Source organism: Advenella sp. (assembly GCF_052108595.1).
In the GTDB taxonomy this organism is placed as follows: domain Bacteria; phylum Pseudomonadota; class Gammaproteobacteria; order Burkholderiales; family Burkholderiaceae_B; genus Advenella.
Genome location: NZ_JBQEAU010000019.1, coordinates 1 through 42617, shown reverse-complemented (window position 1 = coordinate 42617; position 42617 = coordinate 1). Strand labels below are relative to the sequence as shown.

Below are 42617 nucleotides of genomic sequence, written 5' to 3'. Positions count from 1 at the left end.
CGCCAAGCTGCTCCATAATGTGCTTGGCCACTTCCGGTCCGGCGCCTTTGGCCTCGCCTGTGGGATCGACAAAGCCGTAGGGTATTTCGTTGGCAACTGCAATCCGTACCACGCCTTTGTCTTTAATTTCCTGCAACGTGGCAGCTGACGCAACTGTACTAAAAGCCGCAGCGGTTGCTACAGCGAGAGCCAGCAGGGTTCGAGTTTTGAGCACTCTATTCATCGTTCTACTCCCCTTGAAGTTGATTTATCCTGAAGTTTTTATCTGGAAATAGTCCTGATAAAAATTGCATTTGAAATAACTTTCAAACGCAGCATACAGCACATTTTCATGCATAAAATTCATCGCATGAAGAGTGTGTTTTCTGCGCTAGCGGTTATCGCTTCATCTATAGAAGTAACATAGATAAACGGTACTGCACAACCGCAATACATTAATTTCGATATATTCGTTACATTCGAAAATGCGTCATTTAGATGAAATATATGCATGGAAAACCCTAGGTTTATTTCAACTGAAATAAATTTTCTAAATGAAAACCCCATTGTCATGCAATTTTATAATCGTCATAAAAACAGGTTATTCTTGTCAATCAGACACCAGCCTGTACGGGTTATTTCGACCATTCACTAATCATTCGATAAGTGTTTTATCCTGATCCGAATCCATCCAATCATGGGGTAATCTGGGTCAATTGAAATTTTCTCATGTGACACAAATTGGAAATTTATTCATACAAAAAGTTACACCCATGCGATGCACAGAGCGACGCAATGACGTCTAATAAATTGAAACGCTATATCCCGGCGCGCCATCAATTTTTCTGCTGGAAGCACTAGTCAGCCATAAATATTTCATATGCAATGGCCGTGATGTTGGTAATGTTGGCGATAGGCGTGATGCTGGCGTAGCCCCCATAGATGCGCCAAAGGCGCCACACTTGCGGCCCCTGCTGTCACGACAGGAGAAGTTTATGCCGAACCGGGTCGTGTCATGCAATAAAAACAGGGACACCAGCCTCGGTCAGTCCTTGACCCTACCGATTGCTGCAGCCTGCTGCCAGGTTTTCAACAATTGCCTGAGCGTGTCAAGCGCCTGTGGATTCATCGGCCATGCAGAGGGTGGTCGGGTCGCACCACAATGTTGGCCCAAAAGTTGCAATGCAGTCTTCACCACAGTCGCATTGGCGCCGTTATGTGCTTCCGCCCGCTATTGCTCGCAGGGCAGCATCTGCACTATCAGCTGATTTGCCGCTGGTAAATGATTCGCCGCCCAACCAGGTCCAGGATAATCGTAAAATAGCCGATTGAACGCCAGAATACTTTAGACAACCTATCACTCATGCCAGCAGAAACCAGTAAAAGTGCGACTCCCGGCCACACCCCCATGATGCAGCAGTACCTGCGCCTTAAGCTTGAGGCCGGGTCTGTACTGCTGTTCTATCGTATGGGAGATTTTTATGAAATGTTCTATGACGATGCCGAGCAGGCCGCCAGACTGCTGAATCTGACGCTCACCAAGCGGGGAAACTCAAATGGCCAGCCTATTCCCATGGCAGGCGTTCCGGTGCATGCCATGGAAACCTATCTGGCGCGCCTGGTGGCACTGGGTGAATCGGTGGCAATCTGCGAGCAGATCGGCGATCCGGCAACAAGCAAGGGACCCGTTGAACGCAAGATCGTGCGCATTGTTACGCCTGGCACGCTGACCGACGAAACCCTGTTGCCTTCTAAGCTGGACCGGCCGCTGCTGTCTATCTTTCTGCCGCCCAAAGGCAAGGCGCCAAAATACGGGCTGGCATGGCTCAACCTGGCCAGCGGTCAATTCAAAGTCACGCAATGCGACAAGGAAGCCCTGGACTCGGAAATCCACCGTATCGCTCCGGCGGAAATCGTGCACGCTGACTCCTTTGCCCTCGAAACCAAATTCGGCGGCTCGATCAGCCATACTGCCGACTGGCACTATGACCTGAATGACGCCAACGCCCTGCTTTGCCAGCATTTTCAGATCGACTCGCTTGGCAGCTTCGGCATGGCCGATATGCCTGCCGCCATTTGCGCGGCCGGCGCGCTGCTGCGCTACGTCGAACGCACGCAAACGCAATCGCTGTCGCACGTCCAGCACATCATGGTGGATCACGCGCTGGATTATCTGGTCCTTGACCCGGTCACACGCAAAAACCTGGAAATTACCGAAACCATCAGCGGAGAGAGCCGGCCCACCCTGTTCTCTTTGCTGGACCACTGCGAAACACCCATGGGCAGTCGCAAGCTGCGTCACTGGCTGCACCACCCCCCTGCGCTCCAATAGCCAGATCAACGCACGCCAGACTGCTGTTGCGGCCGTGCTGACCGGACGTCCCGACGGGCCCGTGCATCCCCATATCGCATTGGATAACCTGCGTACAGAACTCAATGCGTTTCCCGATCTTGAGCGTATCGCAACACGAATCGCCTTGCGTTCGGTGCGGCCCCGCGAGCTTGCCAGCCTGCGCGATGCGCTGGCCCGGCTGCCCCAGTTGCAGACTGTTTTGCGCGACCAGCATGCCAATGCAGAACGCCTTGACGTACTCAACGACGAACTGACCCTTGATGCGAGCTTGCACGCGGCGCTACAGGCCGGCGTCGCGGCGGAACCGGCCGCGATGATCCGCGACGGCGGCGTGATCGCGCCCGGGTTTGACGCCGAGCTCGATGAGCTGCGTACCCTGGCCAGCGACAGCGGCGCCTTTCTGGTAGAACTGGAGGCCAGGGAGCGCCAGCGCAGTGGCATTGCCAATCTACGCGTGGAGTTCAATCGTGTTCACGGATTTTTCATTGAAGTATCCAAGGGCCAGGTCGACAAAGTGCCCGAGGACTACCGCCGCCGCCAGACGCTCAAGAATGTCGAACGTTATATTACGCCGGAGCTAAAAGGATTCGAAGACAAGGTACTGTCGGCACGCGACCGGGCGTTATCGCGCGAAAAATGGCTATACGAGCAACTACTCGATACCATGCAGGCTTGGGTGACTCCCCTGCAGCGTTGCGCGCAGGCCATTGCCGAACTGGACGTCTATCTTGCGCTGGCCAGTCATGCCAGGGATAACGAATGGGTAGCGCCGCAACTGGTCGAACACCCGTTGATCGATATCGAGGCCGGCCGCCACCCGGTGGTCGAGCATACGATTGAGCAATTCACGCCCAACAGCTGTCTGATGGACAATGACAGACGCATGTTGCTCATTACCGGCCCCAATATGGGTGGTAAATCAACCTACATGCGCCAGACGGCCCTGATCGTACTGCTGGCGCGCATGGGCAGTTTTGTGCCGGCCGCTGCCGCCACAATCGGCGTGATTGACCGCATTTTCACCCGTATTGGTGCTGCCGACGATCTGGCAGGCGGCCAATCGACCTTCATGATGGAGATGACAGAGGCTGCCACCATCCTGGCTGCCAGCACACCCAACAGCCTCGTGCTGATGGATGAGATAGGCCGAGGCACGTCTACCTATGACGGTCTGTCGCTGGCATGGGCCATTGCCTGCCGGTTGCTGGACCACAATCATGCGCTGACACTGTTTGCCACCCATTATTTTGAAATTACCCGGCTGCCCGACCTGAACCCGTCAGCGATCAATGTGCATCTTGCCGCCACCGAAGCTGCCAGTGGCATTGTGTTTCTGCATGAAGTTCAGGAAGGACCGGCCAGTCGCAGCTACGGTATCCAGGTCGCGCAACGGGCAGGCCTGCCCGTTGCAGTCATTCGCCAAGCCAAGCGGGAACTGGATCGCCTGGAAAGCCAGGCAGGCGACATCTCACAGCTTAATCTTTTTACTGCGACGCACGAGACCGATGACCAGCAGAGCGACAATGCGCTTGAGCTTACCGCCTTTCGCGACGCCCTGCATGAACTGGATCCCGATAATATGAGTCCACGCGAAGCGCTGGACGCCCTGTACAAATTGCATAACCGCTTTGGCGGAGAATCATGACATCCATTGACATTCACGCACCCATGACATTGCTGGGTGGACGTAGCCCCGCCGAATTTATGCGGACTTACTGGCAAAAGAAACCGCTGCTGATCAGACAGGCCATTCCTGGTTTCAGTAGTCCCGTACCCCCTGCCGGGCTGAAGAAACTGGCAAAACGCGATGATGTCGAATCACGCCTGATCTGGCAGGAAAATGACGAATGGCACATGGAAAATGGTCCGTTCGCACGCTTTCCCAAGGTGGCAGAACCCAATTGGTCTTTGCTGGTGCAAAGCGTGGATCTGCATGACGATGCAACCGCAGCCCTGATGCAGCAATTTCGGTTTGTTCCGGATGCGCGGCTGGACGATATCATGATCAGCCTGGCCTCCCGCAACGGCGGTGTCGGCCCGCATTTTGACAGCTACGACGTTTTCCTGCTCCAGGGGCGCGGACAGCGACGCTGGCGCATCAGCCAGCAGAAAGACCTGTCGCTGGTTCCCGATATTGCCTGCAAGATTTTGCAGCATTTTGAACCTGAAGAAGCGTTTGTGCTGGAGCCGGGCGATATGCTCTATCTGCCACCGCATATTGCACACGATGGCATCTCGGAGTCGGACGAGTGCATTACTGTTTCTATCGGTTTTCGTGCCCCGTCCCTGGCCGTTCTTGCGCGCGGGCTGCTGGAGGTTGCCGCCGATCAGTTGAGCGCGCGTAATGGACTGGGCTTTGGCCCCTACTCCACGCCTGCATTACCGGGACCAGACCTCTCGGGCATATTCCAGGATAAACGTTTGGCACCCACCGCAGAACCGGCCGCCCTGCCTGATGAACTGATCGACAGCGCACTGGCTGCTGTACAGAAAATTGCGTTCACTGAGCGCATGGCGGCACGCTTTCTGGGCTGCTGGCTGACCGAACCAAACTCCCTCACTGTCTTTCCGATTGCCCAAGAGATGGTCGATCTTGAAGACGTGATCAACGGCAATGGCAACCTCGTGCTGGATCGCCGCAGCCGCATGGTCTATCGGGGCGCAGACTTGTTCATCAACGGCGAAGCCCTGGAATTGAGAACCAACGCCACGCTTAAAAAATTCGCCGACACGCGTGTATTGACCTGCGCCGACCTGAAAAAAGCCAATGCTGCAACGCTCACGCTATTGCAGGAATGGCTGGATGACGGCTGGGTTATTGCGCAATAGCCGGACAGAAAAAAACCCGGCAATCGCCTGCCGGGTCTTCTGAACTTCAAAACACTATTGTGGACTGCAGTCAGATTACATTCTCTCGGCCAGTACCGTCAGAATGCGACGCGCGGTCGCGCTGTTATCTGTCTGGCCCTGTTCGTTGCGTACAGTCACAACAGACTGGCTGGCTTCGGAAGTAACCACAATCGTGTAGGGCAACGGCGTCAGGTTGCCTTTATCGCCCCACAGCCGGCTGATAAAGTTGGATGCCTGGCGCTTCTCGCCGGTGTCGGTATCCAGGTAACGGACTGCATAGGTGCCGGCCTGCGGGTCACTATTATCCACTGTGAAACCGGCAGAATTGATCGCAGCGCCCACCTGATTGTAGGCCTGGCTTTGGCCCATTTGCAGTGGCAATGCGGCAACATCGGCCATCACGACCGGATGGGTTGGCGCGGCAGCCGCTGCAGCGCTTTGACGCACCTGTGCTTCAGCCTGCTGCTTGGTCGCCCCCAGGAAAACCATCAGGCGCGACAGCATCGCGGCGTTCAGACCCGGATCTTCCTTGGCAGGCAGCCATTTGAATGTTGTACCATCGCGATCCATGGGTGTTTCGACCATGCGTTCGTGATTGATGAACACCAACGTTTTGCCATTTGAGCGTTCCAGACGCGTACGGAAGCGTTCACGCTCGCCGCTGTCTTCAACCATATTGATAATGGCGCCCAATGCCCGGTTAAGCAGATTGCCAGGAATTTTTGCACGATTTTCGGCCCAGTCGGTTTCAATCAGTCCGGCTTGAGGATTATCGCGATTGATCGTAAAGCCTGAATCGACCCAGAAGTCGATCAGTTTAGGATAGACACTCCCCGCTTCCTGGCTCACTTCCAGCCAGCGGTTGGCGCCGGAACTCTGGATTTTCAGTCCGGGGGTTTCAGGCAAGACCGACGCACCGGATGCAGCATTGCGATTGGCCTGGGCCACTGCCTTATTATATTCGTTGGCCGATGCATAGCCGCCTGGTGACTTGTACGCCGGATTAATCTGTGACGACGACAGATCAGGCGGCAGGCTTAGCGGGTCACCTCTTACGGTACTTTTGTAGTCGACCTGTTCGGTCTCACCCATGACTTCGTCCATGACATTACATCCCGCCAGAAGGGTGAGTGACAGTAAACCAGATACTGCAAGAAAGCGTGCATTCATACGCATATTCTCAATCCTATATTATTTGACCAGCCCGAGATCTTTCAGGGCAGTCAGAACAGTTTCATGATGCTGGGCGCCCAGATCACACATTGGGAGCCGATACCCGGCCTGGATCAGGCCCATTTGCACAAGCGCCCACTTGACCGGAATGGGGTTGGCTTCGACAAATAGCACTTTATTGACACCTGCCAGTTTCGCATTAAGTTCACGAGTCCGCGGCACATCGCCAGACCGTGCGGCTACACAAAGTTCGTGCATCAGCGCGGGAGCTATGTTGGCCGTGACCGAAATATTTCCATTACCACCCAACAGAATCAGTGCCGCTGCAGTGGGGTCATCGCCACTGAAAACCTGAAAGTACTCTGGTTTGTCCCGAAGCAAGAGGCCCAGACGGGCAATATCAGCAGTGGCATCCTTGATGCCGATAATTCCCTGCACTTGCGCCAGTCGCAATATCGTATCGTTGGACAAATCCGCAACGGTGCGACCGGGCACATTGTACAGCATGATGGGCAGGCCGCCTTCGCGGGCAATAGCCTCAAAATGACGGAACAGGCCTTCCTGGGTGGGCTTGTTGTAGTAGGGCACAACCGACAGACCCGCATCAGCCCCCACTTCCCTGGCTTTTTTGGTCAGATGAATGGCTTCTGCAGTAGAGTTTGCGCCTACCCCGGCAATCACCGGGATTCGTCCGGCCGTATGCTCTACCGCCACCCGGATAAGATCGGTGTGTTCGCTCACATCTACTGTGGGCGATTCGCCGGAAGTGCCCACAACAACCAGACCGTCAGATCCTTCCTGGATATGCCAGTCGATCAGCTTCTTGTATGCGTCGTAATCTATATCCCCATTGGGTTGCATTGGAGTCACAAGGGCAGGAAAACTGCCGGTGAATACAGGATACGAAGAACTGTCGACCGCCATGATAGAAACGTCCAGAAAAGGTTGATATTAAATGCCTAGCATATAGCTAATTCGGTAGTTTAATTGAAATGCATAAAATTAAGAGAAAATTTAATGACAATCCCGTAAAACACGTTTCAATCGGCATCTGTCGCTGGCAGGCAGTCAGATTCGACCGGGCCGTTTGGCCGGTAGCGTGGCAGTTTACATCCGGATACGCAAACTCACTCAGGCAGGCCAATGGTTGTCGGATCCCCTGAGCCCCTGCGGAGAATGGTGGGCGTCGCCGTCGTCAGATCAATGACTGTGGTCGGCTGGGTCGGGCAGGCACCGCTGGCAATCACCCCGGCCAACGCGTGGCCGTAACGATCGGTAATTTCATCCGGATCGTTTAGCGGCATGTCTTCACCTTCAGGAATCAGGGAGGTTGACAGCAACGGCGTGCCCAGCTCCTCAATCAGCATCAAGGTGACCGGATGGTCTGGCACACGAATGCCAATGGTTTTCCGGGAAGGATGCGAGACCCGCCGCGGCACGTCCTTGGTGGCCTCCAGAATGAATGTCCAGGGGCCGGGGGTCGCGTTTTTCAGCAAACGATATTGCGCATTGTCGACTTTGGCGAATTTGGCGATTTCCGCCAGATCGCGCACCAGCAGCGTTAGATGATGGCGTTCGTCCAGACCGCGCAGGCGGCGCAAGCCATCGGCCGCCGTCTTGTCGTCCAGACGAGCCACCAGTGCATAACTGGAATCGGTGGGTATGGCCAGTAACCGGCCGTTATCCAGCAATTGTGCGGCCTGTTTGAGCAGGCGTGGCTGCGGGTTAACCGGGTGTACATCAAAAAGTATGGACATAATTATTATTTCACTCTGTGGCTGGCTGTGCACCTATTGTAGCGAATTGAGTGACACATGGTGCGGGTTCGGGTTAGAATCACGGGCTGGATTGTCTCCGTAGCTCAACTGGATAGAGCACCCGCCTTCTAAGCGGGTGGTTGTGGGTTCAAGTCCCGCCGGAGGCACCATATTTGCCTGGCTAGCTTAAAAATTCCAGCATAAACCTGCACGCCCATAATTTTCAAGCCATTGCGCGGTGCCACTGCGGTGCCCAACAATGTCCAAATAATAACCTCATATGGGTACAACGCAATACGCAAAATGACACAATTTTGCACCTGGATGCCAAATTTGAGCGCCCTGGCGCATATCTGGTGCGCGTGGCCCCTGTTGCCATACTTAAACAAAAAAGAACGTTTGGCAAAGACCATTGCTCAGCCGATGCAATAAGCCGTTAGGCCAATGGCGTAAAAAAAGATCGTGGCAGGCTCGCAATTGCGCCGGACCACGATCTATAGACAAAAACAGTGTCGTTCTGAGTCGAACTGCGCTGCTACCTGCGTTTTCCTGTCATTCGGAAGCGGGCAATGCCTTCGCAGATCCGCCTGCGACCGTTGATTTGACACGTTTATAAACAATGAAGGCGATGATCACGAATATGATTGACATACACACCGAACTGATCGGCCTTGTCATAAAGGTGCTCATATCACCGCGTGACAACAATAACGCACGTCGGAAGTTCTCTTCCAGCATAGGGCCCAGTACAAAGCCAAGCAACAAAGGAGCAGGTTGGAATTTGAGCCGGGCGAGCAAATACCCAAACATGCCAATAACAAGCACGGCCACGACATCAAAAAGATTATTGTTGGTACTGTACACACCAATACTGATCAGGAAAAGCACGGTCGGATAGATCAGACGGTAAGGCACGGAAAGCAGCTTTACCCATACGCCGATAAGCGGAATGTTCAAGATCAAAAGCAGCAGATTTCCTGTGGCAAAGCTGATCAGCAGACCCCAGAACAACTCCGGATGCTCGACCATCATTTGTGGCCCCGGCTGAATGTTCTGAATCATTAAGGCTCCAAGCATCAGAGCCATCACGGCATCTCCAGGAATCCCCAATGTCAGGGTAGGAATAAATGCTGTGATCGCCGCAGAACTATTGGCCGCCTCAGGTCCGGCGACGCCTTCGATAGCGCCTTTGCCAAACCTCTGCGGGGTCTTCGATGATTTTTTTTCAATGGCGTAGGACATGAACGAAGCAATTGTCCCCCCCGCGCCGGGAAGAATGCCCAGAACGCCACCCAGCACCGAACCGCGCCCAATAGCAGGCATGGATTGTTTGATCTCACCTTTGGCTGGCCGTATGGCGCTGCCAGTAATCTTTGATTCTGAAATGACGGACCCCTGGCCAATCTTGCCTGCATTTGCCAGAACATCTGTGATACCAAATAGCCCCATGGCCAGCGTAACCAACGCAATTCCGTCCTGCAGTTCGGGAATGCCGAAATCAAATCGTGCAACCCCGCTATTGACATCAGTGCCGATGACGCCAATAGCCAGACCAATCACCACCGAAGCAATACCTTTGACGGGAGACCCGGTCGACAAGGTCGCTGCAGCCAATAATCCCAATGCCATGAGAGAAAAATACTCAGCAGGACCGAATAAAAAGGCAACATCAGTCAACATCGGGCTGAAAAACAGCATCAAAACAATGCCGGTCATGACGCCAATGAATGAAGCAAACATGGCGATGAACAAGGCAGACCCACCACGTCCCTGTTTTGCCATTGGGTTGCCGTCCACACACACGACTGCGTGAGAAGCCGTGCCAGGCAAATTGAGCAAGATCGAGGTTGCGGCACCACCAAAACTGGTGCCGTAATAAATTCCTGCCAGCATCATTAATGCAGCGGCTGGCTCCAAAGTATACGTCAGTGGCAATAGCATGGAAATCGCAGCCAGCGCTCCGATACCAGGCAATACGCCTATCAGATTACCAACGAAGACGCCAAGAAATGAATACAGTAAATTATGCAGGGAAAAAGCGGTGGTAATACCCAGAATTAAGTTATCTAACATCCGTTAACCCCACACAAATAATGGAAACTGTATTTGCATTCCATAATAGAATATGCCCACCGCAGCGATCGTCACGCAGGCCGCAAGTGCGAGCGCAACCTGTATGGAATTGTTCCTGTCACCTAATGCTGAAATAAAAATCAGCGCGAACGTTGCCGGCACCAGTCCGCCATATTGGCCAAGAATAATAAAACACAGCACTCCTCCTACGACGCATAGCCATGGCCGCACCGCAAGCCCGGACATTGACGCCCCATCACCGGAAGTATCTGAAGATGACGGCGTGGCCGCGATCAGCACCCCTATTCCAATAAGCAATAGGCCGAGCAGCAGTGGAAAGTAACCAGGACCCATTCGGGCCAGGGACCCGATCCCATATTGCATCCCTCCCAAAGCAACGCCTATGCCCAGCAAAAGCAAAAGCCCCGCCGAAAGCAAATCACTCCTATTTTGTTTCATGACTTTTCACCTTGATCATTGTCTTCTCTCGTATTCATATGTCTGCCAAGCTGGCCGCTGTTTTTGTAAAGAGCAATACTAAACTGGCTAAAAATATTTTTCATGACCAGGTTCTGACCATTTGGTCATACTACTGTTCAGCGATCGATTTGTTGGACATAATGGATCAAGCGAAAAGGGACCACGACGACAATACGTTCCCAAAAAAACCTGCCTCCTGAATCAGTTTTCCATGAAAGGTAAAAAATGTTGCGCTGCTTGATTATTGAAGATGATCACGAAATTGCTCACTATATTGCCAATACTCTGCGTGAACAAAACCACCTGGCTTTCATCTGTGATAACGGATTGGACGGACTGCTTACCGCGCAGCAAAAAACCTGGGATATTATCCTTCTTGATTTGACTTTACCCAATGGAATCAATGGCCTGTCGATTCTTACAAGCTTAAGGCAAGCGGGAGATAAAACGCCGGTGATCGTACAGAGCTCGCTGGCGCTTATAAATCACCGTGTTGAAGGACTAAAGGCGGGGGCCGACGACTATTTGGCAAAGCCATTTTCCATGACCGAATTGATCGCTCGGATAGACGCGATCGTTCGTCGCGTACACCGCGACTCGACTCAGTTTGATCTATCAGTAGGCGATATCAAGATAAACCTGCAAACCATGCAAGTTGAAAAGTCAGGAAAAAAAATCAATCTTCCCTCATTTGAATTCAAACTGCTTTCGTATTTGATAATAAATGCAGAGAACGTCGTAACAATAGGCATGTTAAGCCAGGCTATTTGGCCATATTCTTTTTCGCCGCCCCCCAACTTGATCGATCAGCACGTAAACCACTTGCGGGACCGGCTCGAGGACCACTCGGCCAATCCGCTCATAAGAAAAAGCGGCGATCGGGGTTACCTGCTGACCACCAGACAGGACTGAGCAAATGCCAAGCCATTGCCGATATTTTGTCAATGCGCTATCCTGCCTGTCCATCATGATGGTAACAACAATAGACTAAACAACGCACCCGTTCGCAATAAGCCGAACCAGCTTGACGCTGGTCGTTCCTCGTTGAGCGCCGGGCATGCAGCCTGAGCAAGGCTTACCCGTTTCGTCCTGCCGATCAGGATCATCAGAACGTACCAATGGCTAACTGTCCCGATATTTAGAATTTACGCCATTTGCACAAGCCAATAGCGACGACGGCCTGATTGCCGATACACTACAGACGCGAACAGCGCAAGCAATCCGAGTACCGTCACACGACAATTACAATTCGTAAATCATATCCAGACACAAAGGAGCACGCATATGGGACCGAAACAACAGCATGATTTAACTGATCTGAAAACCAATCAACGTACCAGCTTGTCTGTGGGCAAGGCGGCCAATCGCCGGAACTTTCTTGTCGCTGCCTCAGCAACTGCAGCCACCTTGCTCACCTCTACCATTGCCCTGAAGCCAGCCGCGGCCCGAGAATTTGGGCGGCATACAGCGCCCATTCGTTATCCGGACCCAGATATTGTGGTGCTCGACAAACGCTTCAAATACAAACTGGGCAATGCGGCCATTATGCGCTTGCATACCGGCATGCAGTGGGCCGAAGGCCCGGCCTGGAATGCGGTCGGCCGCTATCTGGTATGGAGCGATATTCCCAATAATGAACAATTGCGCTGGTCCGAAGAGGACGGGCATGTAGGCCGTCGCTTTCGCTCGCCTTCAGGCAATTCGAACGGCAACACCTTCGACTTCCAGGGCCGGCAGCTGTCCTGCGAACATGATACGCGTCGCGTTGTACGTTACGAGCACAATGGCCAGGTGACTGTGCTTGCAGACAGTTTCGATAATAAAGAACTGAATGCACCGAACGATATCGTGGTGCATCCGAATGACGGTTCGATCTGGTTTACCGATCCGGGCTATGGCGCCCTGATGGAATATGAAGGCAACCGGCATCCGGCCAGCGCCGATTCGGCCAGCCCGATCCAGAAGGAAGCCGTCTATCGGATTGACGCGCAAACCGGCGCCATCACCAAAGTAGCCGATCAGCCGTTCAAACCCAACGGACTGTGCTTCAGTCAGGACTACCGCAAGCTTTATGTCGCCGATACGGGAAACTCACACTATCCCTCGGCAAAGAATCAGATCTGGGTCTTTGATATAGACGGCGCCAAACTGACGAACCCGCGCACCTTTGCGACCATGGAATTCGAAGGCAAGTCAGGCTCGGCTGACGGGATCCGCTGCGATGAGGACGGCAATATCTGGGCCAGCGCCGGCTGGGGCGGCGACGGTTACGACGGCGTGCATATTTTTGCGCCTGATGGCGTGCGCATCGGACAAATCCGGCTGCCGGAAATCTGCTCCAACGTATGTTTTGGCGGCGCCAAGCGCAATCGCCTTTTCATGACGGCCAGCCAGTCGCTGTACGCCGTTTATGTGGAGACACGGGGCGCGCATATTACATAAAACCCCATCGAGCGCAACGGGCCGGCAATGCTTCAGAAATGTAAAAAAAACCGCAAGCCATTGAAGCGCAACGCCGGACCGACTATTGTTATTGCGACCCACTTGGCATGGCATCAGGCGAAAACGGCGCGACTGCCTGATGCATCTTTGCGCGGATGACTGATTTGCGCTTGATACTACTTACCGGAGATTGAAATGATCAGCTATACCATGGTAGGAACCAATGACCTGGAACAATCTATCCGCTTCTATGACCCCCTGTTTGCTCAAATGGGGTTGGAACAATGTTTCAGGGATGACAGTTGTGTTTCCTGGGGTAAAAGATCGGATATTACTTTCCCGCGTTTTTTTACCGGCTATCCCTATGATGGAGAAAAAGCCCACGCAGGCAATGGCGTCATGACGGCCTTCGAATTTGATAATTCGGAAATAATCGACCAGTTGTACGCCATTGCTTTAGAAAAAGGGGGCTCCAGCGAAGGCGAGCCCGGTTTTCGGCCACGTTACGCAGAGGACTTCTATGCCGCATATGTCCGCGATCCGGATAACAATAAAATTGCTTTTGTGGGGCGCCTTGCTTTAACCAAGTTTTTTTATCGAAGACATGTGTGATTAGCCGCCACAACGATCATGGAAAAACGGTGAGCCAGCAGGCCTTGAAGCACCAGCCACCATTACACATCATGGATTTTTGATTTGGGGGTGGAATACGCTTAAGGATAGCCCCCTACTTCCAGTAGCCCAATGCAGCAAAGGCACCGCTTTTTCCTTTCAACAGCCCCTTTTCTCGTTCGCTATTATGTCTGCATCTACACGGGAGCCTGAAACCGGCTTGATGTCGCTGATCCATTCGACCAGCGTCTCCAACAACGGCGATTGCACCGAATCTGCAGTAAACAGACTGAAGCGAACCGTCGGCAACGGCGGCAAACCCAGCGCGTCGTCCGCAATGACCAGATCGGCTGTCATCTGGCTTTGCGTCATGGGTGCGATTGCAAAGCCAGATCGCACAGCACAACGCATACTCTCAAAACTGCTGCACACCATCGCAATTTTCGAAGCCATCCCAACCCTGGCCAGCTCGGCGAGCGCTACCTGCCGATAGGGACACGGCTCAGGAAAAAACGCAAGCGGCACCGCTTTAGACCCAGTGAGCGGCAACTGTATGTGCGGGCCACAAGCCCATACCAGCGGTTCCTGCCACATTAAACGCCCACTACGGGCCGATTCACAGTGTGAACCCAGGACGATATCCAGAGCGCCATCCTGCAACTGGCCCAGCAACGTGCCCGGAATGCCCACTGTCACCGCGATATCCAATAATGGATGCAACAACAGAAAGCTGCTCAATCTGTTCAATAGCGTTGATTGAGCGAAGTCTTCTGCAATGCCTAATCTGATTCGGCCCGACGCTTTATGCCTACCCACTTCAACCAGGGCATCCCTGCCCAAGGCAAGAATGGCCCGGGCGTACACCAGCAATTTTTTTCCATCTGCTGTCAATGTCATGGACCGGGTTGTGCGTTGCATTAACTCCACCCCCAGCTGTGCCTCAAGGCGGCGAAGGTGCCCGCTGATTGCCGATTGCGTTAAATTGAGTCGACTTGCGGCGCGGCCAAACCCGCCCTCGTCGATGACGGCAACAAATGTTCTGAGTAGTACATGATCAAGCATATATTGTGATTTATTATGAATATTACAAAATTAATCAATTTGTACACTAAGTTCAATTGTGCTGCAATGGCGTTTGTATCCCTGGCCACAAATAACGGACTCACCATGACAAATCTATTGCATATTGCAGCATCGCCACGCACCGAGCGCTCCGCCTCTCGGGAGGTTGCCCAACACTTTATTACCAGTTATATGGATACCAACCCAGAGGCCACCGTGCATACAATCGATCTATGGCAGACTGCCCTGCCCGAATTCGATGAACACGCCATGGCGGCAAAATATGCAGGATTGAGCGGCACGCCATTGAGTGCCTCACAGCAGGCAGCCTGGGATGGCCTGCGGACATTAGCCTCGCATCTGCATCAGGCCGATATTGTGGTGCTCTCTGTCCCGCTTTGGAATTTCGGCATTCCCTATAAACTCAAACAACTCATTGATCTGGTTACGCAAAAAGATATTCTTTTTACCTTTGACCACAATGGTTTCAATGGAATGCTTGCCAACAAGCAAGCAGTGGTGGTTTACGCGCGCGGACTGGACTACGGCGCAGACTCCGCCACGCCGTCCAGTCGTTTTGATCTGCAAAAGCCTTATATGGAAATGTGGTTGAACTTCATTGGGATTACCGACACGCATTCGATCGTTGTCGAAAAAACCCTGTTCGGCAATGAAATCGATCACGCTGCCCGACATGCGGCGGCGACGCAAGCGGCACAACTAGGCCAGCAATTGCGAAGGTAAAACTGCGAAACAAATGTACGGGCGGCGCGCCTTGCTCCGAATGCCGACTGGAGCAAGGCGCTGACCCGCGTGCGTTGAGGATCAAATCACTGACTGCAATTGACCGCCCCTACAGGGCCGGATCCGGTGAACCCGCATACAGGGCTGTGTTCGTTGAGGTAACCAGCATTTGATATCGTTCGAACTGTGCAAGAATATCGTTGATGACCTGCGCAGAAGTCAGCCCAAGAATGTCATAACCACGACTGCCATCGGCAAACACCGTACGCGCCTGCCATTCGTGCGGATGCACCGTTTCATTACGAGCCGCGGCAGCGGTAAATGCTGCCATTTTCCTGGCCTCAGGCTGCACGCCATAGACAAAATTGCGCTTATCCGTGGCAACAACCGTAAGCCTGATCGTTTCGTCGATCGTAGTGATATCAACATCGAGCCCGCGTTTTTTGAACTCCTCGGCAACTTCATGCATTGCAGGACTGGCAACTTGTGAGATGAACCGTTGTGCATCCTCTTTTCTGGGCGTATGCATGATTGCAGACAGGCGGGTACGCCAGGAAACCTCGGAGCCGGGCGCAGGTGTCGCAATGGTCCGCCGTCGATCCAGACGATACATATCGGCTTTCATTCCTTTGAGGAGCCCCAGAACCAGCAATAGCATAATGACCGCAAAAGGCAGCGCGCTCATCAAGGTGACCGTCTGCAGCGCAGTCAATCCACCCGCAAGCAGCAGCAAGGCGGCAGTGGCACCTTCGAGAACGCACCAGTAAATCCGCTGCCAGACAGGCGAATCTTCCCTGCCTCCGGCAGCCAGTGTGTCAATGACCAAGGACCCGGAATCGGACGATGTGACGAAAAATACGGCCACAAGAATCACAGCCAAGGTTGAAGTCAGGCCAGACCAGGGCAGGAAATCAAAGAACTGAAACAACGCAACCGAGGCATCGGCGGCGACATCACGTGACAATTGGCCAGCAGCGACACCCATATCAAGGAATATGGCCGTATTGCCAAAGACGGTCATCCAGAGGAAAGTGAACGCGCTTGGCACGAGCAGCACCCCAAGGACAAACTCACGAACAGTGCGTCCCCTGGAGATGCGGGCGATAAACATCCCAACAAAAGGCGACCATGCAATCCACCAAGCCCAATAAAACAGGGTCCAGGCTTGCATCCAGTCCTGCGTGCGAAATGCCTGGGTGGTAAATGAACGGGCAAAGAAGTTGTCCAGATAGGCACCGATATTCTGCACAAAAGCATTCATCAGAAAGCTGGTCGGTCCGACAAACAACACGAACAGCATCAGCACAACGGCAACGACAAGATTGAATTCAGATAGCCTTCTGATGCCCACGTCCAATCCGCTTACAACAGACAGTGTAGCCAACGCCGTTACCACCGTAATCAGAAGAATCTGAAACCACGGCTCTTGCGGCGCCCCCAGCAGATGAGCCAGGCCGGAGTTGATCTGCAATACACCAAGGCCCATGGAGGTGGCGATACCGAAAAGTGTGCCGCATATGGCAAAGATATCCACGGCGTCGCCCATCCAGCCATTGATCCGTTTGCCAAGCAAGGGATAAAGGCCGGAGCGGACAGTGAGCGGCAGGTTATAGCGAAAGCAGAAATAGGCTAGCGATAACCCGACAACAGCATAGACTGCCCAGGCATGTAGCCCCCAGTGAAAAAAAGTAATGACTTGGGACTCTCTGGCAGCAGCGGCAGCGTCACCCACACCGGAAGGCGGGGCGGAAATGTGCTGCATGGGCTCGGCAACGGCAAAAAACATTAGGCCGATACCCATGCCGGCTGCAAACAACATGGCCATCCAGGTCAGATAAGGGTAATCCGGTTCCGAGTCATCCGGACCCAGCTTCAAGTTACCATAACGACTGAGTGCAAGATAGGCGATAGCAAAAAAGAACAAGGCTACGGCCAGAATATAGAACCAGCCAAAACTCTCGATCACAACACTTTGCATCCTGCCGAAAATTTCCTGCGCATCGGTCGGGAACAGAATTCCGATCAATAGAAACAGGGCCACGATGATCGTTGACCCCCAGAAAACTCTCGGATGTATCGTACTCTTGATTCGGAACCTCATTATCACTCTCCCTTGTACGTGCTCTGCCCAAAAGTGTAACACTTCGCCGCTGCACTTTCTTGCGCTTGTTTAAAAAACGGCTTCCTTCTTTCATCGAAGCCTGCGCTTGACGCATCGGCAATAACGTCTCCAGGCCATGAGTAGGACCCGGCGGGATGAATCTGAATCCGCTTGCCTGGCTGGATACGAATCGGCCAGACGCAGCCACCGCCGCGACAGATTGCAAATGCAGAGCAGAGGTGTCGCCCTGTGCTTGCGCTACAAATAGGGCGACGCCAGCCAGATCAGTTTATTTCGGAGCGTCGCCAGCAAGCCCTGCTTGCGCAAGGACTCAAAGGTCACTCGCTCGCCATGCGCAATTTCATTATCGATGGCCTCGTTGATCCACCCTGCCAGGCGCCGGTCGTACACCTCGATATCGATCTCGAAATTAAGTCGCAGGCTGCGTGAATCCCAATTGGACGAGCCGATCAGCGACCAGCTGTCGTCCACGGCCATTAACTTGGAGTGATCGAAATTGCCGGACCCTTTCCACACCCGGCAACCGGTCTCGATGATCTGATCGATCTGGGCCATCATGGCGTACTGAATCAGACGCAGATTATTCCTGCCGGGGATCACAATATCCACTTGTACACCGCGTCTGGCTGCAGTGGTCAGGGCCCCGATCAGGACCTGGTCTGGCAGAAAATACGGCGACTGGATCCGGATATGCTGTTGCGCAACGGCGCAGGCGGCCAGCAAAACCTTGTGCGTGCTTTCGATTTCACGATCCGGGCCGGAAGGGACGCAGCGCGCGGCCATATCGGCGGGCATGAACGCCGGTTCGGCCGCGACCCAGTCACCCAGTTTCAGTTGCTCACCGGTAGAAAATAGCCAGTCGTGACAAAAAACGACCAGCAACTGGGCCACAATCGGACCTCGCATCTGAAAATGAATATCGCGTGCCGTATTGTCATGGGCAATTTCCGTCAGAAACTCTTCACGGATATTCATCCCGCCGGCAAACCCCTGCGCGCCGTCCACAACCAGAATTTTACGGTGGCAGCGCATGTTGGCGTATGGCATGCGCCAGGTGACGGCGTTGGTTTCGAAAAGCTCCACCATTACGCCTTGCTCTCTTAGCCGATGCACAATGGTTGGATGGGAATAGCGCACCCCGATAGAGTCGATCAGCACCCGGACGCGAACACCGCGCAGGAACGCGGCGATCAGGCTGTCGGCAAAACGATGCCCGACAATATCATTATCGAAAATATAAGTTTGCAGCAATACCGAGTCGACCGAGGCATCAATGGCGGCAAGCATGGCCGGATAGGTCTGGTCTCCACCGTTGAGCGGGACGATTTCATTGCCACCGCACAGGGTGAAACGGGTCACCGTGTCGCTGGCTTTTTTCAGTGACAGACACTGGGCGGCGGCGTGGCGTGTCAGATCACTGACTGTGACACTGGTATGATCAGCGCCCTCCTTGAGCAGCCTGTCCCGGTGGGATTTGATCCGGGTTTGCCGAATGCGATTGATACCCACGACAAAATACAGAACCGGCCCCAGAAATGGAGAAAACAGCACAACACCAACCCAGGCAATAGCAGCGCGAACATCGCGCTTGGTCAGCGCGATATGGATCGCTGCCGCAACGCTCAACACCACACTTGCTGCGAAAATCAGATGGGTTTGATATTCAACCAGAAATTTCCACAGAGAAGCCATCACAAAGACACCCGCTTACCTTCATAACCACTAAAAAGACAACATAATAGTGTGTTGCGCCAGTTTTTTCTTGTGCGCTGAATATATACTTGCTATACTCTTACGCTTACTCAGATGGTGACTGTAGCTCAGTTGGTAGAGTCCCGGATTGTGATTCCGGTTGTCGTGGGTTCGAGCCCCATCAGTCACCCCAAGTTTTCTAATAAAAACAGAAGCTTATCACAGCCCCCATGTAACTGCACTAGTTACATCGGAACAAAACAATCAATCAATTCTGATCCAAGGCTCGCGTAACAGACCACGCGTCTGGTTCCTCCCACCTCATCGTATCTTCTCTAACTGGCTCTGCCCCATAAAAGGGGATGGCTATTTACAAAACACGATTTAAGCGCAGCACCTCACCGCATGCTGCAGCCCGTTAACAAACGTTGGTCATTCCCACACCCGCAACACCCGGTCCATAAGCAACACTACTTGTCGCGCGGGCGACGATTCAATTTCCACACCGAAACTGCCGCGGCAATAAAAAAAGACACCAACAAGCCGGCGAAGGCAGCCACCACAAAATTGCCAAGCAATATCCAGAATATAACGGTCAGCAGCAACCCGATCGACAGCGGCCTGGCCGCCACGGCAGACACTATATTTCCCAGTTTTGACAATACACCTTTCACTTTTCTTTCCTGATTCTTGCGCTTTGTTGCGCACACGACTAACATGATTCTAGGATATACCCTAATGCGGGTTATTTTTGTTTCGCTGTAGCTGAAAATGCCTTAACTTTACGTTAACGTCAATTAAAGAATTTGCCTTCCGATTTTCGTGTCCTGTGACTCCGCTGCAACTCCGGGTTCACATCGGCAGGCAATCATGATGAGTTGCAGCAAAGAATCGGCTGCCATTCATCAGGACGATATAGCATCGCCCCGAAAGGCGGTGAACATTCCAGACCGTTGTTCATACCGTTCACAAGACGACTATGACAATGTCAGGGAATCATGCGCTTATATGCATATGGACCATATCGGAGACAAAAGTATGAATGCCCCACTACCTAAAGTGGCACAGGATGCCCTGAAGAATACCACCATTGACGACAAATATAGCCTGGAAAGAGGCCGCGTCTATATGAGTGGCACCCAGGCGCTGGTGCGCCTGCCCATGCTGCAGAAAGACCGGGACCGGCGCGCCGGGCTGGATACCGGCGGATTCATTTCCGGGTACCGTGGCTCGCCCCTGGGAAATCTGGACTTGAGTCTGTGGAAGGCAAAAAAATACCTCGCCGAACATGAGATCTCGTTCCAGCCCGGCGTCAACGAAGAGCTTGGCGCCACCGCGGTTTGGGGTTCACAGCAGGTCAATCTGTTTCCCGGCGCAACCAAACAGGGTGTATTTGCCATGTGGTATGGCAAAGGACCGGGCCTGGACCGCTCTATGGATGTATTCAAACACGCCAACTCGGCCGGCTCCAGCCAGTTTGGTGGCGTGTTGCTGCTGGCAGGCGATGACCATGCCGCCAAATCATCCACGGTGGCCTATCAGTCCGAGCATAACCTGCAATCGGCCGGCATCCCCGTTCTATACCCCAGTAATGTGCAGGAATATCTGGACTTTGGCGTACACGGCTGGGCCATGAGCCGGTATTCGGGCCTGTGGGTTGCCATGAAATGCGTTACCGACGTGATCGAATCGAGCTCGTCGGTCGAACTGGATCCGGACCGCGTCCAGACCATTACGCCGCCGGACTTTGACATGCCCGAGGGTGGTTTGTCCATTCGCTGGCCCGATCCACCGCTGGACCAGGAAGCCCGGCTGAACAATTACAAATTCTACGCAGCGCTGGCCTATGTGCGCGCCAATAAGCTGGACAAGATCATTTTTGATTCGCCCAAGGCCCGGTTCGGCATCATGACTGCCGGCAAGGCCTATCTGGACGTGCGACAGGCGTTGACCGATCTGGGCCTGGACGAAGCGACCTGTACGGACATTGGCATTCGGCTGTACAAAGTGGGCTGCGTCTGGCCGCTTGAAGCGCAAGGTGCCCGACACTTTGCCGAAGGCCTAGATGAGATCCTGGTGGTCGAAGAAAAACGCCAGATCATGGAATACGCCCTGAAGGAAGAACTGTATAACTGGCGCGACGACGTCCGTCCCGATGTCTACGGTAAATTTGATGCGCGCGACGATGGCGGCGGCGAATGGTCAGTACCCCGCGGCAACTGGTTGCTGCCGGCCAATTACGAACTATCGCCTGCCATTATCGCCAAGGCCATTGCCAAGCGCCTGGAAAAGCACGCGCTTCCCGACGAGGTGCGCGCCCGCATTCAGGCCCGCATTGCAATTATCCATGCCAAGGAACAGGATGCCAAACGGCCGGTCGTCGTGCAGGAGCGCAAGCCCTGGTTCTGTTCCGGCTGCCCTCACAATACGTCGACTCGCGTGCCTGAAGGCTCGCGTGCAGTGGCCGGTATTGGCTGTCACTATATGACCATCTGGATGGATCGCAACACCGATACCTTTACCCAGATGGGCGGAGAAGGCGTCCCCTGGATCGGACAGAAGGACTTTACGACCACCAAGCATATTTTTGCCAATCTGGGTGACGGTACTTATTTCCATTCAGGCATTCTGGCGATCCGCGCCTCAATCGCAGCCAAAGTCAACATCACCTACAAAATTCTATACAACGATGCAGTTGCCATGACAGGCGGGCAACCTGTGGATGGCACGCTAACGGTGCCACAAATCAATGCCCAACTGCATGCAGAAGGCGCTGTCCGCATCGTGATTGTCAGCGACGAGCCTGAAAAATACAAAGGGGTCAGCCTGATTGGCAACCCCGACGTATTCCATCGCGATTCGCTGGATGATGTACAACTGGAACTGCGCGATACCGAAGGCACGACAATCCTGATCTACGATCAGACCTGCGCGACCGAAAAACGCCGACGTCGCAAACGCAATGCCTACCCCGATCCCGACCGGCGCGTCTTCATCAACGAAGCGGTGTGCGAGGGTTGCGGCGACTGCGGCGTCAAATCGAACTGCCTTTCCGTGGAGCCGGTGGACACGCCGATGGGCAGCAAACGCCGCATCAACCAGTCCTCCTGCAACAAGGACTACTCCTGCCTTAACGGCTTTTGCCCCAGCTTTGTGACCGCTGAGGGCGCCAAAGTGCGCAAGCCCCAGACCGCCACGCTATCATTTGAAAAAATAGAAGCGGACATTCCAGCGCCTTCGACGCCCTTGATCGAACGCTCGTACAACATTCTGGTGCCTGGCGTAGGCGGCACCGGGGTGGTCACCATCGGCGCCCTGCTTGGCATGGCGGCACACCTGGAAGAAAAAGGCGTCAACGTACTGGACATTACCGGACTAGCGCAGAAAGGCGGCGCCGTCGTGAGCCATGTACAGATCGGCAACCGGCCGGCAGACCTGCATTCGACCCGCATAGGCATGGGCGAAGCCGATCTGATTATCGGTTGCGACGCCATTGTGGCAGCGTCCCGCGAGATTACATCCAAAACCCGCAAGGGCATAACGGTAGCGGCTATCAACAGCGCCAAGGTGCCGACCGCAGAAATTTTCCAGAACCCGAAATGGCAGTTCCCTTCTGCCATTACCGAGCACGATATGCTGGATCTGCTAGGCCGGGAAAAATGTGATTTTCTGGATGCCAATGGCTATGCGGTTGCGCTGCTGGGCGATGCCATTTTCGCCAACCCGCTGATGATGGGCTACGCATGGCAAAAAGGATGGATTCCCCTTCACCACGAAAGCCTGGAACGCGCCATCGAACTCAATGGCGTTGCCGTTGACAAGAACCTGGCCGCCTTCGAATGGGGTCGCTATCTGGCGCATCATGGCCTGCAGTCTGTACCGCTTGGCAACAGCAAGCGCACGACGCGCCACGAGAACCTGATCAGCATGCCGGAAAGCACCGACGCGCTGATCAAGCGCCTTGAGCAACATCTGACGAAATACCAGAACGAGCGGTACGCACGACGCTTTACGCAGGCGGTCGCGCGCATCCGCGAGACCGAAAAAGAACGTGGCTTCAGCGGCCATATCCTGACCGAGGCGGTGGCCCGCAACCTGGCCAAGCTAATGAGCTACAAGGATGAATACGAGGTGGCTCGCCTATACACGGACCCCGCCTATTTTGACAAACTGCGTGAGCAGTTCGAAGGCGAGCCGGGTCGCGACTATGCACTGCATGTTCATCTGGCGCCGCCCGCATTCAGCAAAAAAGATAAAAAAGGGCATCTGATCAAGAAGAAATATGGCCCGTGGGTGATGAAGACCTTCGCTATTCTGGCGCACCTCAAACCCCTGCGCGGCACCGCGCTTGATCCCTTTGGCCGCACCGAAGAGCGACGCGCCGAGCGCGCCCTGATCGAAGAGTATTTCGCCTTACTGGATGAAATCGATCAGAGCCTGAATGACGCCAACTACGATACGGCCGTGGAGCTGGCCCGCCTGCCCGACGATATCCGTGGCTATGGTCATATCAAAGAGGCCAATATGCAAAAAGCTGCGGCGCGGCGAGCGCAATTGCTTGAAGCCTATCGTCGTACTGCATTAAGCAAGGCAGCATGATGGTATTGGCAGCGGCGCCTCATTGCGCCGCTGCCAATCGCCGTCGTCGGTCGCATCCGGCCAGTCGATGCCACATAGGGTCCCGTCGCCTGCGTTTACAAGACGCTGACACGGTTATGCATCCAGCCAGCGAAGCGGGCATTGTTCTCATCCTGGGCCGACCAGATAGACACCAGCGCCGCTTGCCTGCGCATTGATTCGAAACTTTGGTGCACACTGCTTTATCATCAGAAGTTACAAACCCGGCATGGTTCCTCACTATAATAGGCGGTTTGACAACCCATTTCGGAGCCATTATGAAAACCAAGCCCGTTCTCGTCCAGGAAGACGTACAGAAAATCATCGATGCAGCGGCCGCGCACGCCAGCAAAAACAACTGGGCCGTGACCATCGCCGTGACTGACGATGGCGGCCATCTGCTGGCCCTGAAACGCCTTGATGGCGCTGCGCCGGTTTCCGCCCATATTGCGCCGGCCAAAGCCCATGCAGCAGCGCTGGGCCGCCGCGAAACCAAAGGCTACGAAGAAATGATCAACAATGGTCGCTACGCATTTCTGTCGGCACCAGCCATTTCAGGCATGCTCGAAGGTGGCGTGCCTGTTGTGGTTGATGGCCAGACCATTGGCGCTGTCGGCGTATCAGGTGTCCAGGCCAGCCAGGACGCTGAAACAGCCATAGCCGGTATCACCGCAATTACAGGCTGATCCACCAGCCCATCGCACCGCCCGGGGTTGCCGTGATCCACACGGCGCCTGCCTGGCGGGCCTCATGGCTGAGTACTTCCGAGAATGGTCGCCCTGCCCCGGAATGTAGCAGGCAACAAGGAAAAGCGCACCAATTGCATCCAATATACTTATATTTTCATCAAAATGCGCCAAAATAAATCAGGGCAATCACCTAGATAGTGCATTTTTCGCTGCACTGCACACAATATAGCGGTATTATATTTACCCCTCGCATAACAATCATTGTGCATCCCGCCGTTTTCACCCTGCAGCCCTACGCGTTGGGTACGCCCGGCGTGCATACGTTTGCCTGTAACCCTTAATCTGATCATTACATTCAATTCATATGACATATATTGATACGACGCTGGCCCGACTGGCCAAATCCAGCCCATCGCAATCGGAGTTCTATCAGGCTGTCCTGGAAGTACTCGAATCACTTTCTCCGCTGTTCGAAAAAGAAAAGCACTATCTGGGTCAGAACATCATAGAACGTATCGTTGAGCCTGAGCGTCAGATCATGTTTCGGGTTACCTGGGTAGATGACAAAGGTAAAATTAACGTCAACAAGGGCTACAGGGTCGAGTTCAACTCCGCCATCGGTCCATACAAGGGCGGCTTGCGTTTTCACCCCAGCGTCTCGTCCAGCATTATTAAATTTCTTGGCTTTGAGCAGACGTTCAAGAACTCGCTCACCGGCCTGGCTATCGGCGGCGGCAAAGGCGGCAGTGATTTCGATCCCAAAGGCAAGTCAGACAATGAAATCATGAGTTTCTGCCAGGCCTTTATGTCAGAACTCTACCGACACATCGGCCCTACCATCGACGTGCCGGCCGGCGACATTGGTGTCGGCGGCCGCGAAATAGGCTACCTTTTCGGCCAATACAAACGCCTGACTGGACGCTACGAGGGTGTGCTTACCGGCAAACGCATTCCATGGGGTGGTTCGCTGGTGCGCACCGAAGCGACCGGCTATGGCGCGGTCTACTTTGCCCAGAATATGCTGCAAAACAAAGGCGACCATCTGGATGGCAAAATCTGCGCCGTATCGGGCGCCGGCAACGTGGCCATCTACACGATCGAAAAACTGTATCAACTGGGTGCAACGCCAGTGACCTGCAGCGATTCGCGCGGCATGATATACCACAAATCCGGTATTAATCTGGAAACGCTCAAGCAGCTCAAGGAAAAGCAGCAGGCGCCTCTGCAGAACTATCTGCAAGCGCATCCCGATGCCGTTTACAAGGCTGCAGCCGACTATGCGCCTGGCCGCAACGAGGTATGGTCCGTTCCCTGCGATCTGGCCTTCCCCAGCGCAACACAAAACGAACTGAACCAGGCCGACGCATTGGCCTTGCTCGCCAACGGCTGCAAACTGGTGGCAGAAGGCGCCAATATGCCTTCCACGCCTGAAGCCGTCGAGGAATTTCTCAAGGCCCGCATCCATTACGCGCCTGGCAAAGCAGCCAACGCCGGTGGCGTTGCCACCAGTCAACTCGAAATGGCGCAGAACGCCGCCATGATTCAGTGGAGTTTTGACGAAGTTGACCTGCGCCTGAAAAACATCATGAAGAATATTTTCACCAACGCATGGGAAACGGCAGACGAATTCAACCAGCCAGGCAACCTGGTGCTTGGCGCCAATATCGCCGGCTTTCGCAAGGTCGCTGATGCCATGATCGATCAGGGCGCGGTCTGATCTACGATTGCCGCCAACCGATTGTCGCGCTCGCTGCAATCGATTGGCCTGAGACACAATAAAAAAACTCCTGGTCATTTCTGATCAGGAGTTTTTTTTGCACGGCCTTTACGTTTACCAGTGATACATCAACTGCCAACACCGCAACGGCCTGCGGTACCAGAGTATTGCTTCTGACGAAACAATACTCTTTGCCGGTATGGCTTACTCAGCAGGTTTTTCAGACGGCTCGCCGCCTTCTGCCGGCGCATTTTCCTGCGCACCTTCCAGCCCGCCCAATGCCTTGGCTGACAAACGCAAACGACCGCGATCATCAGCTTCAATAACCTTGACCTTGACCTTCTGTCCTACTGTCAGCACATCATTGATGTTGGCAATACGGTAGTTGGCGATTTCAGAAATATGCAACAGGCCATCACGACCAGGCAGAATCTGCACGATACCGCCAAAGTCCAGCAGACGCTGTACGGTACCCTCGTAGACCTGACCCACTTCAACCACGGCAGTCAGTTCAGCGATACGACGCTCGGCTTCCTTGGCTTTGTCCAGGTCGGCGCTGGAGATAGTGACCACGCCTTCGTCGCTGATATCGATATGGCAACCGGTTTCTTCTGTCAGCGCACGAATCGTGGCGCCACCCTTGCCAATCACATCACGGATTTTTTCCGGATTGATTTTCATGGACAACATGCGCGGCGCAAAGGTAGATAGTTCTTCACGCGAACCGGTCAGCGCCTCGGTCATTTTACCCAGAATATGCATGCGGCCTTCGCGGGCCTGAGCCAGTGCGACCTGCATAATTTCCTTGGTAATGCCCTGGATCTTGATATCCATCTGTAGCGCAGTGATACCATTTTTAGTGCCGGCCACTTTGAAATCCATATCGCCCAGGTGATCCTCGTCGCCCAGAATATCGGTCAGCACAGCAAACTTGCCACCGTCCTTGATCAGGCCCATGGCCACACCGGCCACGTGATCCTTGACAGGTACGCCCGCATCCATCATGGCCAGTGAGCCGCCGCAAACGGAAGCCATGGATGAAGAACCGTTAGATTCTGTAATTTCAGATACGACGCGAATGGTGTACTGGAAATCTTCGTGGGCAGGCAGCGTTGAAATCAGTGCGCGCTTGGCGAGGCGGCCATGGCCGATTTCACGGCGTTTCGGTACGCCGAAACGACCGGTCTCGCCGGTTGCATACGGAGGCATATTGTAGTGAAGCATGAAACGGTCGCGATGTTCGCCCATCACCGAGTCAATAATCTGCTCATCCTGCTTGGTGCCCAGCGTAGCGATAACCAGCGCCTGAGTTTCACCACGGGTGAACAGTGCGCTGCCATGGGTACGAGGCAACACGCCCAGACGGATAGAGATAGGACGTACCGTACGGGTGTCACGACCGTCAATGCGAGGCTCGCCAGCCAGGATCTGGCCACGCACGATTTTGGATTCCAGATCGAACAGAATATCGTCGACCGCAACCCCATCAGGTGCATCCTGACCAGCCTGCGCTGCCTGCTCAGCCAGCGTTTGCTTAACTCCGGCAATCACTTCACGCAGTTTGGCCGTCCGTTCCTGTTTCTGACGGATTTCGTAGGCGCTTTTCAAGCCCGATTCGGCAGCGGCGGTCACCGCAGCGATCAGCGCTTCGTTTTTGACTTCTGGCTGCCAGTCCCACTCGGGTTTACCGGCTTCGGCCACCAGGTCATGAATGGCATTGATTGCAACCTGCATTTGCTCATGGCCAAACACCACGCCACCCAGCATCACTTCTTCGGACAACTGTTTGGCTTCGGACTCAACCATCAGCACGGCATTTTCGGTACCGGCAACAACCAGGTTCATTTCTGAATCCACCAACTGGTCCTGTGTCGGATTCAGCAAATACTGACCATTGGTATAGCCCACGCGCGCAGCGCCGATAGGGCCGTCAAACGGAATGCCGGACACGGCCAGCGCAGCTGAACTACCGATCAGTGCCGCAATATCGGGATCAACCTGCGGATCGACCGACAGCACGTGAATAATGACCTGTACTTCATTATAGAAACCTTCAGGAAACAGCGGACGCAAAGGGCGATCGATGAGGCGGGACGTCAGTGTTTCTTTTTCGGAAGGCTTGCCTTCGCGTTTGAAAAAACCACCGGGAATACGGCCGGCAGAGTAGGTTTTCTCTACATAATCAACGGTAAGCGGGAAAAAATCCTGTCCAGGCTTGGCATTTTTTGCTGCAACGACGGTGGCCAGCACAACGGTATCACCCATTGAAACCACAACGGCGCCTGAAGACTGGCGGGCGATTTCGCCGGTTTCCAGCACAACAGTCTGATCGCCATACTGAAACGACTTGGTCACTTTGTTAAACATTTTTCAATCCTTACAATAAAGCCAGAGAGATCTGTCCGTTTTCAGCCGCACACCACGATTCTGTGTACGCGTCCAAACCCCGTTCCGGCACAATAAAAAAAACCGTGCCAGGCGCCAGCCTGGCGCTCTGCACGGTTTTGTGTTGGGCGCAAACCCAATATCACTTACGCAGACCGAGTTTTTCGATGAGTGAGCGGTAAGCGTCAGGGTTACGACCTTTCAGGTAGTCGAGCAGTTTACGGCGACGGCTAACCATGCGCAACAAACCACGACGTGAGTGGTGGTCTTTCATGTGTTCTTTGAAATGACCGGTTAATTCGTTGATACGAGCGGTTAGCAATGCAACCTGCACTTCGGGAGAACCTGTATCGCCCTGAGCGCGACCGTATTGAGTAACAATTTCAGATTTTTTGATATCAGCAACTGACATATCGAATAAGCCTCATTAACTGGCGGTAAAACCGAGGCGTTTTACCGTGAAGTATTAAAAATAAAATATCGGATAATTTCCCGACCGAACCACCATAAGCATAAAACAGAAATAGCCTGATGGATATATCTGCCGACACCGGCGTTTGTGATTGCATTGGCCTTCCAAGCAAGCCTGGTCACTACCGTGTCAGGACTTTGCGAGAAGCAAAGCAAACGATCGGCAACAGCCCCAGCGATCCGACAGCTAAAAAACAACTGTCATATTAACCATTGGTTTTGATGCACGATTGATTGCGCCGCGCTGAGCATCTGTTCCCGGAAATACGGCATACACTTTTGCCCGGATAGACGACTGCGTACCCCACCATACTCGCTCTGATCTGTCCTGTTGCGGATTTACACGCTACAATGAACACGTCAGATGCCATGCAGGGCTGCATTTTTGGCTTTCAGTCAAGACCGACAATTATATATGATTCAGCCCGAAAACACACGCAAACCTTAGCCATACAGGTTCAAATATGCCTAATTTCCGTTGTTTTTCCCAATTTCCGGGCTTTTTTTCCAACACTGGCCTGCACCGCCGGCGCAAAAGTCCGTTTTTTTCGCAGGCGGCTGCGCCGCGCAAACTGCTGCGCACCGTGAGTCTGATTGGCCTTTGCGTGACGTTGGGTGCTTGCGCCAGTTACCGGGACGTACCGCCCAATTCGCCAAAATCCGTCGTCCTGGAGACCATGGGGTCGCCCAATTTCACCTGCCCCACCGCCGATGGCGGCACCCGGGCCATCTGGACCCAGCAGCCCAACGGTCAATATGCTTACGGTACGCGTTTCAATAGCGCGGGCATCGCCGATCGGATGGAATCCATCCTGACCGATGAGAATTTTCGCAAGCTGGACAAGGGGGTATGGACACCACAGGACGTCACCTGCGAGTTCGGCCCACCCTCTAAGGTGACCCGCGTGGGGCTGGGCGAGAAAAATGAAGTGGTCTGGGAATATCGTTACAAGCAGGCCAATGCCTGGAACTCACTGATGTATGTCTATCTGGGCCGTGACGGCCAGCAGGTAACACACCACCATCCCGGCCCAGATCCCGCCTATGACCATGAGTTTGAAATCATGGGCTTTTAAGAACGTGCCGGATTCCGGCACGTTCCTGGTCAGTCTTTTTTGAACCAGTCTTTGGGTTTGTCCTGGTCCGGTGACTCCGCAATATGCGGTTCATTGCGCGTCGGCGATTGCGACCGACCAGCTTGATCCGCCTGATCCGCCTTATGCACCGTCGCAGCGTCCTCTGGCTTTGCGCCTGCAGCCTCTGCCTCCCTGCTCTCGCGGCGGCTATCGTGTAACTGCTGCGCCCGACGCCAGCGCCAATACCACACGGTCCAACCCGACAACCCATACACAATAAACAACAGGAAAAGCACAATGGGAGGATCGGACGATACAAAAGCAAAAATAAGCACCAGCACCAGCATGATGTTTTGCGGCGACAGCTTTTTCTCCAGCGCCAGAGACTTGCCGCTGAAAAACGGCGCATTTGAAATCATGCAGATACCGGCGTATACCGTCAGCACAAAGGCCAGCCAGGCCAGCGATTCATAGTCTGGGATACGATTATCGACCGACAGCCAGACAAAACCGGCCACCAGCGCCGCCGCGGCGGGACTGGGCAACCCCTGAAAGAACCGGCTATCGACCACACCGATATTGGTATTGAAACGAGCCAGACGCAACGCCGCACCAGCCACGTATATAAAGGCAGCGATCCAGCCCCAGCGTCCCAGTGCCTGCAACTGGTATTCATACATGACCAGCGCCGGTGCAATACCAAAAGACACCATATCGGACATGGAATCATATTGCTCGCCGAAAGCTGACTGGGTATTGGTCAGCCGCGCCACGCGACCGTCCATGGCGTCCAGCACCATCGCGACAAAAATGGCGATGGCTGCCACCTCGAAACGCCCGTTCATGGCTTGCACCACGGCATAAAAGCCGGCGAACAAATTGGCCGTCGTAAATGCGTTGGGCAGCAAATAAATAGCGCTGCGCGGACGTGGCAGATTTTCGTTCATAACGTATCGCTTTGATTGACCGATGAAGCCGGTTCGGGCAGGTCAGCCAGTGCAGTAGAAGTGGCCGACACCTTGTCGCCAATGGCTACCCGCGGGCGGGAAGCTGGTGGCAGATAGACGTCGACACGTGAACCGAAACGAATGAATCCATAACGCTCTCCGGCCTGCCGGCTATCGCCCGGCTTGACATAGCACAGAATGCGGCGGGCCACCAGACCGGCAACCTGCACAACAGTCACCTGCTCGCCGGAATCGAGCGCGATATGAACCGCGTTTCTTTCGTTCTCGACCGACGCCTTGTCCAGCGCGGCATTAACGAAAGAACCAGGGTAATACTGAACCTGGGTTACCCGCCCGCTAACCGGGAAGCGGTTGGAGTGAACATTGAATACATTCATGAACACGCTGATCTTCAGGGCCTGTTGCTTGGTATATGGGTCGGTGGTTTTGTCTACCGACACAATCCGGCCGTCAGCCGGTGACAGCACCACGCGTTCGCCGTCAGGCGCCTGGCGTTGCGGGTCACGAAAAAACTGAATCACAAAAATGGCCAGCAGCCAGAAGATCAGCCCTGCAGCAATGGACCACCACGACACCAACAGCGCCAGAATGAGGGAGCCGGCGATAAAGGGCCAGCCCTCTCGGGCCAGAACAGGATGCGGGTAGGAGGGTTTATACATGCAATTGGAAACCGGCTGATTAAAACGTCATTTTAGTCGCAAACACCTGCAGCGGAGAATGGGGATACACCAAAAGTGTAATTTTTGTATTGCACCCTGCATTTTCCTGGCGATCGGTGCAATGATGCCCGCTGTGCCAGACCCGCCCGAATCAGCGAAGTACAACACGCTGCTGGCCCACACTTTGCCCTCAAGGCAGCGCAGCATTTGCCAGGCGATCGTCGCAGGCACCCTTTGCCTGCATTGTTTCCACATGCCAGCTCCCTGAATCTCAAGGCACCCTCTCCAGCTATTGGTATGCGTTGTCACAGTTGCCGAGTGGCTGTGGCTGTGGCTGTGGCTGTGGCTGTGGCTGCAGGCTATGGCTACGGTTGTGGTTATGGCAGCAACTACCGTTGCGAGCCTCCTGCCAACGCGCTGCCCCCGGGCATATGCGGGGGAAATGCAAATGTGATTATGTCATTCATCGTGGCAGCGACGGTTTCGCATCAGCAATACATTTTTCCCGCGCGCGCCATACTGGCGCCACCAGCAAACCGCACCGGTTTTGCACATCGGCAAAATCGCTTTGGTGCGTAGTAATGCCACCATAATGCAATGTGTATCTATATGTATATTTTGTTTTAAAGTACATTAAAATCCATTAAAAATAGAATTGCAGTTTTAGTCCAAAAGACAGTTTGTCAAAAATTAGGGTAAAACCTGAACCCTAAGCATGAGCATTTCGTTCATACTAGCAACACCGTTATAAAGGAGTTTTCCATGAAGTTATCAAGTCTCGTGCTTGCTGCACTTATTTCTTCAATTGGTTTGTCCGCCCACGCCGAAGGCCGTCTGGACAAAATCAAAAGTACAAAAACAATTTCTCTGGGTCATCGTGACTCCTCTATACCCTTTTCCTATCTGGACGGTGGAAAGCCAATTGGATACTCCAAGGAAATTTGCGACGGCATCGTCAAAGCGCTGGAAAAACAGTTGGGCACAGAACTCACTATCAAACAGGTTCCCGTGACCTCGGCCAGCCGAATTCCCCTGATCATGAATGGTACGATCGACCTGGCTTGCGGCTCGGCAACCAACAATGCTGAACGCCAGAAACAGGTCAGCTTTGCGCCGACCACATTTGTGACCGCTACCCGCTTCGTCTCGGCCAAGGCTGACAATATTAAGGATGTCGCCGGCTTCAAAGGCCAGACGGTGACCTCCACGGCCGGCACCAGCAACATCAAATGGCTCGCCGCTACCAATGCCAAGGAAAACCTGGGCATGAATATTATTCCTTCGAAAGACCATGCGGGCGCCTTCCTGACAGTTCAGGCCGGTCGTGCCAAAGCGTTCTTCATGGATGACGTGCTGCTGGCCAGCCTGGTTGCCAACTCTGAAGATCCTGACAAATGGGTCGTCAGCGACACAGCGCTCACCACCGAGCCTTACGCGATGATTCAACCCAAAGACGATCCCGAGTTCAAGAAAGCGGTGGATGACGCAGTGATCGCCATGATCAAGAGCGGCGAACTCGAAAAGCTCTACAAAAAATGGTTTGAAAATCCCATTCCTCCGAAAAACATCAATATGAATCTGCCTATGTCGGAAGCCCTCAAGAAAGCGCTTGCCAATCCTACAGATTCACCAGACCCGGCTACATACCAATAAACCGGCCTCTGTCCGACGGCACAAAACCCGCTTTCGCTGTGTTTTGTGCCGTTTTTTGTTTTCTATAAATTGCGTTTCAAATTATGTCAATCTCCACAATATTTTGTGACCCGGCCAATATCGATAACGCGTCCCTGTTCTGTCAGATATCCCCCAGCGGGAATACCTATATGGAGGCATTCGTCTCCGCTGTCGGTTGGACACTGCAGCTGTCTGCTATCGCGTGGGTGCTCGCATTTGTCATGGGCGTCGCGGTGGGTATCGGGCTGACCAGCCAGAATCGGCTGGTGTCCAGAATCTGCTCTGGCTATGTCGAGCTGTTCAGAAATATCCCCCTGCTGGTGCAACTGTTCCTCTGGTACTACGTGATCCCCCAGGTGCTGCCAGAACAAATAGGCAAGGCAATCATCAGCATGCAGTACCCCTATTCGGTCTTCTGGCCGGCGGTTTTGTGTCTGGGGCTGTTTACCTCATCGCGGATTGCCATCCAGCTGTCCTCGGGCATTCGCTCGCTGCCGCGCGGACAATCCATGGCGGCGACGGCGCTTGGCCTGACACGCTTTCAGATGTACAAGTATGTGCTGTTGCCCATGGCAATGCGCATCATTACCCCGCCACTGACCTCTGAAATGCTCAACCTGCTGAAAAACTCTTCGGTTGCCTACACCATCGGCTTGCTGGAGATTACCGGCGCAGCCGCCTCCATGCAGGAATCCACATTCCAAACTTTCCCTTCATACCTGGCGGCAACCGCCCTGTATGTCATCATCAACTTATTGATTCTGGTAATCATGTCGGCCGTTGAACGTTTCTTCAGTGTTCCTGGCTTTATTTCAGGAAAAGGGTAGGAGCACATGATGAATTTTCAAGATTTACTTCTCTCCGCCTCATCGGTCAGCATTGCCGCCTTTGACTGGGGCGTTATCCAGCAGGCCGCGCCCGCACTGCTAATGCAAGGCCTGGTTTTTACGCTCAAGCTGACGCTTTATTCCACGGTTCTGGCATTGATCTGGGGCACTGTACTGGCAATGATGCGCCTGTCGTCCATCAATATTTTCCGTTGGTTCGCCGGCTCCTACGTCAACATCATGCGTTCGCTGCCGCTGATCCTGATCCTGTTCTGGTTCTTCTTCCTGGTGCCGTATATTCTGGGTTGGGTCGACTTCATGTGGGCCACCTATATAGAAGGCAACGAGTCGGCCAGGATGGTATCGCGGCCACTGAACGGGTTTACCTGCGCATTGATTACCTTCACGCTGTTTGAAGCCGCCTACTTCTGCGAAATTATGCGTGCCGGTATCCAGTCGATCGCCCGCGGGCAGGTGGGCGCAGGCTATGCGCTGGGACTGCGTTACTTTCAGGTAATGCGACTGATCGTGCTGCCACAGGCTTTCCGCAATATGCTGCCTGTGATTTTCACGCAAATGATTGTTCTTTTCCAGGATACGTCTCTGGTGACCGTGTTGTCACTAAATGACCTGCTGGGTATGGCACGCATCAACGCCGATATTACCGGTCGCCCAGTTGAGCTGTACATATTCGCAGCGGCTATCTATTTTGTCATCTCTTTAGTTTGCTCTCGTCTGGTCAAAGTGATCGATCGGCGTTTGACGATTATTCGATAAGGTATTTCTCCATGGCTATGATTGAATTTAAAAACGTTAGTAAATGGTATGGAAAATTCCAGGTTCTGACCGATTGCACAACCGAAATCAGCAAAGGTGAAGTTGTGGTGGTTTGCGGTCCGTCGGGCTCAGGCAAATCCACACTGATCAAAACCGCCAACGGTCTGGAGCCCTTCCAGAAGGGCGAGATTTTCTTCAACGGCGTCTCGGTGGGCGGCCCGAAAACGGACCTGCCTAAACTGCGCTCCAAAATCGGCATGGTGTTTCAGCACTTCGAGCTGTTCCCGCACCTTTCCGTCATGGAAAACCTGGCGTTGGCTCAGATCAAGGTTCTGGATCGCTCCAAGGGCGAGGCCATGGAACGCGGCCGCAAGCTGCTGGACCGCGTGGGACTCATTGAACACAAGGACAAGTTCCCGGGCCAGCTGTCTGGCGGCCAGCAACAGCGCGTGGCCATTGCCCGGGCGCTGGCCATGGATCCCATGGCCATGCTGTTTGATGAACCCACATCGGCGCTTGACCCTGAAATGGTCAACGAGGTGCTCGATGTAATGGTCGATCTGGCCAAGGAAGGCATGACCATGATGGTAGTGACCCACGAAATGGGTTTTGCCCGCAAAGTGGCTGACCGCGTCGTCTTCATGGACGAAGGCCAGATTGTTGAAGATTGCGCCAAGGAAGAATTCTTCGGCAACCAGGAAGCACGCTCCGAGCGGGCCAAGCATTTCCTCTCGAAGATCCTGGGGCATTAAACCGCTGGTTTTTCCCATAAAAAAAGGCTGGGCAACATAGATTGCCCAGCCTTTTTAATTTACTGCTATATACGTTTACCGCTGCATGCGTTCAGCAGTGCCGACGTTCTCGCCCCGCCACGCTAACGCACTGGCCGAACATGCTTTACACGCGTTCGATGATGACAGCAGCACCCTGGCCGACACCAATACACATGGTGCACAAGGCATACTTGCCGCCGGTACGCTGCAATTGATACATGGCGGTCGTCACCAGACGCGCACCGGACGCACCCAGGGGGTGACCCAGGGCAATCGCGCCACCGTTCGGGTTCACATGCGCTGCATCGTCAGGCAGGCCCAAATCACGCGTCACGGCCAGCGCCTGTGCAGCAAAAGCCTCGTTCAGTTCTACCACATCCATCTGTTCGATCGTCAGGCCGGTTTTTTCCAGCACTTTGCGCACAGCCGGGATGGGACCCACGCCCATGATGCGTGGTGCCACACCGGCCACGGCCATCCCTACTACGCGTGCCTTGGGCTTGAGGCCATATTTCTTGACCGCCTCTTCTGAGGCCAGCAGCACCGCGCAGGAACCATCATTCACTCCTGATGCATTGCCCGCCGTCACGCTGCCATCAGGGCGCACAACGCCCTTGAGCCTGGCAAGCGCTTCCGGCGTCGTCGCACGCGGGTGCTCGTCCGTATCAACTACCACGGGATCGCCCTTGCGCTGAGGAACGCTCACGGGAATAATCTCCTCCTTGAATACGCCATCGGCAATGGACTTTGCAGCGCGCTGCTGGCTGCGTAATGCAAATGCATCCTGATCGGCACGAGAGATCTTGAAGTCGTCCGCGACGTTTTCAGCAGTCTCCGGCATGGAATCCACGCCAAACGCCGCTTTCATTTTCGGGTTGATAAAGCGCCAGCCGATCGTGGTATCTTCGATTTTGGCAGCCCGGGAATAGGCGGATTCGGCCTTGCCCATGACAAACGGCGCACGTGACATGCTTTCTACGCCGCCGGCGATCATCAGATCGACTTCGCCCGATTTGATGGCGCGCGCAGCCGTACCCACGGCATCCAGACTGGATGCGCAAAGGCGATTCAATGTCGCGCCCGGAACCTGTACGTCAATTCCCGCCAGCAACAGCGCCATGCGGGCAACGTTACGATTGTCTTCGCCGGCCTGGTTGGCGCAGCCATAGATTACATCGTCCAGTTTGCTCCAGTCTACGTTCGGATTACGTTCCATCAATGCCTTGATCGGCAGTGCAGCCAGGTCATCGGTGCGCACGGTGGACAGACCGCCACCATAGCGACCAATCGGCGTACGGACAGCATCACAAATATAAGCGTTATTCATACATTTCCTCTGTGTTATTTCATTCTGATATTAATAGCTATCGGATACTCAGGCGAAAATCAGTTTCGCGCCAGTGAGCGACTGCAGTTCTTCATCTGTGATATCGACGAGTTTTTCCACCACTGCCATACCCGCCGGCGTGACTTCCAGAACGGCGATATCGGTGTAGACACGACTGACCACGCCCAAACCTGTGACTGGGAGCGTGCACTTTTCCAGAATCTTGGGCGATCCGTCTTTGGCATTGTGTTCCATCAGGATGTACACCTTGCGGGCGCCCACAGCCAGATCCATGGCCCCGCCTACTGCCGGTGGTTCGCCGGGGCGGCCCAGCGACCAGTTGGCCAGATCGCCGTCTGCAGATACCTGCATCCCGCCCATGATGCACAAGTCCAGATGTCCGCCGCGCATAATGGCAAACGAGTCCACGTGGTGAAAGAATGCGCCGCCGGTCAGCAATGTGACCGGTTTTTTTCCGGCATTGATCAGCTCACCGTCAATGTCATCGCCTGTCGCGGCAGGGCCCATACCCAAAATGCCATTTTCACTGTGCAGCAGAATTTCGTCTTCTGGCTTGAGGTAGTTGGCGACCAGCTCGGGCATGCCGATACCGATATTGACATAACTGCCGGGGGCGATATCTTTGGCCAGGCGTTCGGCCATTTGGTTTCTGTTCAATTTATTCATCATATGACCTGCTTAACTGGAGATGGCCGGATTGGCTACTTCGACAATCCGATTCACGAAAATGCCGGGGGTGATAATCGTTTCCGGATCAAGCTGGCCCAGTTCGACTTTCTGCTTCACCTGAACGATGGTGGTTTTTGCCGCCATGCACATGACCGGCCCGAAGTTGCGGGCAGCCTTGCGATAGATCAGATTTCCCCAGCGGTCGCCCTTCTCTGCCAGCACCAGTGCAAAATCGCCGTGTATCGGCGTCTCGAACACATAGTCAACACCGTCGATATTGCGCGTTTCCTTGCCCTTGGCCAGGTCGGTGCCATAGCTGGTTCTCGTATAGAATCCGCCGATCCCGGCGCCGGCAGCGTGCAGTCGTTCTGCGATCGTGCCCTGCGGAACACACTCGAGCTCAATTTTTCCGTCTTTGTACATCTCGTTAAAGACGTGCGAATGCGAAGCCTTGGGAAATGAGCAGATCATTTTACGTACGCGACCTGCCTTGATCAGCGCCGCCAGCCCCGTGTCATGATTGCCCGCATTGTTGTTGACGACGGTCAGCTCTTTTGCGCCCTGATCGATCAGGGCATGGATCAGTTCCGTCGGGTGGCCCGCGCCACCAAACCCGCCGATAAGCACAGTGGCGCCATCAAAGACATCGGCAACCGCAACCTGTATATCGTCTATAAATTTGTTGATCATCTGTTATACCTGTATTCTCTTTTGTCTGAATCTGTATTTATGCCATTACTGGTGCAAGTCATTATTTCATATTTCGCTTGTGTTATTTACCCGAGCGCGCGCCACAAGACTTTTCCTGAGGACGTTTTGGGCAGCGCGTCGGTAAAGGCGACAATCCGTGGCGCCTTGTACGCGGCCATTTTCTGGCGGCACCACTCCAGGATGTCCTGTTCCGTGACCCTGCCGCGGCTACCGTCGCGCAATACAACCCAAGCCTTGACGGTCTCGCCGCGTTTTTCGTCAGTCACGCCAACAACGCAGGCTTCAAGAATCGCGGGATGCGCATACATCATGGATTCCACTTCGGCTGGCCAGACTTTGAAACCCGAGGCATTGATCATGCGCTTGAGCCGATCCACCATAAAGTAGTATCCGTCCTCATCCATGCGCCCCAGATCTCCGGTGCGCAAAAAACGCTTGTTGTCAATACTGATGAATGCGTCGGCCGATGCCTGTTCATTGTTCCAGTAGCCCTGCATGACCTGAGGCCCATGCACGACGATTTCGCCAACCTCACCCTGCGGCAGCTCCTGCAAGGTGACCGGATCAATAATACGGGAATCCACATCAAAAATCGGAATCCCCAGACATTGCCTTTTGGGATACCGCTCCGGGTTTATGTGCGTTGGCGCCATGACTTCGGACATCCCGTAACCTTCGATGTAGGTCAGGCCAAACTCGCGCTGCAGTTTTTCTGCAACCGCTTCGGGCATGGCCGCCCCACCCCCGCTGATCCGGGCAATACTGGACAGATCATAGGCAGACAGGTCGGGCATGGCCAGCAGATCAACCACCATGGCAGCGATCAGCGCCAGCCGGCCAACGCGATGGCGCTCGATGCATTGGGCCGCCACCACACGATCCCAGCGCGTCATAATAACGATGGTCGCGCCCAGATAAATGGCACTGTTCATGACCCCTTCCATGCCGGTAACATGAAAAAACGGCAACACGCCCAGAAAAACTGCGTCCTGATTCCCTCCGTCATACCATACCGCTGCGGACACCGTGTTATACATGGTGGAGCGGTGGGTATGAACGCAGCCTTTGGGATGGCCGGTGGTGCCTGACGTATACGGCATGACAGCCATATCTGCCGGCACGGCCGATGAGGGCAACGGGCCCCGGCCGCCGGCCAGTGCGTCGCGCCAAAGCACTACGCCATTACCGGCCAGGGCCTGCGCAGGCTCGGCAACAACATCCGGTACGTTCTGATCCGATCCTGCCGGGGGCAGATAATCATGATACGCCGCCACCAGCTTGCTGGCCGGCGCCGCAGCGCCAAGTAAAGCAACCTGCTCATGCAGTTCCTGACCATAGATGATCACAGTGGCGCCGGTATCACGAATGTAATGTTGCAGCTCGTCGGCCCGGTTCATCGGATTGACTGGCACCACCACCGCATCGGCCCGCAAAATCGCATAGTAGGCAAGCACGAATTGCGGACTGTTTTGCATATACAGCAACACCCGGTCACCCTTGCGCACGCCACAATCATGCTGCAGAAACCCGGCAAGGGCCTGCACCTGCGCCAGCACCTGCCCATAACTGTAGCTGGCGCCGTAATACACCAGACAAGGCTTGTGCGGATAGCGCAGAGCTGATATCTCCAGATTGGCATGCAGCGCCGTTTCCGGTACGCTTAGCGACCGACTGCGCCCACGCGGCCAGACGGCGGAATAATCGGGGCGGTTCATGCCACTTCGAACAGCCCTGCCGCGCCCTGGCCACCACCGATGCACATAGTGACCACCACGTATTTAACCCCCCTGCGCTTGCCCTCGATCAAGGCGTGGCCGACCATGCGGGCGCCAGACACGCCATACGGATGGCCGACAGCAATCGCCCCCCCGTTGACATTGAGCCGATCATCGGGAATACCTAGTTTGTCACGGCAATACAACACCTGGCAGGCGAAGGCTTCATTCAATTCCCACAAGCCGATATCATCGACCTTCAAGCCGGCGCGCTCGAGCAAACGTGGCACCGCAAAAACCGGACCAATGCCCATTTCATCGGGCTCACAACCTGCTACGGCAAACCCGCGGAAAATGCCCATTGGGCTCAGACCGCGCTGACGCGCCACTTCAGCATCCATCAGCACGCAGGCCGATGATCCGTCTGAAAACTGGCTGGCATTTCCCGCCGAGATAACGCCTTTGGGGAACACCGGGCGGATTTTGGACACGCCTTCAAGCGTGGTATCGGGACGGATCCCTTCATCTGCAGCAATGGTTACTTCACGGCGGGCAATGCCGCCGGTTGCCTTGTCAAAGACGCTCATGACAGTTGTCATGGGCACAATTTCATCATTGAACAGCCCTTCTGCCTGTGCCCGGGCGGCACGCTGCTGGCTGCGGGCGCCATATTCGTCCTGTGCCTCGCGCGAAATGCCATAGCGCTTGGCCACGGTTTCCGCTGTCTGCAACATACTCCAGTACAGCTCGGGTTTGTGCTGACGCAACCATGGGTCCTGGCGCATGAGGGTGTTAGCCTCATTTTGCACGCAGGAAATACTTTCAACGCCGCCGGCCACCAGCACCGGAACCTGGTCGACAATAATGCGCTGCGCCGCCATGGCAATGGCCTGCAGCCCCGACGAGCAGAAGCGGTTGACGGTTACCCCGCCTGCGCTGACCGGCAGGCCGGCCCGCAAGGCAATGGCCCGTGCGATATTGCCGCCGGTTGTGCCTTCAGGCAAGGCCGAACCGATGATCACATCTTCCACTTCAGTTGGATCAATACCGGCGCGCGCGACTGCGTGCGATACTGAATGCGCACCCAGCGTTGCGCCATAGGTCATATTGAATGCACCCTTCCAGGACTTTGCCAGTCCGGTACGGGCGGTTGAAACAATTACAGCTTCTCTCATGTCTCTTCTCCAGGTCGGTCGCATGACATTGGGCTGTGCAGCGCCAAGATCAAGGCCAACCAAAGCAAACTTCAATTGTATCGGAACAGAAAATACATAATCCTACTGGCACTGGCAGACACGAAACGTCCAGTTTCCTGGCATAACCCGCTATCGCCTGCCGCCTGCCCGTAGATGTAATACGGTTGGCAGGCGATACCCTGCCTGCCAATGCACGTTCTACTTCAGCGCTTCACCACTTTGCGCATGTTTTTCCAGCAAGGCCGCCGCTTGCCATGCCCCGGGCCGGGCCGAACCAGCGCCAAATTGCCCCAGTGCCCGCACGACATTGAACAGGCCGGCCTGTTGCGCATAGTGCATAGGTCCGCCGCGATGTAACGGGAAGCCATAACCATTCAGGTAAACAATGTCGATATCCGAGGCGCGCAGGGCAATGCCTTCTTCAAGAATCTTCGCCCCTTCATTGGCCAGCGCGTAAACGCAACGCTCCACAATTTCCTGGTCGCTGATTTTGCGCGGCGCAACGCCCTTTTCCTGACGGAAGGTTTCGATCAGTTTTTCGACCTCTGGGTCAACCTGCGGCTTGCGATCGCCCGCAACATAACGATACCAGCCCGCCCCTGTTTTCTGGCCAAAACGTCCGGCCTCGCACAGGCGGTCGGCTACAACCTCTTCATAGGCTTTCGGATCGACCTCCTTCTTGCGCTTGCGGATCGCCCAGCCAATGTCCAGTCCGGCCAGGTCACCCACGCGATACGGGCCCATTGCAAAACCGAAATTTTCCAGCGCGCGGTCGATCTGCGAGGGTGCGGCACCCTGCAGCATCACTTCATCTGCCGCATCGCGGTAGGCATACAGCATGCGGTTGCCGATAAACCCATCGCACACGCCCGAGACCACCGGTTTCTTGCCGATTTTCTTGCCCATGTCAATACATGTAGCCAGCACATCTTTGGCCGTTTTTTCACCGCGCACGATTTCCAGCAGTTTCATAACATTGGCCGGGCTGAAAAAATGCAGCCCGATC

General features: G+C 54.3%; 31 protein-coding genes, 2 tRNA genes and 3 pseudogenes. 16 read left to right on the top strand and 20 right to left on the bottom strand.

Going from position 1 to position 42617, the window contains the following annotated elements; all coding sequences use genetic code 11:
* Positions 1-223 (bottom strand): annotated as a pseudogene (locus ACTIKR_RS05420) (ectoine/hydroxyectoine ABC transporter substrate-binding protein EhuB); the annotation flags it as partial.
* A 1119-nt stretch (positions 224-1342) separates the two neighbouring features.
* On the opposite strand from ACTIKR_RS05420, the pseudogene mutS reads away from it, so the two are divergent.
* Together mutS and ACTIKR_RS05410 are read left to right on the top strand one after the other, a co-directional pair.
* Positions 1343-3977 (top strand): annotated as a pseudogene (gene mutS / locus ACTIKR_RS05415) (DNA mismatch repair protein MutS).
* Positions 3974-5161, top strand: a complete 1188-nt coding sequence (locus tag ACTIKR_RS05410; RefSeq protein WP_442327297.1) for a JmjC domain-containing protein — start codon at positions 3974-3976, stop codon at positions 5159-5161. The pseudogene mutS and the gene ACTIKR_RS05410 overlap by 4 nt, the downstream one beginning before the upstream one ends.
* A 75-nt stretch (positions 5162-5236) precedes the next feature.
* Here the strand turns inward: ACTIKR_RS05410 and bamC are convergent, their stop codons facing one another.
* The 3 genes from bamC to ACTIKR_RS05395 form a co-directional block, all read right to left on the bottom strand.
* Positions 5237-6358, bottom strand: a complete 1122-nt coding sequence (gene bamC / locus ACTIKR_RS05405; protein ID WP_442327296.1) for an outer membrane protein assembly factor BamC — start codon at positions 6356-6358, stop codon at positions 5237-5239.
* A gap of 15 nt (positions 6359-6373) precedes the next feature.
* Positions 6374-7279, bottom strand: coding sequence for a 4-hydroxy-tetrahydrodipicolinate synthase (dapA, locus tag ACTIKR_RS05400; protein ID WP_193087453.1), 906 nt, complete (start codon positions 7277-7279; stop codon positions 6374-6376).
* Positions 7280-7482: 203 nt separating this feature from the next.
* Positions 7483-8112 (bottom strand): L-threonylcarbamoyladenylate synthase, encoded by a 630-nt coding sequence (locus ACTIKR_RS05395; RefSeq protein ID WP_193087452.1) that lies wholly within the window; start codon positions 8110-8112, stop codon positions 7483-7485.
* 93 nt (positions 8113-8205) lie between these two features.
* Between ACTIKR_RS05395 and ACTIKR_RS05390 the strand changes: the two genes are divergently transcribed.
* A tRNA-Arg gene (locus tag ACTIKR_RS05390) sits at positions 8206-8282 on the top strand.
* Positions 8283-8664: 382 nt separating this feature from the next.
* Here the strand turns inward: ACTIKR_RS05390 and ACTIKR_RS05385 are convergent.
* Both ACTIKR_RS05385 and ACTIKR_RS05380 read right to left on the bottom strand, forming a co-directional pair.
* Positions 8665-10185: a tripartite tricarboxylate transporter permease gene (locus tag ACTIKR_RS05385; RefSeq protein WP_442327295.1), complete on the bottom strand. Its 1521-nt coding sequence runs from the start codon at positions 10183-10185 to the stop codon at positions 8665-8667.
* Between the two features lie 3 nt (positions 10186-10188).
* Positions 10189-10644: a tripartite tricarboxylate transporter TctB family protein gene (locus ACTIKR_RS05380; RefSeq protein ID WP_193087450.1), complete on the bottom strand. Its 456-nt coding sequence runs from the start codon at positions 10642-10644 to the stop codon at positions 10189-10191.
* Positions 10645-10890: 246 nt separating this feature from the next.
* Here ACTIKR_RS05380 and ACTIKR_RS05375 point away from each other — a divergent pair, with 246 nt between their 5' ends.
* The 3 genes from ACTIKR_RS05375 (at position 10891) to ACTIKR_RS05365 (ending at position 13719) form a co-directional block, all read left to right on the top strand.
* Positions 10891-11577 (top strand): response regulator transcription factor, encoded by a 687-nt coding sequence (locus ACTIKR_RS05375; protein ID WP_442327294.1) that lies wholly within the window; start codon positions 10891-10893, stop codon positions 11575-11577.
* A gap of 372 nt (positions 11578-11949) precedes the next feature.
* Positions 11950-13107, top strand: a complete 1158-nt coding sequence (locus tag ACTIKR_RS05370; RefSeq protein ID WP_226816482.1) for an SMP-30/gluconolactonase/LRE family protein — start codon at positions 11950-11952, stop codon at positions 13105-13107.
* 195 nt (positions 13108-13302) lie between these two features.
* A complete protein-coding gene (locus tag ACTIKR_RS05365) occupies positions 13303-13719 on the top strand; it encodes a VOC family protein (protein WP_442327293.1) in 417 nt (138 codons plus the stop codon).
* 159 nt (positions 13720-13878) lie between these two features.
* On the opposite strand, the gene ACTIKR_RS05360 is transcribed toward ACTIKR_RS05365, so the two are convergent.
* Positions 13879-14781 carry a LysR substrate-binding domain-containing protein gene (locus ACTIKR_RS05360; protein WP_442327292.1) on the bottom strand — a complete coding sequence of 301 codons (903 nt, stop codon included), beginning with the start codon at positions 14779-14781 and terminating at the stop codon, positions 13879-13881.
* A 105-nt stretch (positions 14782-14886) separates the two neighbouring features.
* Here ACTIKR_RS05360 and ACTIKR_RS05355 point away from each other — a divergent pair, with 105 nt between their 5' ends.
* A complete protein-coding gene (locus ACTIKR_RS05355) occupies positions 14887-15525 on the top strand; it encodes an FMN-dependent NADH-azoreductase (RefSeq protein ID WP_442327291.1) in 639 nt (212 codons plus the stop codon).
* Between the two features lie 109 nt (positions 15526-15634).
* Here ACTIKR_RS05355 and ACTIKR_RS05350 read toward each other — a convergent pair whose 3' ends face one another.
* Both ACTIKR_RS05350 and cls read right to left on the bottom strand, forming a co-directional pair.
* A complete protein-coding gene (locus tag ACTIKR_RS05350; RefSeq protein ID WP_442327290.1) occupies positions 15635-17626 on the bottom strand; it encodes a BCCT family transporter in 1992 nt (663 codons plus the stop codon).
* A gap of 258 nt (positions 17627-17884) precedes the next feature.
* Positions 17885-19339: a cardiolipin synthase gene (gene cls / locus ACTIKR_RS05345; RefSeq protein WP_442327298.1), complete on the bottom strand. Its 1455-nt coding sequence runs from the start codon at positions 19337-19339 to the stop codon at positions 17885-17887.
* 117 nt (positions 19340-19456) lie between these two features.
* Between cls and ACTIKR_RS05340 the strand changes: the two genes are divergently transcribed.
* A tRNA-His gene (locus tag ACTIKR_RS05340) sits at positions 19457-19532 on the top strand.
* 277 nt (positions 19533-19809) lie between these two features.
* Here ACTIKR_RS05340 and ACTIKR_RS05335 read toward each other — a convergent pair.
* Entirely contained in the window at positions 19810-20013 is a 204-nt protein-coding gene (locus ACTIKR_RS05335) for a hypothetical protein (RefSeq protein ID WP_442327289.1), read from the bottom strand.
* A gap of 364 nt (positions 20014-20377) precedes the next feature.
* On the opposite strand from ACTIKR_RS05335, the gene ACTIKR_RS05330 reads away from it, so the two are divergent.
* The 3 genes from ACTIKR_RS05330 to gdhA all read left to right on the top strand — a co-directional run bounded on the left by ACTIKR_RS05330 (position 20378) and on the right by gdhA (position 26362).
* Positions 20378-23938: an indolepyruvate ferredoxin oxidoreductase family protein gene (locus tag ACTIKR_RS05330; protein WP_442327288.1), complete on the top strand. Its 3561-nt coding sequence runs from the start codon at positions 20378-20380 to the stop codon at positions 23936-23938.
* Between the two features lie 296 nt (positions 23939-24234).
* Positions 24235-24642, top strand: a complete 408-nt coding sequence (locus ACTIKR_RS05325) for a heme-binding protein (RefSeq protein ID WP_193087441.1) — start codon at positions 24235-24237, stop codon at positions 24640-24642.
* A 367-nt stretch (positions 24643-25009) separates the two neighbouring features.
* Positions 25010-26362 (top strand): NADP-specific glutamate dehydrogenase, encoded by a 1353-nt coding sequence (gdhA, locus tag ACTIKR_RS05320; protein WP_442327287.1) that lies wholly within the window; start codon positions 25010-25012, stop codon positions 26360-26362.
* 204 nt (positions 26363-26566) lie between these two features.
* Here the strand turns inward: gdhA and pnp are convergent, their stop codons facing one another.
* Positions 26567-28729 carry a polyribonucleotide nucleotidyltransferase gene (pnp, locus tag ACTIKR_RS05315; RefSeq protein WP_193087439.1) on the bottom strand — a complete coding sequence of 721 codons (2163 nt, stop codon included), beginning with the start codon at positions 28727-28729 and terminating at the stop codon, positions 26567-26569.
* Between the two features lie 160 nt (positions 28730-28889).
* Entirely contained in the window at positions 28890-29159 is a 270-nt protein-coding gene (gene rpsO / locus ACTIKR_RS05310; protein WP_193087438.1) for a 30S ribosomal protein S15, read from the bottom strand.
* Positions 29160-29682: 523 nt separating this feature from the next.
* On the opposite strand from rpsO, the gene ACTIKR_RS05305 reads away from it, so the two are divergent.
* Entirely contained in the window at positions 29683-30294 is a 612-nt protein-coding gene (locus tag ACTIKR_RS05305) for a hypothetical protein (protein WP_442327286.1), read from the top strand.
* Between the two features lie 185 nt (positions 30295-30479).
* On the opposite strand, the pseudogene pssA reads toward ACTIKR_RS05305, so the two are convergent.
* Both pssA and ACTIKR_RS05295 read right to left on the bottom strand, forming a co-directional pair.
* Positions 30480-31241: pseudogene (gene pssA / locus ACTIKR_RS05300) on the bottom strand (CDP-diacylglycerol--serine O-phosphatidyltransferase); the annotation flags it as partial.
* The gene (locus ACTIKR_RS05295; protein ID WP_193087436.1) at positions 31238-31921 is read right to left on the bottom strand and encodes a phosphatidylserine decarboxylase; all 684 of its coding nucleotides are present in this window, start codon (positions 31919-31921) and stop codon (positions 31238-31240) included. The gene ACTIKR_RS05295 and the pseudogene pssA, both read right to left, overlap by 4 nt.
* Positions 31922-32683: 762 nt before the next feature.
* Here ACTIKR_RS05295 and ACTIKR_RS05290 point away from each other — a divergent pair.
* From ACTIKR_RS05290 to ACTIKR_RS05275, 4 genes are all read left to right on the top strand, one after another.
* Positions 32684-33574 carry an amino acid ABC transporter substrate-binding protein gene (locus tag ACTIKR_RS05290; protein ID WP_442327285.1) on the top strand — a complete coding sequence of 297 codons (891 nt, stop codon included), beginning with the start codon at positions 32684-32686 and terminating at the stop codon, positions 33572-33574.
* 83 nt (positions 33575-33657) lie between these two features.
* On the top strand, positions 33658-34422 hold the full coding sequence (locus ACTIKR_RS05285; RefSeq protein ID WP_193087434.1) for an amino acid ABC transporter permease: 765 nt from the start codon (positions 33658-33660) through the stop codon (positions 34420-34422).
* Between the two features lie 9 nt (positions 34423-34431).
* Entirely contained in the window at positions 34432-35199 is a 768-nt protein-coding gene (locus ACTIKR_RS05280) for an amino acid ABC transporter permease (RefSeq protein WP_226816478.1), read from the top strand.
* Positions 35200-35216: 17 nt separating this feature from the next.
* Positions 35217-35951 (top strand): amino acid ABC transporter ATP-binding protein, encoded by a 735-nt coding sequence (locus ACTIKR_RS05275; protein WP_193087563.1) that lies wholly within the window; start codon positions 35217-35219, stop codon positions 35949-35951.
* 145 nt (positions 35952-36096) lie between these two features.
* Here the strand turns inward: ACTIKR_RS05275 and pcaF are convergent, their stop codons facing one another.
* The 6 genes from pcaF to ACTIKR_RS05245 form a co-directional block, all read right to left on the bottom strand.
* Positions 36097-37299 (bottom strand): 3-oxoadipyl-CoA thiolase, encoded by a 1203-nt coding sequence (gene pcaF, locus ACTIKR_RS05270; protein WP_193087433.1) that lies wholly within the window; start codon positions 37297-37299, stop codon positions 36097-36099.
* Positions 37300-37347: 48 nt separating this feature from the next.
* On the bottom strand, positions 37348-37986 hold the full coding sequence (locus ACTIKR_RS05265) for a 3-oxoacid CoA-transferase subunit B (RefSeq protein WP_193087562.1): 639 nt from the start codon (positions 37984-37986) through the stop codon (positions 37348-37350).
* A 12-nt stretch (positions 37987-37998) separates the two neighbouring features.
* Positions 37999-38679, bottom strand: coding sequence for a 3-oxoacid CoA-transferase subunit A (locus ACTIKR_RS05260; protein WP_193087432.1), 681 nt, complete (start codon positions 38677-38679; stop codon positions 37999-38001).
* An 86-nt stretch (positions 38680-38765) separates the two neighbouring features.
* A complete protein-coding gene (locus ACTIKR_RS05255; protein WP_442327284.1) occupies positions 38766-40415 on the bottom strand; it encodes a long-chain fatty acid--CoA ligase in 1650 nt (549 codons plus the stop codon).
* A complete protein-coding gene (locus tag ACTIKR_RS05250) occupies positions 40412-41590 on the bottom strand; it encodes an acetyl-CoA C-acyltransferase (RefSeq protein WP_442327283.1) in 1179 nt (392 codons plus the stop codon). The genes ACTIKR_RS05255 and ACTIKR_RS05250 overlap by 4 nt, the downstream gene beginning before the upstream one ends.
* Positions 41591-41809: 219 nt before the next feature.
* Positions 41810-42617: 3-hydroxyacyl-CoA dehydrogenase family protein (locus ACTIKR_RS05245; RefSeq protein ID WP_442327282.1), on the bottom strand; the 808-nt coding region annotated here is incomplete at its 5' end.

Bases quoted from the DNA above. Each gene is read 5' to 3' on its own strand.
- ACTIKR_RS05305 (WP_442327286.1), top strand. From the start codon at position 29,683: ATGCCTAATTTCCGTTGTTTTTCCCAATTTCCGGGCTTTTTTTCCAAC.
- ACTIKR_RS05375 (WP_442327294.1), top strand. From the start codon at position 10,891: ATGTTGCGCTGCTTGATTATTGAAGATGATCACGAAATTGCTCACTAT.
- gdhA (WP_442327287.1), top strand. From the start codon at position 25,010: ATGACATATATTGATACGACGCTGGCCCGACTGGCCAAATCCAGCCCA.
- ACTIKR_RS05275 (WP_193087563.1), top strand. From the start codon at position 35,217: ATGATTGAATTTAAAAACGTTAGTAAATGGTATGGAAAATTCCAGGTT.
- ACTIKR_RS05380 (WP_193087450.1), bottom strand. From the start codon at position 10,644: ATGAAACAAAATAGGAGTGATTTGCTTTCGGCGGGGCTTTTGCTTTTG.
- ACTIKR_RS05370 (WP_226816482.1), top strand. From the start codon at position 11,950: ATGGGACCGAAACAACAGCATGATTTAACTGATCTGAAAACCAATCAA.
- ACTIKR_RS05255 (WP_442327284.1), bottom strand. From the start codon at position 40,415: ATGAACCGCCCCGATTATTCCGCCGTCTGGCCGCGTGGGCGCAGTCGG.
- dapA (WP_193087453.1), bottom strand. From the start codon at position 7,279: ATGGCGGTCGACAGTTCTTCGTATCCTGTATTCACCGGCAGTTTTCCT.
- ACTIKR_RS05395 (WP_193087452.1), bottom strand. From the start codon at position 8,112: ATGTCCATACTTTTTGATGTACACCCGGTTAACCCGCAGCCACGCCTG.
- ACTIKR_RS05365 (WP_442327293.1), top strand. From the start codon at position 13,303: ATGATCAGCTATACCATGGTAGGAACCAATGACCTGGAACAATCTATC.
- rpsO (WP_193087438.1), bottom strand. From the start codon at position 29,159: ATGTCAGTTGCTGATATCAAAAAATCTGAAATTGTTACTCAATACGGT.
- pnp (WP_193087439.1), bottom strand. From the start codon at position 28,729: ATGTTTAACAAAGTGACCAAGTCGTTTCAGTATGGCGATCAGACTGTT.
- ACTIKR_RS05250 (WP_442327283.1), bottom strand. From the start codon at position 41,590: ATGAGAGAAGCTGTAATTGTTTCAACCGCCCGTACCGGACTGGCAAAG.
- ACTIKR_RS05285 (WP_193087434.1), top strand. From the start codon at position 33,658: ATGTCAATCTCCACAATATTTTGTGACCCGGCCAATATCGATAACGCG.
- ACTIKR_RS05290 (WP_442327285.1), top strand. From the start codon at position 32,684: ATGAAGTTATCAAGTCTCGTGCTTGCTGCACTTATTTCTTCAATTGGT.
- ACTIKR_RS05265 (WP_193087562.1), bottom strand. From the start codon at position 37,986: ATGAATAAATTGAACAGAAACCAAATGGCCGAACGCCTGGCCAAAGAT.
- ACTIKR_RS05385 (WP_442327295.1), bottom strand. From the start codon at position 10,185: ATGTTAGATAACTTAATTCTGGGTATTACCACCGCTTTTTCCCTGCAT.
- ACTIKR_RS05350 (WP_442327290.1), bottom strand. From the start codon at position 17,626: ATGAGGTTCCGAATCAAGAGTACGATACATCCGAGAGTTTTCTGGGGG.
- pcaF (WP_193087433.1), bottom strand. From the start codon at position 37,299: ATGAATAACGCTTATATTTGTGATGCTGTCCGTACGCCGATTGGTCGC.
- ACTIKR_RS05355 (WP_442327291.1), top strand. From the start codon at position 14,887: ATGACAAATCTATTGCATATTGCAGCATCGCCACGCACCGAGCGCTCC.
- bamC (WP_442327296.1), bottom strand. From the start codon at position 6,358: ATGCGTATGAATGCACGCTTTCTTGCAGTATCTGGTTTACTGTCACTC.
- ACTIKR_RS05280 (WP_226816478.1), top strand. From the start codon at position 34,432: ATGAATTTTCAAGATTTACTTCTCTCCGCCTCATCGGTCAGCATTGCC.
- cls (WP_442327298.1), bottom strand. From the start codon at position 19,339: ATGGCTTCTCTGTGGAAATTTCTGGTTGAATATCAAACCCATCTGATT.
- ACTIKR_RS05325 (WP_193087441.1), top strand. From the start codon at position 24,235: ATGAAAACCAAGCCCGTTCTCGTCCAGGAAGACGTACAGAAAATCATC.
- ACTIKR_RS05260 (WP_193087432.1), bottom strand. From the start codon at position 38,679: ATGATCAACAAATTTATAGACGATATACAGGTTGCGGTTGCCGATGTC.
- ACTIKR_RS05330 (WP_442327288.1), top strand. From the start codon at position 20,378: ATGAATGCCCCACTACCTAAAGTGGCACAGGATGCCCTGAAGAATACC.
- ACTIKR_RS05360 (WP_442327292.1), bottom strand. From the start codon at position 14,781: ATGCTTGATCATGTACTACTCAGAACATTTGTTGCCGTCATCGACGAG.
- ACTIKR_RS05410 (WP_442327297.1), top strand. From the start codon at position 3,974: ATGACATCCATTGACATTCACGCACCCATGACATTGCTGGGTGGACGT.
- ACTIKR_RS05295 (WP_193087436.1), bottom strand. From the start codon at position 31,921: ATGTATAAACCCTCCTACCCGCATCCTGTTCTGGCCCGAGAGGGCTGG.